General features: G+C 58.9%; 47 protein-coding genes (1 of these 47 running past the window's edge). 30 read left to right on the forward strand and 17 right to left on the reverse strand.

The window, feature by feature from the left end; genetic code table 11:
• The first annotated feature begins 50 nt into the window (after window positions 1–50).
• From DESU86_RS11195 to DESU86_RS11330, 28 genes are all read left to right on the forward strand, one after another.
• Window positions 51–1,064, forward strand: a complete 1,014-nt coding sequence (locus DESU86_RS11195) for an ATP-NAD kinase family protein (RefSeq protein ID WP_179981114.1) — start codon at window positions 51–53, stop codon at window positions 1,062–1,064.
• A gap of 119 nt (window positions 1,065–1,183) precedes the next feature.
• Window positions 1,184–1,498, forward strand: a complete 315-nt coding sequence (locus DESU86_RS11200; protein WP_179981115.1) for a DUF6506 family protein — start codon at window positions 1,184–1,186, stop codon at window positions 1,496–1,498.
• 89 nt (window positions 1,499–1,587) lie between these two features.
• On the forward strand, window positions 1,588–2,367 hold the full coding sequence (locus DESU86_RS11205) for an acetoin reductase (RefSeq protein ID WP_197957559.1): 780 nt from the start codon (window positions 1,588–1,590) through the stop codon (window positions 2,365–2,367).
• 81 nt (window positions 2,368–2,448) lie between these two features.
• Window positions 2,449–3,816, forward strand: coding sequence for a 2-oxo acid dehydrogenase subunit E2 (locus tag DESU86_RS11210; protein ID WP_179981116.1), 1,368 nt, complete (start codon window positions 2,449–2,451; stop codon window positions 3,814–3,816).
• A gap of 258 nt (window positions 3,817–4,074) precedes the next feature.
• Complete coding sequence (locus tag DESU86_RS11215) at window positions 4,075–5,439, forward strand: dihydrolipoyl dehydrogenase family protein (RefSeq protein ID WP_179981117.1); 1,365 nt, start codon at window positions 4,075–4,077, stop codon at window positions 5,437–5,439.
• Between the two features lie 105 nt (window positions 5,440–5,544).
• The gene (lipA, locus tag DESU86_RS14560) at window positions 5,545–7,212 is read left to right on the forward strand and encodes a lipoyl synthase (RefSeq protein WP_179981118.1); all 1,668 of its coding nucleotides are present in this window, start codon (window positions 5,545–5,547) and stop codon (window positions 7,210–7,212) included.
• Between the two features lie 227 nt (window positions 7,213–7,439).
• A complete protein-coding gene (locus tag DESU86_RS11225) occupies window positions 7,440–9,425 on the forward strand; it encodes a cytochrome c3 family protein (RefSeq protein WP_179981119.1) in 1,986 nt (661 codons plus the stop codon).
• Window positions 9,426–9,451: 26 nt separating this feature from the next.
• Entirely contained in the window at window positions 9,452–9,877 is a 426-nt protein-coding gene (locus DESU86_RS11230; protein ID WP_179981120.1) for a glycine cleavage system protein H, read from the forward strand.
• Between the two features lie 3 nt (window positions 9,878–9,880).
• Entirely contained in the window at window positions 9,881–11,152 is a 1,272-nt protein-coding gene (locus tag DESU86_RS11235; protein ID WP_179981121.1) for a (Fe-S)-binding protein, read from the forward strand.
• 311 nt (window positions 11,153–11,463) lie between these two features.
• Window positions 11,464–13,161, forward strand: coding sequence for a lipoyl protein ligase domain-containing protein (locus DESU86_RS11240; RefSeq protein WP_179981122.1), 1,698 nt, complete (start codon window positions 11,464–11,466; stop codon window positions 13,159–13,161).
• On the forward strand, window positions 13,148–14,212 hold the full coding sequence (locus DESU86_RS11245) for a geranylgeranyl reductase family protein (protein WP_179981123.1): 1,065 nt from the start codon (window positions 13,148–13,150) through the stop codon (window positions 14,210–14,212). Before DESU86_RS11240 ends, DESU86_RS11245 begins: the two co-directional genes overlap by 14 nt.
• Window positions 14,199–15,158: a radical SAM protein gene (locus tag DESU86_RS11250; RefSeq protein WP_179981124.1), complete on the forward strand. Its 960-nt coding sequence runs from the start codon at window positions 14,199–14,201 to the stop codon at window positions 15,156–15,158. The genes DESU86_RS11245 and DESU86_RS11250 overlap by 14 nt, the downstream gene beginning before the upstream one ends.
• A gap of 91 nt (window positions 15,159–15,249) precedes the next feature.
• On the forward strand, window positions 15,250–16,344 hold the full coding sequence (locus DESU86_RS11255) for a radical SAM protein (RefSeq protein WP_179981125.1): 1,095 nt from the start codon (window positions 15,250–15,252) through the stop codon (window positions 16,342–16,344).
• Between the two features lie 186 nt (window positions 16,345–16,530).
• Window positions 16,531–17,124 (forward strand): GDSL-type esterase/lipase family protein, encoded by a 594-nt coding sequence (locus DESU86_RS11260; protein ID WP_179981126.1) that lies wholly within the window; start codon window positions 16,531–16,533, stop codon window positions 17,122–17,124.
• Window positions 17,125–17,876: 752 nt separating this feature from the next.
• On the forward strand, window positions 17,877–18,278 hold the full coding sequence (locus DESU86_RS11265) for a hypothetical protein (RefSeq protein ID WP_179981127.1): 402 nt from the start codon (window positions 17,877–17,879) through the stop codon (window positions 18,276–18,278).
• Window positions 18,279–18,438: 160 nt separating this feature from the next.
• The gene (locus DESU86_RS11270) at window positions 18,439–19,764 is read left to right on the forward strand and encodes a dicarboxylate/amino acid:cation symporter (RefSeq protein ID WP_179981128.1); all 1,326 of its coding nucleotides are present in this window, start codon (window positions 18,439–18,441) and stop codon (window positions 19,762–19,764) included.
• 68 nt (window positions 19,765–19,832) lie between these two features.
• Window positions 19,833–20,678, forward strand: coding sequence for a fumarate hydratase (locus tag DESU86_RS11275; RefSeq protein ID WP_179981129.1), 846 nt, complete (start codon window positions 19,833–19,835; stop codon window positions 20,676–20,678).
• 8 nt (window positions 20,679–20,686) lie between these two features.
• Window positions 20,687–21,247 carry a Fe-S-containing hydro-lyase gene (locus DESU86_RS11280; protein ID WP_179981130.1) on the forward strand — a complete coding sequence of 187 codons (561 nt, stop codon included), beginning with the start codon at window positions 20,687–20,689 and terminating at the stop codon, window positions 21,245–21,247.
• A gap of 54 nt (window positions 21,248–21,301) precedes the next feature.
• Complete coding sequence (locus DESU86_RS11285; RefSeq protein ID WP_179981131.1) at window positions 21,302–21,931, forward strand: succinate dehydrogenase/fumarate reductase transmembrane subunit; 630 nt, start codon at window positions 21,302–21,304, stop codon at window positions 21,929–21,931.
• 8 nt (window positions 21,932–21,939) lie between these two features.
• Window positions 21,940–23,796: a fumarate reductase flavoprotein subunit gene (locus DESU86_RS11290; protein WP_179981132.1), complete on the forward strand. Its 1,857-nt coding sequence runs from the start codon at window positions 21,940–21,942 to the stop codon at window positions 23,794–23,796.
• A gap of 14 nt (window positions 23,797–23,810) precedes the next feature.
• Window positions 23,811–24,602 carry a fumarate reductase iron-sulfur subunit gene (locus tag DESU86_RS11295; protein ID WP_179981133.1) on the forward strand — a complete coding sequence of 264 codons (792 nt, stop codon included), beginning with the start codon at window positions 23,811–23,813 and terminating at the stop codon, window positions 24,600–24,602.
• 372 nt (window positions 24,603–24,974) lie between these two features.
• Window positions 24,975–26,228: an NAD(P)-dependent malic enzyme gene (locus DESU86_RS11300; RefSeq protein WP_179981134.1), complete on the forward strand. Its 1,254-nt coding sequence runs from the start codon at window positions 24,975–24,977 to the stop codon at window positions 26,226–26,228.
• A 799-nt stretch (window positions 26,229–27,027) separates the two neighbouring features.
• Entirely contained in the window at window positions 27,028–28,992 is a 1,965-nt protein-coding gene (locus tag DESU86_RS11305; RefSeq protein WP_179981135.1) for a TonB-dependent receptor, read from the forward strand.
• Window positions 28,993–29,260: 268 nt separating this feature from the next.
• Entirely contained in the window at window positions 29,261–30,391 is a 1,131-nt protein-coding gene (locus DESU86_RS11310; protein WP_179981136.1) for an ABC transporter substrate-binding protein, read from the forward strand.
• Window positions 30,378–31,385 carry a FecCD family ABC transporter permease gene (locus DESU86_RS11315; RefSeq protein ID WP_179981137.1) on the forward strand — a complete coding sequence of 336 codons (1,008 nt, stop codon included), beginning with the start codon at window positions 30,378–30,380 and terminating at the stop codon, window positions 31,383–31,385. Before DESU86_RS11310 ends, DESU86_RS11315 begins: the two co-directional genes overlap by 14 nt.
• Window positions 31,382–32,140, forward strand: coding sequence for an ABC transporter ATP-binding protein (locus tag DESU86_RS11320; RefSeq protein WP_179981138.1), 759 nt, complete (start codon window positions 31,382–31,384; stop codon window positions 32,138–32,140). The genes DESU86_RS11315 and DESU86_RS11320 overlap by 4 nt, the downstream gene beginning before the upstream one ends.
• Window positions 32,137–33,195 (forward strand): energy transducer TonB family protein, encoded by a 1,059-nt coding sequence (locus DESU86_RS11325; protein WP_179981139.1) that lies wholly within the window; start codon window positions 32,137–32,139, stop codon window positions 33,193–33,195. Before DESU86_RS11320 ends, DESU86_RS11325 begins: the two co-directional genes overlap by 4 nt.
• A gap of 10 nt (window positions 33,196–33,205) precedes the next feature.
• The gene (locus tag DESU86_RS11330; RefSeq protein ID WP_179981140.1) at window positions 33,206–34,795 is read left to right on the forward strand and encodes a bifunctional metallophosphatase/5'-nucleotidase; all 1,590 of its coding nucleotides are present in this window, start codon (window positions 33,206–33,208) and stop codon (window positions 34,793–34,795) included.
• Between the two features lie 354 nt (window positions 34,796–35,149).
• On the opposite strand, the gene DESU86_RS11335 is transcribed toward DESU86_RS11330, so the two are convergent.
• The 9 genes from DESU86_RS11335 to DESU86_RS11375 form a co-directional block, all read right to left on the reverse strand.
• Window positions 35,150–36,490, reverse strand: a complete 1,341-nt coding sequence (locus DESU86_RS11335; RefSeq protein WP_232088347.1) for a Na+/H+ antiporter NhaC family protein — start codon at window positions 36,488–36,490, stop codon at window positions 35,150–35,152.
• A 167-nt stretch (window positions 36,491–36,657) separates the two neighbouring features.
• Window positions 36,658–37,941: a (Fe-S)-binding protein gene (locus tag DESU86_RS11340; RefSeq protein ID WP_179981142.1), complete on the reverse strand. Its 1,284-nt coding sequence runs from the start codon at window positions 37,939–37,941 to the stop codon at window positions 36,658–36,660.
• Window positions 37,934–39,328 (reverse strand): FAD-binding oxidoreductase, encoded by a 1,395-nt coding sequence (locus tag DESU86_RS11345; RefSeq protein WP_179981143.1) that lies wholly within the window; start codon window positions 39,326–39,328, stop codon window positions 37,934–37,936. Before DESU86_RS11345 ends, DESU86_RS11340 begins: the two co-directional genes overlap by 8 nt.
• A gap of 63 nt (window positions 39,329–39,391) precedes the next feature.
• Entirely contained in the window at window positions 39,392–39,622 is a 231-nt protein-coding gene (locus DESU86_RS11350) for a 4Fe-4S dicluster domain-containing protein (protein ID WP_232088348.1), read from the reverse strand.
• Window positions 39,623–39,676: 54 nt separating this feature from the next.
• Window positions 39,677–40,201, reverse strand: a complete 525-nt coding sequence (locus tag DESU86_RS11355; RefSeq protein WP_179981144.1) for a 2-oxoacid:acceptor oxidoreductase family protein — start codon at window positions 40,199–40,201, stop codon at window positions 39,677–39,679.
• Between the two features lies 1 nt (window position 40,202).
• Window positions 40,203–41,033 carry a thiamine pyrophosphate-dependent enzyme gene (locus DESU86_RS11360; RefSeq protein ID WP_179981145.1) on the reverse strand — a complete coding sequence of 277 codons (831 nt, stop codon included), beginning with the start codon at window positions 41,031–41,033 and terminating at the stop codon, window positions 40,203–40,205.
• Between the two features lie 19 nt (window positions 41,034–41,052).
• Entirely contained in the window at window positions 41,053–42,177 is a 1,125-nt protein-coding gene (locus DESU86_RS11365; protein ID WP_179981146.1) for a 2-oxoacid:acceptor oxidoreductase subunit alpha, read from the reverse strand.
• A gap of 454 nt (window positions 42,178–42,631) precedes the next feature.
• Entirely contained in the window at window positions 42,632–43,705 is a 1,074-nt protein-coding gene (gene buk / locus DESU86_RS11370) for a butyrate kinase (protein ID WP_179981147.1), read from the reverse strand.
• A gap of 214 nt (window positions 43,706–43,919) precedes the next feature.
• The gene (locus tag DESU86_RS11375) at window positions 43,920–44,825 is read right to left on the reverse strand and encodes a phosphate acyltransferase (RefSeq protein WP_179981148.1); all 906 of its coding nucleotides are present in this window, start codon (window positions 44,823–44,825) and stop codon (window positions 43,920–43,922) included.
• Between the two features lie 250 nt (window positions 44,826–45,075).
• Between DESU86_RS11375 and DESU86_RS11380 the strand changes: the two genes are divergently transcribed.
• Entirely contained in the window at window positions 45,076–47,130 is a 2,055-nt protein-coding gene (locus DESU86_RS11380) for a sigma 54-interacting transcriptional regulator (protein WP_179981149.1), read from the forward strand.
• 155 nt (window positions 47,131–47,285) lie between these two features.
• On the opposite strand, the gene DESU86_RS11385 is transcribed toward DESU86_RS11380, so the two are convergent.
• Window positions 47,286–48,572 carry an MFS transporter gene (locus tag DESU86_RS11385; protein ID WP_179981150.1) on the reverse strand — a complete coding sequence of 429 codons (1,287 nt, stop codon included), beginning with the start codon at window positions 48,570–48,572 and terminating at the stop codon, window positions 47,286–47,288.
• A 470-nt stretch (window positions 48,573–49,042) separates the two neighbouring features.
• Here DESU86_RS11385 and DESU86_RS11390 point away from each other — a divergent pair, with 470 nt between their 5' ends.
• Entirely contained in the window at window positions 49,043–50,452 is a 1,410-nt protein-coding gene (locus DESU86_RS11390; protein WP_179981151.1) for an SLC13 family permease, read from the forward strand.
• 1,159 nt (window positions 50,453–51,611) lie between these two features.
• Here the strand turns inward: DESU86_RS11390 and DESU86_RS11395 are convergent.
• From DESU86_RS11395 to DESU86_RS11425, 7 genes are all read right to left on the reverse strand, one after another.
• Window positions 51,612–52,439: a class I SAM-dependent DNA methyltransferase gene (locus DESU86_RS11395; protein ID WP_179981152.1), complete on the reverse strand. Its 828-nt coding sequence runs from the start codon at window positions 52,437–52,439 to the stop codon at window positions 51,612–51,614.
• A complete protein-coding gene (locus DESU86_RS11400; protein WP_179981153.1) occupies window positions 52,430–53,203 on the reverse strand; it encodes a DUF364 domain-containing protein in 774 nt (257 codons plus the stop codon). Before DESU86_RS11400 ends, DESU86_RS11395 begins: the two co-directional genes overlap by 10 nt.
• Window positions 53,196–53,765 (reverse strand): FmdE family protein, encoded by a 570-nt coding sequence (locus DESU86_RS11405; RefSeq protein WP_179981154.1) that lies wholly within the window; start codon window positions 53,763–53,765, stop codon window positions 53,196–53,198. Before DESU86_RS11405 ends, DESU86_RS11400 begins: the two co-directional genes overlap by 8 nt.
• A 565-nt stretch (window positions 53,766–54,330) precedes the next feature.
• Entirely contained in the window at window positions 54,331–55,149 is an 819-nt protein-coding gene (locus DESU86_RS11410; protein WP_179981155.1) for an energy transducer TonB, read from the reverse strand.
• Window positions 55,150–55,242: 93 nt separating this feature from the next.
• Window positions 55,243–55,992 carry an ABC transporter ATP-binding protein gene (locus DESU86_RS11415; RefSeq protein ID WP_179981156.1) on the reverse strand — a complete coding sequence of 250 codons (750 nt, stop codon included), beginning with the start codon at window positions 55,990–55,992 and terminating at the stop codon, window positions 55,243–55,245.
• Complete coding sequence (locus DESU86_RS11420; RefSeq protein WP_179981157.1) at window positions 55,985–57,175, reverse strand: FecCD family ABC transporter permease; 1,191 nt, start codon at window positions 57,173–57,175, stop codon at window positions 55,985–55,987. Before DESU86_RS11420 ends, DESU86_RS11415 begins: the two co-directional genes overlap by 8 nt.
• Window positions 57,165–57,671, reverse strand: the 3' portion of a protein-coding gene (locus DESU86_RS11425) for an ABC transporter substrate-binding protein (protein ID WP_179981158.1). The gene runs 573 nt beyond the window's last position; only the last 507 of its 1,080 coding nucleotides appear in the window; the start codon falls outside the window, past its right edge; the stop codon is at window positions 57,165–57,167. Before DESU86_RS11425 ends, DESU86_RS11420 begins: the two co-directional genes overlap by 11 nt.

Consider the following 57,671-nt stretch of genomic DNA (forward strand, 5'->3'; position numbering starts at 1 on the left):
GATGTGGCCGCAGGTTAGGGCCTGCGGCCGAAATTTCCACCGGAGTTCACGTGAAAGCAGCCATTATCGCCAATCCAGCTTCAGGCAAGGACATTCGCCGCATAGTCGCGCACGGCAGCGTCTTCGACAATCAGGAAAAGGTGCGCATGGTGCGCCGCATCCTGGTTGGTCTGGCCGCTGCCGGAGTGCGGGATGTCCTCTACATGCCCGAGGGGTACGGCATCGTGCCCCGCGCCCTCAGCGATCTGGAAACTCTTGAGACGCCTGTAAACGTGACTCCGGTGGATATTTATCTGCACAATACGCAGCAGGATACGGTCAATGCCGCCGCCCTCATGCAGGAAGCGGGCGTGGCCGTCATCATCGTGCTTGGCGGCGACGGCACCAGCCGCGCCGCCTGCAAGGGCGCGCGCAACACGCCGCTGCTGCCCCTTTCAACAGGCACAAACAATGTTTTTCCCATCATGACCGAAGCCACGGTGGCGGGTCTGGCCGCAGGCGTTCTGGCCTGTGGCGGCGTCTCTGTGGGCGAGGGCTGTACCGAGGTGAGCCTTCTTGAGGTTCTGGTGGACGATACGCCGGTGGACATCGCCCTGGTGGACGTGGCCGTGTCGGACAATCTTTTTGTGGGGTCGCGCGCCCTGTGGGACATGAGCGACGTGAGCCAGCTCTTTTTTTCGCGCTGCAACCCCGCCTGCATAGGATTTTCCGCCGTTGGCGGCCAGTTGGACAGCATCCGGCCGGAAGAGCCGCGCGGGCTGGCGCTGGATATTGATCCCGATTTCGCCTGCCGCGTGCGTGCGGCCATCGGCCCCGGCCTTTTTGCCGATGTGGGCGTGTCCGGCATGCACAAAATGCTGCCCGGCGACGTCATTGCCGTGCGTCAGTCGCCCTGCACCCTGGCGCTGGACGGCGAACGCGAGGTTGAAGTGCGCAAGGGGCAGCGGGCCGGGGTCAGGCTGTCGGACGACTGGCTGCGCGTGGTGGATGTGCAGCGCACGCTCGAATACGCGCGCCAGCGTGGACTGTTCATGCGCGGGGCGCAGGTCTGCTACTCCCGCTAGAGCTTGTGGCACGCACGGCAACTGCGGCACGCGCGGCACAGCAGCAGGTATGGCATCAGGCCAGGGACGGCACGCGCTGCAAGAGCGTCAGGGTTCAACGGCAAAACTAAGGGGAGCATATGAAACTCAAGGCAGCATTCATTTTTCTTACCAAGATGGAATCCGGGGCGGATTCTCCCGCCGAATACAGGAACTGGACGCGCACTCCCGCCGTGGACCTCTTGTCCATTGGCGTGGCCACCTACGCCCAGGCAGTGGCGGCGGCCCAAAAGGCCGTCAATGAAGAAGGCTGCGCCTGCATTGAACTGTGCGGCGGATTCGGCGTGCAGGGGACAGCCCTTGTGGCCCGCGCGGTGCAGGTTCCCGTGGGCGTTGTGCGCTTTGACGTGCACCCCGGCCTCGGCAACGTGAGCGGCGACGGCATTTTTGCCTGATCCGGAGCATCTCTGGCTTTACGGTTACGCCCTTCACGTCATGCCCGGCAACTTCCCGGTCATGCCCTACCATACAGGAGGACAGATACATGGCTATCAACGGCAAGGTTGTGCTGGTCACCGGAGCCGCCCGTGGCATTGGGCGAGGCATCGCGCTGCGTCTGGCAAAAGACGGAGCGGATATCGCTCTGGTGGACATGCGCGCGGACAAGCTTGAGGACGTGGCCAAAGAAGTGCGCGAACTGGGACGTAAAGCCAGCGTTTTTGCGGCTGACGTCACCGACAGGGCGCAGGTTTTTGCTGCGGTGGATCATGCGGAAAAAGAACTCAACGGTTTTGACGTCATGATCAACAACGCCGGCATAGCCCAGGTCAAGGCTCTGGAAGAAGTGACCCCCGAAGAAGTGGAACAGATTTTCAAGGTCAATGTAAACGGCGTTCTCTGGGGCATTCAGGCTGCTGCGGCCAAATTTCGCGCCCGCAAGCAGAAGGGCAAGATCATCAACGCCTCCTCCATTGCCGGGCACGACGGTTTTGCCCTCATAGGGGCCTACAGCGCCACAAAGTTTGCCGTACGCGGGCTGACCCAGGCCGCCGCGCGCGAACTGGCGTCCAGCGGCATCACCGTCAACGCCTACTGCCCCGGCGTGGTGGGCACGGACATGTGGCTGCAGATAGACGAGGGCTTTTCCAAAATCACGGGTGCGCCCAAGGGCGAAACCTTCAAGAAATATTGTGAGGGCATCGCCCTCGGCAGATCGCAAACCCCGGAAGATGTGGCCGCGTTCGTGTCCTATCTGGCCGGGCCGGATTCGGACTACATGACTGGCCAGGCCGTGCTCATTGACGGCGGCATGGTCTACCGTTGATGCAGCCACGCTGCTGAGAAAAAAAGCCGCCGGAACAGCCTTTTGCCATAACACATCTATAAAATCAGCAGGAGTATAGCAGTGAGTATTGAACTTGCCATGCCGAAACTGGGTCTCACCATGAAGACCGGCAAGGTTTCCAAATGGTTCGTGGCCGAAGGCGCCATGGTTAAGCAGGGGGACGACCTTTTTGAGGTGGAAACGGACAAGATCACCAACAAGGTCGAGAGCCCGGCCGACGGCGTGCTTTTTCAAATCCTCGTGCAGCCCAAGCAGGAAGTGGCAGTGGGCGCGGTGCTTGGCGTTATTGCAGAACCAGGGGAAAATCCCGCCCGAGTTGAGGGCGGAGCCGCCTCTTCCCCTGAAGGTGCTGTTGATGCCGCAAGCCCTGCCGCTGCCCAAAAGAGCACGCCAGCCGCCGCCCAGCCCCCACGCTCAGGCGGGCGGGCCTTCTCCTCTCCCGCCGCACGGCGGCTGGCGTGCGAACTTGATGTGGATATTGCCTGTGTGGTCGGCAGTGGCCCCGAAGGGCGCATTCTCGAACGTGACGTGCGTGCCCGCTTTGATGCTGTAGGCAAGATCAAGATTACGCCTCTGGCCGCTGTTGTGGCCGCTCGCGCCGGGCTGGACATTGCAACGCTCACCGGCACCGGCGAGGGCGGCAAGATCGTGCGCGAAGATGTGGAACGCGCGCTGCATCCCGAAAAGTTCGCGGCCCAGGAAGCCAAGGCCCCGGCCGGAGCCGTTCCTCGCGCCGACGGGCCCGGTACAGTGCCCATGGAAGGCATGCGCAAGATCATTGCCGACAACATGCAGGCCAGCCTGCAGAATTCCGCGCAGCTCACCCTGGTCAGCGAGGCCGACGTGACCGCCTGCGTGGGCATCATTGCCGACCTCAGGGCCAGGCACAAGAAGGACAAGGACTTCCGCCTGTCCATGAACGATGTGCTCATTCTGGCCGTGTCCCGCGCGCTGAAAAAGCACCCGCGCATGAATGCCACCCTTGATGGCGACACCATCACCCGTCACGCGGAAGTGCACATGGGCGTGGCCGTGGCCCTGCCTGAAGGGCTTGTGGTTCCCGTGCTGCACAATGCGGACGGCATGGGCCTGCTCCGCATCGCCAGCGAGGCCCGCCTGCTGGCCGGGCGCGCGCGCAAGGGCGGGCTCACGCCCGACGACATGAGCGGCGGCACGTTTACCATTACCAATATGGCGCATTCCGTGGTGGACTTTTTCACGCCCATCCTGAAACCCGGCGAAACGGGCATTCTAGGCCTGGGCCGCGTGACGGAAAAGGCCGTGGTGCGTAACGGGGCCATTGTGGTGCGCTCCATGATGGGCCTGAGCCTCACCTTTGACCACAGGGTTGAAGACGGCGCACCGGCGGCGGAATTTTTGAAGACGCTGACCGAGTTTCTGGCGGAACCGGCCCTGCTGTTGTTCTGAGGCGTTCCGGGCCTGAAAGGCTCGCGCGCCGGGCACGGTGAGGCATGCCGCGCTTGGAACGCGGGTGCAACAGTAAACCGTGCTGACGGCGGAATGCAGGCTTGAATTGTGTACGGTTTTACGGGCGGGTTGCGCCAGGATCACAGAGGCATTGGCCGGAAAGCCAAAAACGCCCCGGGTCCTGCAAAACCGGGCGGATATTCCGTCCGTGGGCATATCCCGCACAGAAGAAATACAAACAGCGTTCAGGAGAACAAAATGTACGACGTGCTTGTTATTGGTGGTGGCCCCGGCGGATATGCCGCCGCCATCCGCGCTTCACAGCTCAAGGGTAAGGTGGCTCTGGTCGAGGGCGGCAATATGGGCGGCACCTGCGTCATGCGCGGTTGCATTCCCAGCAAGATATGGCTGCGCGCCGCCACCCTGCTTGAACAGTCGCGCAATGCCGGAGAATTCGGCCTTGAACTGACTGTGGGCAAGCTGGACTTCAACGCGGTGCTGGCCCGCAAACAGGGCGTGTCCAACGACATCCGTATGGGCATGGAAGCCCTGCTGGCCAACAACGGCGCGGAAGTGATCACGGGCATGGCGAAAATAACCGGCCCCAACAGCGTGGAAGTGGACGGCAAAAAATTTGAGGCCAAAAACATCATCGTGGCCACGGGCAGCATGCTCGACATGCCCGATGTGCCCGGTCTTTCCGGCGTGGCCTTTACCACGGACGCCCTGCTGGACATGAAGGAAGCCCCGGCTTCGGTTCTTATCACCGACCCCACCTATATCGGCGTTGAAATGGCCGCGCTGTTGAGCATCCTCGGCAGCAAGGTGGTCTACGCCGTGCCCGGCCCCCGCATCCTGCCCGATGAGGATCAGGATTCCAGCCAGCGCCTGGCCCAGTCCCTGCGCGAGCGCGGCGTGCAGATTCTTGCGCGTCACACCCTGGTCAAGGTCGCGGGCAAGACCTGCACCCTCAAGAGCGGCGACAAGGAACAGACCATTGACGTGGACAAGGTGCTGGTTTCCGGCCGCAAAGCCGTCAGCGCCGGGTTTGGCCTTGAGGCCCTTGGCGTGGGCTTTGGCGATGACGGCAGCATCGTGGTTGACGGCCAGTGCCGCACCGCCTGCCCCTCCATCTTCGCCATTGGCGACTGCACGGGCGGCTGGATGCTGAGCCATGTGGCGTCGGCCATGGGCATCTGCGCGGCGGAAAACTGCATGGGCATGACTTCGAAGTTCCCGGCCCACCTGGTTTCCCGCGCCATCTGGGGCAGCCCGGAAATGGGTTCCGTGGGCCTTTCTGAAGAGCAGGCCGAGCGCAAGGGCTTTGAGGTTGAAGTGGGCGGCTTCCCGTACTCCATCAACGGCTACGCCATGCTGCGCGGCGAGGTGGACGGCGCGGTGAAGATGGTTGCCGACGCCGAAACGGGCGAAATCCTGGGCGTGCACATCGTGGGCAGCTGCGCTTCGGAACTTATAGGCGAAGCGGTGCTGGCCATGCAGCTCGAATGCACGGTGCGCGAATTCGCCAAGGGCTTCCGCGTGCATCCGGCCTTCTGCGAAACAGTGGTGGACGCCGCGCGCGACGCCGCTGGCTGGGCCCTGTACCTGCCCAAAAGAGGATAATACCGCATAACGCAAGCTCCGGCCGTCCCTACGCAAACCGTGCCGGTTCAGCGCCGGTCCAGCCGCCAGACGGCCGGAGCATGCAATTTTCAAGGAAGAAGCGCCATGTCCAGAGTTCAAGCCCTGCCGCACAATACTCCGCCACGGACTGAATACGCGACGCCTCTGGAAATCCTTGACCTTGGCCGCATCGAATACGGCGAGGCTCTGGATTTTCAGAAAAGCCGCGTGAGTTCCCGCATCAACGGCGTCACCGGCGACACCCTGCTGTTGCTGGAGCACGAGCCGGTCATCACCATGGGGCGCGGCGGTCTGGCCGAACACCTGCATGTGAGCGAGGAACACCTCAGGCGGCAGGGCGTGGGGCTCTTTTGGGTGGAGCGGGGCGGCATGGCCACGTTTCACGGGCCAGGACAGCTGGTGGCCTATCCCATCATCCTTCTGCACGAAAAAGACCTGCACCTGTATATGGAAAAACTGCTGGCCGCCATTGCCGCCGTATTGCGCAGTTACGGGCTTGAGCCGCAGCTGGGCGTCCACGGCCCGGGAGTGTGGGTCAACGGCGGCAAAATAGCCAGCGTGGGCATGGCCGTGCGCAAATGGGTGACCTTTCACGGCATGGCCCTCAACGTCAATACGGACATAGGCTGGTTCGGCCTTATCACGCCCTGCGGCAATCCCACCGAGCGCATAACCTCCATGCGGCAGGAACTGGGGCATGACGTGGACTTTGCCGAAGTTTCGCGCCGCTTTGTGCGCGCGTTCGCCGACGAGTTCGGTTTTTCGCAGCGCCCCGAACCGCAGGAGCGGCGGCCTGACTGGCTCACGGTGCGTCTGCAGCCGGAGGCAAGCGTCGGTCCCGTGGAGGACATGCTGTCCGGCCTGCGCCTGCACACGGTCTGTCAGGAGGCCATGTGCCCCAACAAGGGCGAATGTTTTGCGCGCGGCACCTCCACATTCATCATTCTGGGCGACGTCTGCACCAGAGGCTGCCGCTACTGCGCGGTGGGCAAGGGCAAACCCGAAGCCCCGGACGCGGCTGAACCGGACCATGTGGCGCAGGCCGTGCAACGTATGAAGCTGCGGCACGCCGTCATAACTTCCGTGACCCGCGATGACCTGCCCGACGGCGGGGCGGGGCATTTTGTGGCTGTCATGAAGGCCGTTCGGGCGGCCAGCCCGCACACCAGCGTTGAAGTGCTTGTGCCGGATTTTCAGGGCAACCGCGATGCCATCGACGCCGTCTGCGACGTGCGGCCCGACGTCTTCAATCACAACCTTGAGGCCGTGCGCCGCATTTTCGCCCAGGTGCGCCCCCGCGCCAGCTACGACCTTTCGTTGAAGGTTCTGGCCCATGCCGCAGAGAGGGGACTGCGCGTGAAGTCCGGCATCATGCTGGGGCTTGGCGAAACCTGGGACGAACTGCGGCAGACCCTTGCGGATCTGCACGCCCACGGCTGCCGTTTTTTGACTTTGGGGCAGTACCTTGCGCCGTCCACGGCCCATGTGCCCGTGGCGCGCTATCTGGCCCCGGACGAATTTGATCACTGGAAGCGCGTGGCCCTTGATATGGGCTTTACCGGCGTGGCCTCAGCGCCCCTGGTGCGCAGCTCCTACAGGGCTGAAGCCATGCTGGAAGAGCAGGCCGCCGCGTCCCGGCTGCAGCACTGCCAGGCCGATGATGCCTCCACGGACGCGACCGTGGCCGGCCATCAGGGTCATCAGGGTCGTCAGGGAATGTCGTGCGCCACTAGGCCGCAGGGGATTGCGTAACAATCCCCGTGAGAAAGAGATTTTGGCAAGTGTTGCCTGTGGTGAAAGGATTGATTCAGTGCCGCATTATAGAGCTTGTTCATGATGCGCAGTTGGGGCGCTGCACAGGCTGATGCCCGTCGCAGTGCCGAAAAAGATTGTTGGTTGTGTGGGCACGCGCCCTCAGTGGCGTGCCGTAAACTTTACGGATGGACATTCTCAAAGGTAATCCGCTCTAGGAGAAGATCATGAAGTTGTGGTTTAACACGCGCCATACCGCTGCCTCTCTGCCCGTTTTTCTGGTAGCCTTGCTACTGGTGCTGGCGGTCTGCTGGCTTCGGCCCGCCGCCGCCCATGCAGGCAGTTCATGGCTCATTGACGAGATGCGGTTTCACGCCTCGGCCCACAGCGCTCTGTCCTGTACCGATTGCCACACAGACATTGCCGAAGCCGCCGAACACCCCACGGCCAAGGGGCTGAATCAGCCCGGCAGCACGGCTTTTTCCGCCGAGGGCTGCTACAAGTGCCACAGTGAGGTGGAAGCCGAGCTTGCCCAGAACAAACACGCGGGCAAGGCCCTTGTGAAGGGGCAGGATTATGCCCAGTGCCTGACCTGCCATAATCCGCACTACGTTCTTGGGGCCGAGGCCCGCGCCAAGGGGCTGAGAAAGGGCGGGAATATTTCGCAATCCTGCAATGTTTGCCATGAGATGAAAAAGGCTTTGCCCTTGCCCGCTGCTGACGTGGCCGCCTGCCTGACCTGCCACGGTCTGCAGACCGGAGTGACGCAAGCGGCCTCTGGCGCGGCGACGGCTTCGGGTTCCGGAGGCAGCGCTGCTGCGCAGGCTCCGCAGGGCCAGGCCACACAGACGCAGATTTCGCAGGCAACGCAGGGCCAGTCCCCGCAGGCGCAGGCCCCGCAGGCGCAATCCCGGCAAGCGCAGGCCCTGCAACCCCGCGCCCTGTGCATGACCTGCCACGGCCCTGAAGCCAGGGATATGCCCGGAGCCGCCCGCATGGACGCGCAGGCTCTGGCCGCCATGACTCACAAGAATATGGACTGCCTGTCCTGCCACAAGGACGCGGCGCGCTATCCGCACAACAAGCAGGAGCGCGTGCCCTGCCTGACCTGCCACACGCGGCATACGGAATCGGTCATTCATGACGCCCACAGCCGGGTAAGCTGCGAAAGCTGCCATCTGCAAGGCGTGACCCCCGTGCTCAAGAACGGCATGGTGGTGGCGCGCGTGGACGCTGGCCCCCTCATGGCGCACGACATGGGCCTGCCTTCTGGCACGGTTTCCTGCGTACGCTGCCATTCCCCGGCTATTTCCGCCGCCAGCCCGGCGGGTGCGGGAAGCGTGGGCGCGGCGGATGCCGTGCTGCCAGCCAAAAGCGTGCTGTGCATGGGCTGCCACGCGGGCACCTTTACCGTGCAGGATACGCCCAGCCGCCTGGGACTCGGCATCTTTGTGCTGGGTTTTGCGGCGCTGATGCTGTTCTGGTTCTCCGCCAGCAATCTCGGCAAGGGAAGCCTTACTGCGGCATCGGACACGCAAAGCAGCGCCGACGGCACAGGCCAGACTCACGGTTGCCCGCGCCCCGAACACCATGGCACGAGCGAAAACCGCTGGCTGGCGCTCCTTGTGGACGTGCTGCTGCAACGCCGCCTGTACCGCGAATCGCGCACACGCTGGGCCATACACGCCCTGATCTTCTTCCCCTTCCTCATCCGTTTCAGCTGGGGCATGCTGGCCCTGCTGGGCTCGCATCAGGCGGCCGCAGCGGAATGGCCCTGGCTTATGCTGGCCAAGGACTGGGCCCCCACGGCCTTCATCTATGACGTCAGCGGTCTTGCCTTGCTGGCGGGCCTTGTGTGGGCCGCCCTGTTCTGGCGCAAGGAAAAGCTGGCGGCAGCCAATGCGCCGCGACACGACTGGCCCGCCCTGTGGCTGCTTTTGGCCATCACCGTCACCGGCTTTGTGCAGGAAGGCATGCGCATCGCCCTTACCGGCATGCCTGACGGCAGTGAGTGGGCCTTGGCGGGCTACGCGCTGGCCAGCCTGTTCGGCCAGATGACTCCTGCGGAACTGGCCCGCGTGTATGGCTGGGGCTGGTACGCGCACGCCATCGTTACGGCGGTCACCGTGGCCTATATGCCCTTCAGCCAGTTGCGCCACATTGTCACTACCCCGGTTTTTCTGCTTGTCCAAACCCTGAGGGGCCGTCACTAGCCCCGGAACCACATAAGGAGACTGTTATGGAAATTGCCGGCTACAATATGCCCGAGGAACTGTATTACGACCAATACCACTTCTGGACCCGTGTTGACGGCGACGAACTGGTCATCGGCATGGACGACTTCGCTGAAAAGCTGGCCGGGCAGATAGTGTTTGTGCAGTTGCCCTTTGTGGGCAAGGCCGTCACGGCGGGCAAGAAGTTCGCCAAGGTGGAGTCCGGCAAGTGGCTGGGCACGGTCTACAGCCCGGCGGACGGCGAAATAAGCGCCGTCAATGAAGAACTGGAGGCCAACCCCTCCCTCATCAACAGCGACTGCTATGGCAAGGGCTGGATGTACAAGATCAAGCCCGTGGACAAGAGCCAGATCAATACCCTCATCCACGGCGGCAAGGACGTTATCGAAGCCTGGCTGCTGGAGGATATCAAGAAATTCAAGAAGGACTAAATCATGCGTCAGTCAGCATTCAGCATCAGGCAGCGTATGGCCCTGGACGCCTGCACCGAGTGCGGCCAGTGCCTCACCGTGTGCCCGGCCGTGGCGGCCTCGGGCGATGCGGACCTCTCGGCCCAGGTGCGCATGCACAATCTGAAAAAACTGCTGCGCGACCGCAACTTCTTCTGGAAGGCGCTCAACGAAATGCTGGGCCGGGAGCCTCTGGCCACGCCGCAGGTGCTCAAGGACTATGGCCTCTCCGTTTTTCGCTGTTCACTCTGCGGCGATTGCGAAGAGGTCTGCCCGGCCGGTCTGCCCCTCAAGGACATGTGGCTGTCCCTGCGTGAGGAACTCTCGCGCACCGGCGATGCGCCCGACAAGATCCGCATGATCCGCGCCAACCTCGACGGCAGCCACAACGTCTTTGACGAGGATAACGACGAGCGCGGCGACTGGGTGGACGACATGCGCAAGCCCCCCAAGGGCGGTTGCCTGAAGGATTCGGCCGAGGTGGTGTACTTCACGGGTTGCGTGGGCGCCTACTTTCCGCTGGCCCAGAAGATCCCCATGGCCTTTGTGGAAATACTGGATGCTGGCGGCGTTGATTTCACCATCATGGCCGGCGACGAGTGGTGCTGCGGCTTTCCTTTGCAGGGTTCTGGCCAGAGCGAAGGGCTGCCCGCCATCATCGCCCACAACGTGGCGGCGGCCAAAGCTCGCGGTGCGCGCAAGGTGGTGTTCACCTGCCCGTCCTGCTACCAGATCTGGCGCGAAGCCTATCCTCCGGAATTCGAACTGGTCCACGCCTCTGAAATGGTGGCCCAGCTCGTTCTTGAAGACAGGCTCCCCCTGGGCGAACTGCCCATGACCGTCACGTATCACGACCCTTGCGACCTTGGACGCGGCGGGCGTGTTTTTGACGAGCCGCGCGCGATTATGGCCCGCATCCCCGGCCTCACTCTGGTGGAGATGGAGCATAACCGCGAGCATTGCCTGTGCTGCGGGGGCGGCGGCAACCTCGAGATGATCGATCCCGATCTTTCCGCAGCCATGGCCAAACGCAAGGTCGAGGAGGCCGTGGCCACAGGTGCGGAGGCCATTATCACCAACTGTCAGCAGTGCGTGCGCACCATGATGACCTACGCCAAGCGTAACAAGGTCAGCATAGATGTCATGGATATGAGTCAGCTTGTGGCCAAGTCCATAGAGGCTGGCCGCAAGGCTCTGGCTGTGGCCGAAGCCGCCAGGACGGCGCAGCCCGAGAGCGCCGCAGGAACGCAGGGATAATAACCGGGAACTGGGGGGTAGTGGGTGCCCCCCGGCTCCCGTTTTCAGAATTTTCAAGCAGTTTGCCAATAAAATGCATTGATTGCTCTGTGAGGATTTTTCTGAAAAATCCTTGCCAGAAATGTGAACAGGCAGGCTTTTGCCTGCCGCTTGCAAGCATTTCAGGCGGTTAATGCTCCAGTTGCTTCATGCGACAGCCAGGCGCGTGCCGCAAATGGAGCCGCACAGGCACTTGATCTCAAAAAGCCGGGGAGAAGGCCCCCGGTCCGCCGGGGACGGTTCTTCCCCGCCAGACTTCAAGGGGTAGTTTCATGAAAGCGCAGTGGCGACTGTTGGACTTGCCGCCCATGACGGCGGCGGAAAACATGGCTCTGGATGAAGTGCTGGTGGAGGTGCGCGGAAGCGGACACTCCAGGGATACACTGCGTTTTCTGCAGTTCCGTCCGGCAACGGTGCTGGTGGGTTTTCATCAGTCCCTGCAGGAAGAAGTGCGCCTGTCCTACTGCCGTGAGCACGGCATTGACGTGAACCGGCGCATCACGGGCGGCGGCGGCCTGCTTTTTGACGAAAACCAGCTCGGCTGGGAAATCATTTGCGCCAAGTCCTTTTTCGGCGTGGGCATCCCCAACGCCAATTTGTTCCGCCGCCTGTGCGAGCCCACCATCACAGCCCTGCGCGGCATGGGCATTGACGCGGCCTTCAGGCCCCGCAACGACATTGAGGTGGCGGGCCGCAAAATTTCGGGCACGGGCGGCACGGACTGCGAGTCGGCCTTTTTGTTCCAGGGCACGCTGCTGGTGGATTTTGACATTGAAACCATGCTCAAATGCCTGCGCGTGCCTGTGGAAAAACTCAAGGCCAAGGAAATAGATTCCATCAAAAAAAGAGTGACCTGCCTTGCCTGGGAATTGGGCCGCGTGCCCGAAACCAGGGAAGTGAAGCGCAACCTTGTGGAAGCCTTTGAGCAGCACATGGGCATCACGCTCAGGCTTGGCGGCCTCACGGCCGAAGAAGAGGATCTGCTGTCAAAGAAGCTGCCGCATTTCCAGTCGCAGGAATGGATAGACATGGTGCGCCCCACCTATGAGAAAACAGAGGTGGTGCAGGGCGCGCGCAAGTCTCCTTTCGGCCTTGTGCGCGTGACCATGCAGTTGAACATACCGCGCAAAACGCTCAAGAATATGTATATCACCGGCGATTTCCTGTCCTTTCCGTCGCGGGCGCTTTTTGACCTTGAGGCCGCCCTGCGCGGCCAGCCCCTGGACGGCGACCATTTGTGCGGCATTATTACTGATTTTTTCAAGGCTGGCAAAATTGCCATACCGGACATGGGTGCGGAAGATATCTGCATTCCCCTGCGCATGGCTCTGGAAAAAGCCGCCATCGCCCGTCACGGCATCCCCCTTGAGCACTGCAACCGCATCTTCACCACCAACGGCAGTTTTGACGAAGTGCTGGCGGCAGGGCCACAGGCGCTGCTTTTGCCGTACTGCGCCAAACTCAAGGACTGCGACCTGCGCTTTACCCGGGCGTGCCGCGCCTGCGGCGAATGCTCTGTGGGCGACGCCTGGACCTTGGGGCGCGAGCGCAAGTGGCGCACGGTCTGCATCACCAGCTTCGAGCATCTCATGCAGGAGCTGGAAAAAATGAAGGGGCAGGGCGTGTCCGCCTTTATCGGCTGTTGCTGCCAGCCTTTCTACATCAAGCATGTGGAGGATTTCGACCGCCTTGGCCTGCCCGGCATTCTCATCGATATCGAAAATACCACCTGCTATGACCTTGACCAGAGCGAAGCCGCCCACAGGGGAGAATTCTCCAGCCAGACCATGCTGAACATGGCCTTGCTGCATGACATCCTTCGGGTTGCCGGACAGGCCGAGTTAGCCGGACAGGCTGCAGGGGCCGGGCAGCCAATCATGACGGAAGGCGCGGCAGGCATAGCGCCCGGTGTCACGCCCGGTGTAACGGCTGACGCGGAAAAAGTGGGGGGGACGCATGCTGCATTATGACGTGCTGATTGTGGGCGCTGGCCCCGCCGGTTCCAGCGCCGCCAGAGCCGCCGCGCAGGCCGGAGCTTCCGTGGCCCTTGTGGAGCGCCGCAGTGCCGTGGGCGTGCCCGTGCGCTGCGCCGAATACATACCTGCCATGCTGGTGGGGCAGGCTGACGTGGGCAAGGACTATATCGCTCAGGCCACGCTTGGCATGCGCAGTTACCTGCATGGGCACCGTATTCAGGACATGGCGGCTCCGGGCTATGTCATCCACCGTGACAAATTCGATCAGGCGCTGGCCAGCGCCGCTGCGGATGCCGGGGCGCATATGCTGCTGGGGCACTGCGTTCTTGGCCGTGAAGGCGGGCAGGGCAGTTGCGTCATGTTGTCCACGCCCGCCGGAGGGATGACCAGCATAAAGGCCAAGGTGGTCATCGGGGCGGACGGCCCGCATTCGCGCGTGGCCCAATGGGTCGGGCTGCCCAATACCCATTGCCTGCCGTCCATACAGGTGCGCCTGCCCCTGCGCAAAACCCTGGAACATACCTGCATATATTTTGATGAAAGCATCACTGCCGGCTATGCCTGGCTTTTTCCCAAGGGCGACGTCGCCAATGTGGGGCTCGGCATGCTGCGTCAAAGGCATACGCCGGGGCTGCGCCGGGTGCTGCGGCGTTTTGTGCGCGGTCTGTCGGCCCTTGGGCTGGTGCGCGACGAACCCCTGGCGTTCACGGGCGGCTGGATACCCGCCGGGCCTCCCAGGCCCTGCGTATCTGGCGACATCCTGCTGGCCGGAGACGCGGCGGGGCATACCCATCCCATAACAGGGGCGGGCATCTTTCAGGCCGTCATGGGCGGGCAGATGGCTGGCCGCTGGGCGGCCCGCGCCGTTCGGGAGGACCGCCTGGCTGTTTTGCAGGGCTACGCGGACGAATGGAACGACTTTTACGGCGACGTTCTGTCCCACGCCTACAACCGCAGGCTGGACTGGGAAGGGCATAACGGCGTGCTGGACCAGTCCATAAACAGATTCTGGATAGGATTCAGGGAATACTATGCGGCCTCTTGACCACTGGGACGACGTACAGCTGGAGCAGGCCCGTGAGCTTTCGTGGGCGCGGCACGGCAAAAAAATACTCTTCTACCTGCCAGGCATGTTTGTGCGTGACGGCGTGCAGGGGCAATACCCCGCGCTTTCCGTCACTGGCCGCGACTGCGCGCAGCACTGCGCCCACTGCGGCGGCGCGCTGCTGCAGAGCATGCCCGATGTGAGCAAACCCGGCAGCCTGCTGGAAAAGTGCAGGGCGCTTGAGGCGCAGGGTGTGCAGGGCGTGCTGCTTTCCGGCGGCTGTGACGGCCGGGGGCGGGTTCCGTGGAAGAATTTCATCAACGCCATTGCCGAAGTAAAGCGGCAGACAGGGCTTTTTGTGTCCGTCCACTGCGGCATGCTAGATGCGGCCACCGCACGAGATCTGAAAAGCGCCGGGGCGGATCAGGCCCTCATTGACATTATCGGCAGCGCTGAAACGTATTACAAGGTCTATCATCTTGAAGACGGCCCGGAAATGCTGGACAGCAGCCTTGATGCGCTGGCCCGGGCAGGGCTGCCTGTGGTGCCGCACATTGTGGCCGGACTGCACTTCGGCAAGCTGCTCGGCGAAAGCTGGGCTCTGGAAATCGTTGCCCGGCGTCCGCCAGCCCTGCTGGTCATCGTGGCCTGCATGAACCTGCCCGGCACGGACATGGCGGGCATGACCCCGCCAGGAGCGCGCGAGGTCTGCGGCGTCATTTTGCGGGCACGGGAACTCATGCCGGATACGGAAATAAGCCTGGGCTGCGCCCGCCCCCGCAAGGGCGCCGCCGATCTGGAAGAACTGGCCCTGCTGGCCGGGGTCAACCGCATGGCTCTGCCCTCACAGGAGGCCGTGGCCATGGCCTCCTGCATGGGGCTTGAGACGCAGTTTCGCAAGACCTGCTGCTCGGTGCGTCTGGGCGAGGGCACGGCTGGCTGGTGAAAGGCCGGTACGGGTAGGATATCCGCTCACGTACGCCACGTGACGGGCATATGGAAAAAACGTCTGCTTGAGGGCAGTCAGCGAGGAAAATATGAGCCAAGCCACCGAATTGAAAAGTCAATGTTCCCCCAGTCAGGGTCTTTGCGGGCAGGAACCCGCGCCGGAAAGCCCCGATGTCGTGCGCATGAGCCTTGCCGCCGCCATGACGCTGGACTTCGCGCCGGGCAGCTTTTACCGCAATGCCTGCCTTTCCTGCGTCAATCTTCTTCTGACCTACCGCTCGGGATGCGCGGCCCGCTGTTCCTACTGCGGCCTTTCAGGGGCCAAGGAAAAGCGCCCCATCAAGAGCTTCATCCGCGTAAGCTGGCCTTCCTTTACCGTGGATGAAATCATTGCGGGCATTTTGCGGCGTCAGGAGCGCGTCAAGCGCATCTGCATATCCATGCTTACCAACAGCCGCGCCCCGCGCGACGCCACGGACATCTGCCGCCGTTTGCGCGCGGCCGTGGACATTCCGGTTTCCCTGCTCATCTCGCCGACCATCCTGACGCGCCGCCATCTGGAAGAATTCCGCGACGCCGGAGCGGACAAGATCGGCGTGGCCATCGACCTCGCCACGCCGGAGCTCTTCGCCCGGTACCGTGGGGCCGGGGTAGGGGGGCCGCACTCCTGGGAGCGCTACTGGCAATGCCTGGAAGAAAGCCTGGATGTTTTCGGCAAGGGCATGGCCGGTTCGCACTTTATGGTCGGCATGGGCGAAACCGAAGAAGAGATGAGCCGCGCCATGCAGCGTGTGCATGACATGGGCGGCAACACGCATCTGTTCTCGTTTTTCCCCGAGGGAGGCTCGCCTCTGGCCGAGCATCTGCCGCCGCCCATTGACCAGTACCGCCGCATCCAGCTGGCGCGCTGGCTCATCGACCACGATCATGCCCGCGCCGAGAACTTCACCTACAATCAGCGCCGGGCCATCACCGGATACGGGCTTCCAAAGGACGCGCTGGACGGTTTCATCAACGCTGGCGAGCCCTTCCGCACCTGCGGCTGCACGGGCCGCGACGGCGAGGTGGCCTGCAACCGCCCCTACGCCAATTCGCGCCCCGGCCCTGGCATACGCAACTATCCTTTCAAACCGGAAGAGGCGGACGTGCGCCATATCCGCCTGCAAATGGGCTTGCCTTTGTAATTTGCGGCAAAGGCCGCAAGGGCCTTTTTCGCAACCTGCGAAACTGGAACAGGATCGGGCAGGCATCCTGTTTCAGTTTCGTAGACAGTGTGCCGCGTTGAGTGGGCGGCACGGGGCCGCGCCGGTTTACCCCTCCGACGCGGCCCATTCTTTGACGCCGCAAAGGGAGAGGAGTAAAAAACACGCATGACCTTGATCTGCCTGGGCGACAGCCTCACATATGGCTTCGGTATTCCCCGTCACCGGGTATGGCCTTCATTGCTGGCCAAAACCACAGGCATGAAGGTGCTCAACTGGGGCATCAACGGCGACACCACAGGCGGCATGCTGGCCCGTTTTCAGGCCCACAGCGCCGTTAAGGACGCCCATGCGGCCATTCTTATGGGCGGGTTCAACGATCTCGCTCTGGGCGCGGACCTTGGCGTGGTAAAAGCCAATATGTTCGCCCTGGTGCAGCAATGCTTCAGTGTACGCGTCAAGCCGGTGCTCGGCATTCCCATCCCCGTGCGTCACCCCATCACCTTTCCCCTGCTGGCCAGTATGGATGTGGATCGGGCCTGCGCCGCCTATGACGGATTACGGCCCTGGCTGCACAGCCTGGCCGAAGATTTTTCCTTGCCTGTGGTGGATTTTTATCGGCGCTTTGAAGAGTTTTTAGTCTCTGCGGCCCTCAACGGCAGAGAGTATTTTGACGCCCTGTACACTGACGGCCTGCACGCCAGCGAAGCCGGGCACGCCCTCATGGCGCAGGAGGCCGCAAGGGCGCTGCACAAGATCTGATCGCTTCTGCTCCCAGAGTGCTGCAAGCCCCGTCCCTTCGGGGCTCTGGCAATCCCCGATCTTCCATACGCTCAAGCCCCAGACCTTCGGGGCCCTGTCAATCCCTGAACTTCGATGCGCTGTCCGTTCTAGAGCATTTTCACTTTGAAAAAGTTTAAATGCTCTAACGCTGCACTTTCGTGCAGTGCGCCACAACATGCCGTGGATTCAGCCGAAAATCGCATTTTCGGCTGAATGAACATTTTGAAATGAGAAGCATTTCAAAGTTAATCTGCTCTAGGGTCGCGCGTCAGCCGTGCAGCCTTGAGCCGCTCTTCAGCCTTGCAGGCTGCTGGGCTGAATTTCATTCGTAAATCGATCCAGTATAATTCAATTTTATAAGTGAGTTACTCAAAGTTTCCGCCGGGCGGTTCCTGCCCGAAAGACGTGTCACGCGCTCGCTCCTTTTGCATGCCGTAGCGGTATGATGGTATGACAATATGATAAAATGTGTAACATTATTATATAATTAGGTTTACAGTATTACATTTTATATACACTATAATCGTACTCTGTATTGATAGCATTTAAAAATTCAATGATTAATGAAGTATGTATTGCAACTGGCTTTATATAAATTAAAACTATCACGAATGGAAAATACACGTGAAAAAAATAATTTAATTGCCCTGATTATTCTTTCTGTGTTTTATTTACCTCATAAGTGAAAATTCTATGAGAGGGTGACAATGCTCAGAGGGATGGTTTTCTTCATGGCAATTATTGTCGCTATTTTTTGCCTTCAATTGGCAATAAATGGTGGCGTGTTGCAGTCACATGGAGATGTGTCGTCCTGTGAGTCTGTGATGCAGCAGAAGACCTGTCTTTCTTTGCTTGCAGTAGTTGATATGAATGTGCATGGACCGCCAAACATCAGTGCGGGCAGCGCAAAAGAGTCTTCAACCAGATCGGAAAGCCTTAAAAATACCATGCCCGGATGGGCAAAGTATGATGTTGAAGACCTGCCTCAGATTAAATATGCTTTTTTAAAGATATTTCACCACGATCCAACTGAAAATTTTGGATTGTCTCCTTTGTCCGAAGCTCCCACGTGGTCGGACAAAAGCAAACTTCGCACCCTGCGTCCCCCTGTGCGGGCAGCGCCGCACGCCTGACAATAATTCTGCCTAACTTACCACAAGCACACGCAAAACTGAGACAGCACATGTCCCGGTCCGGTTCCGTGGCAAAAGCTTCCGGCTGTAAAGCCGCGTAGCCTCTGGATGCTGTTTCTAAATAACACGCCTTCAACAGCATTACTTAAAGGTGGAACGTATGCTTAAGTATCTGAGAGTATTGTATGTACAAGTGTTGATTGCAATTATGATCGGTATTTTGCTGGGGCATTTCTATCCGCAGATGGCGATAAAAATGCAGCCTCTTGGCAAGATGTTCATCAACCTGATCAAAATGATCATCGCGCCGCTCATTTTTTCCACAGTTGTGACAGGCATCGCGGGCATGAACGACATCAAGGCCGTGGGTAGAACGGGCGGTCTTGCAATCATCTACTTTACCGGCATAACCCTGCTGGCTCTGATTATCGGCCTTGTGGTCGTAAATCTGGTTCAGCCCGGCGCGGGCATGAATGTTGACGTGAGCACCTTTGACGCCGCCGACAAGAGCATTGCCGCCCAATACGCTGGTAAGGCCAAAGACAATAACCTTATTAGCTTCTTCATGAATATCATTCCGCATACCTTTGTTTCCGCATTTACCAGCGGCGAGATACTGCAGGTTCTGCTTGTGGCCATCATCTTCGCTTTTGCCCTGAATTTCAGCGGCGCCAAGGGCCAGCTGTGCTTTGACCTCATCAAGAGCCTTTCTGAAGTGCTTTTCAAGGTCATCAATATCATCATGCGCGTCGCGCCCATTGGCGCATTTGGCGCAATGGCCTTTACCATCGGCAAGGAGGGTATAGGCTCCGTACTGGCGCTGGGTGAACTGATTTTGTGTTTTTACGCCACCAGTATCATGTTTGTAATACTGGTTCTCGGTGTTGTGGGCCTGTTCAGCGGATTCAGCATCTTCAAGTTCGTCCGGTATATTAAGGAAGAGCTGTTTATCGTTCTTGGCACGTCTTCCTCCGAATCCGTGCTGCCCAACATGCTGCGCAAGATGGAGAAGGTGGGCTGCAACAAGAGCGTCGTGGACCTGGTTATCCCGGCGGGCTACTCCTTTAACCTGGACGGCACGGCCATCTACCTGACCATGGCGGCGGTATTTTTGGCCCAGGCCACCAATACGCCCATGACCATTGGCGAAGAGCTCGTGCTTCTTGGCATCCTGCTGATTTCATCCAAGGGCGCTGCGGCAGTCACTGGCGGCGGATTTATCGTGCTGGCGGGCACGCTGAGCTCTGTTGGCAAGATTCCCCCGGAAAGCATCGCCGTTATTTTCGGCATTGACCGCTTCATGTCCGAGGCGCGCGCGCTGACCAACCTTGTGGGCAACGGCGTGGCCACCATCTTTGTTTCCAAAATGACCGGCAACCTTGATTCCGAAAAGCTGCGCCGCGTGCTTAACGGGGACACGTCGGAAATCGAAGAGGATGATGACGTTGTCGAAGCTGAGCTGGCCGCAAGCGAGGCGGATCTTTGATCCACTTCCGAACTGATGGCGCGCTGGGCGTCAACTGAAGAGGCACAAGCGAACAGACCGGGAGAGTCATGAAAGAAATCCATTGCAACGACATAGCGCAGGCAGTGGCGCGTCTGGCCATAGATGCCTGCTACCGTCTGCCTGCGGATATGGTTGAAGCCATGCGGAAAGCCCGCGAGGCCGAACCGTCGCCCGTGGGCCGCACCATACTGGATCAGTTACTGGAAAATGCGGGCATTGCCGCTGATGGGCAGATTCCTTTGTGTCAGGACACAGGAATCACAGTGGTTTTCGCCGAGATAGGACAGGATGTACACATAGTGGGCGGCGCTTTTGAAGACGCCGTCAATGAGGGGGTACGCCGGGGGTACACGGACGGTTATTTGCGCAAATCCTGTGTGTTCGAGCCTTTGTTTGAGCGCAAAAATACGGGGGACAACACCCCGGCCGTCCTGCACTCCCGCATGGTGCCAGGCGACAGGCTGCGCCTGCGTCTGGCGCCCAAGGGGGCAGGATCGGAAAATAAAAGCGTGCTCAAAATGCTTGTGCCGGCTGACGGCATCGAGGGGGTTCGCAAGGTGGTTCTGGACGCCGTTCTGGCGGCTGGCCCCAACTCCTGTCCCCCTCTGGTCGTGGGCGTGGGCATCGGCGGCACAATGGAACTGGCCGCCCTGTGCGCCAAACGCGCTGCGGCCCGTGACCTTGAAAGCCATAACGCGGATGCGCGTTACGCGGCCTTTGAAGATGAACTGCTTGAAATGGTCAACAGAACTGGCGTCGGCCCACAGGGGCTTGGCGGCGTGACCACGGCCCTCAAGGTGCATGTGGAGTGGGCACCGACCCACATAGCCTCACTGCCGGTGGCCGTGAACATCAACTGTCACGCGGCGCGCCACGCCGAAATCGTCCTGTAGGGGGGGCCATGTCTGACCAAGTCAAAAAAATACGTGCTCCTTTTGACGAAACCACGGCCCGCTCCCTGCGTGCCGGCGACAGGGTGCTTATTTCGGGCACCATTCTGGCCGCGCGCGATGCGGCCCATAAAAGGCTGGTGGAAACACTGGACAGGGGCGAGCCCCTGCCGGTGGATCTGCAAGGGGCTGTCGTCTATTACCTGGGGCCGAGTCCGGCCCGTCCCGGGCATCCCATCGGGGCGGCCGGACCAACGACTTCAGGCCGTATGGACGCCTATACGCCCCGCCTGCTCAAGCAGGGCCTCAAGGGCATGATTGGCAAGGGCTATCGCAGCCCTGACGTCATAAAGGCTATGGAAGAACTCGGCGTACCCTATCTGGCCGCCGTGGGCGGCGCGGGCGCGCTCATTGCCCGCAGCATCAGAAAATATACGGTGCTGGCCTATGAGGATCTGGGGCCCGAAGCCGTCGCCGCCATGGAGGTGGAGGATTTTCCCGCCATTGTGGTCATCGACAGCATGGGCGGCAATTACTACGAGGCTGGCCAGGCGCCGTACCGACGTATCTGATGTGTACGTGGCGCGTCCATAGACTGTTTACGTATCATTGCACAAGGAGTTCATATGGCTTTGAGCAGAAATTCCGCTGAGGGCAAAACTCGCCTGGATTTCTGGCAGGCCGCCACAGGCGCTTTTTTGGCGCTGTTTGTGTGCGTGCACCTGCTGCTGGAAGGGACGGTGGTGATCAGCCCTGCGTTGACCAATGGCATAGCCTGGTTTCTTGAGGCCACGTGGTTGACCCACCTGGTGGCCCCTATCATTATCCTGATGGTTGTTTTTCATTTTTATATCGCGGCACGCAAGATGCCCTTTCGCGCGCATGAGCTTGGCATCTTTGTGCGGCACAGCAAAAGCCTGAAGGATTTTGACACCTGGCTGTGGCTTGTGCAGGTCTTTACGGCCATCGCCATCCTGCTCGGCGTATTTTTTCACGTATACGCGATCATGACAGACCTTCCCATCAATGTGGCTGGCAGCGCCAAGCGCCTGCACAGCGGCTGGCTGGCCTTTTATGTTGTCTTTTTGCCCTGCGTCATCCTCCATACGGGCATTGGCGTGTACCGCCTCGCCGTGAAGTACGGCGTCTGCGTCAAGAGCGCCAAGGACATGTGCCGCAAGTGGATATGGATCGTCATGGGCTGTTATCTGTTGCTCGGCTCGCTGGCCTTGGCCCGCGTCTGGTTTCAGGGATAGGGGGGCGTATGCGTATTTTTGAAAGTGACGTTTTGTGCATTGGCGCTGGTCTGGCCGGAGAGCGTGTGGCGGTGGAGGCCGCACAGGAGGGCTTCAGCGTTATCTGTCTTTCCGTGGTGCCGCCCAAACGCTCGCACTCCTCTGCCGCCATGGGCGGCATGCAGGCGGCTCTGGGCAACTCGATCATGGGCGAGGGCGACTGCCCCGAAATCCATTTTAACGATACGGTGAAGGGATCTGATTGGGGCTGCGACCAGGAGGTGGCCCGTCTGTTTGCTGAAACCGGCCCCATAGCCATGCGCGAAATGGCCTGGATGGGCGTGCCCTGGAGCCGCGTGGTGCCCGGCGAGCACACCTACTACAAGGGCGGCAAGCCATTTCAGGCTACGGAAAAAAAGGAAAATGAGGGGCTTATCCATTCCCGCGCCTTTGGCGGCACCGCCAAGTGGCGTACCTGCTACACCTCGGACGGCACAGGCCATGCCGTGCTTTTCACCCTGGACAGCCGCCTGCTGCAACTGGGTGTGGATGTGCACGACCGCATGCAGGCCGAAGTGCTGGTGCACGATGGCCAGCGCTGCATGGGCTGCGTGGCCCGCGACCTGCGCACCGGTGAGCTGGTCGGGTACTTCGCCAAGGCGACGCTTATCGCCACCGGTGGATATGGCCGTATTTACCGGGCCACCACCAATGCCATCATCTGCGACGGCGGCGGCCAGATAGCGGCCCTTGAAACGGGCGTGGTGCCTCTGGGAAATATGGAGGCCGTGCAGTTTCACCCCACGGGCACGGTGCCCACGGACATTCTTGTGACCGAAGGCTGCCGTGGCGACGGCGGCACCCTGCTGGACGTGAATGAATACCGCTTCATGCCGGATTATGAGCCGGACAAGGCCGAGCTTGCCTCGCGTGACGTGGTGTCGCGCCGCATGACAGAGCATATGCGCAAGGGCTTTGGCGTGCCCAGCCCCTACGGCGAGCACCTCTGGCTGGACATCCGGCACCTGGGCGAAAAGCACATCACCACCAATCTGCGCGAAGTGTATGACATCTCCACCCATTTCCTTGGCGTGAACCCCATACACCAACTCATCCCCGTGCGGCCCACCCATCACTACAGCATGGGCGGCGTGCGCATCAACAAGGACGGCCACGCCTACGGGCTTGAAGGGCTTTTCTCCGCCGGCGAGGCCGCCTGCTGGGATATGCACGGCTTCAACCGCCTGGGCGGCAACTCCCTGGCCGAAACCATAGTTTCCGGACGTATCGTGGGCAAAAAACTGGTGGAATTCCTGCAAGGATACGAAACCGTGTTTTCCACAGCCGAAATGAAGGCCGCCGCACTCAAGGTCAAGGATCGCATCGCCGCGCTGCTGCGCGGCACGGGCGACGGCTGCTACACCCTGCGCAACGAGATGCAGGACGTCATGATGGAGCATGTCGGCATCTTCCGTAATGGCAAGGATCTGGAGGCAGGCGTCGTCAAGCTGCAAAATCTGCTGGAGCGCTGCAAAAACATGCGCCTTGGCAGCGGCAACATCCCTGGCCCCAATGCGGAGCTTTCTATGGCCCTGCGGGTGCCCGGCATGCTCAAGCTGGCCCTGTGCACGGCCTACGGCGCGCTTATGCGCACTGAAAGCCGGGGCGCGCACGCTCGCGAGGATCATCCGGAACGCAACGACAAGGACTGGCTTGTGCGCACCCTGGCCTATTGGAACGAGGGCGACAGCCTCCCCACGCTCCGGTATGAGCCTGCCACGCCATTCTTCATTCTGCCTCCGGGCGACCGGGGCTATGGCGGCGGCAAGATCATCCAGGGCGACATCAAGGAAGACCAGATCGTTCCCTACGACGAGAAAGGTTAAGGGAGGCAAGCTCAATGGGACGCAATCTTACGTTCGAGATATTCCGCTATAATCCACTGGATGCCGGGTCCTACCCGCACATGCAGAAATTCCAGCTTGAAGAGCATCCAAGCATGACGCTCTTTATCGCGCTGAATCTTATCCGCGAAAAGCAGGACCCCTCCTTGCAGTTTGATTTCTGCTGCCGCGCAGGCATCTGCGGTTCCTGCGGCATGGTGATCAACGGGCGGCCCGGCCTGGCATGCCACACGCAAACCTGTGACCTGCCGGACCACATAACCCTGCACCCCCTGCCGGTTTTCAAACTGCTGGGCGATCTCTCCGTGGACACGGGCACGTGGTTTCGCAATGTGGGCCAGAAGATCGAATCGTGGATACACACCAGCAAGGCCTTTGATCCGGCGGCGCAGGAAGAACGCATGGACAATGAGCTCGCCACCCAGATATTCGAACTGGACAGGTGCATTGAGTGCGGCTGCTGCGTGGCGGCCTGCGGCACGGCCCGCATGCGTGAAGACTTCATCGGGGCCACGGCCATCAACCGTATGGCGCGCTTCTATATCGATCCGAGAGACAACCGCACCCCGGCCGATTATTACGACCTCATCGGCGACGACCAGGGTGTTTTCGGCTGCATGGGCCTGCTGGCCTGCGACAGCGTGTGCCCCAAGCAACTGCCCCTGCACGACCAGCTGGGCATCATGCGGCGTATGGTGAGTATGGAATCCGTGCGCGGCATACTGCCGGAATTCCTGCGTAAAAAAATGCAGGGCTGCGGCCATTCGCATTGCGGCGGCAAGGACTAGGGCACTTTTACCTTGAAACTGCTCTGTCACCCGCGTGAACGGTGCCCGCCGTGAAGGCATAAGGAAACGCTGATGTATTTTGTTTGCGGCGTTGCTTAACTTTTTTGAAACAGTCGAGGACGGAACAGTCCACTCCTGCTTCAAAAAAAGATCGCGCCTTGCCAAAGGAAATACCAGCGCGTTTCCGGGAGGCTCTTTAATCAGTGCTTCCATAAGTACAGCCTGCGCGCTGTTGCGTGCCGTAACGGTCGTGCCGTACCCTTTGGGAATGCATATTCCTAAAGGTAACCCGTTCTCACTGCGCGCCAACAGGAACGAATGGGTCCTGTTGGCGCAACTACATAGAATGTCAGAATATGCTAGGAGAAATTCATGTCCCGTATAAAGAATCTGCGTGAAGATGCTCTGGCCATGCACAAAAATTTTCAGGGCAAGATTGAAGTGCGCGTTAAGGTGCCCGTTCGTGATGCCGACGATCTCACTCTTGCGTATTCGCCCGGCGTGGCAGAACCCTGCATGGAAATCAACCGTAATCCTGAAATGCTGGACGTGTACACCAACCACGGCAATTTTGTCTGCGTGGTGTCCAACGGCACAGCGGTGTTGGGCCTGGGCGACATAGGGCCCGCCGCCGCCATGCCGGTGATGGAAGGCAAAAGTCTGCTGTTCAAGACCTTTGGCGATGTGGATGCTTTTCCCATCTGCGTTGACACCAAGGACACGGCAAAAATCGTCGAGCTTGTGGAACTGATGGCCCCCACCTTTGGCGGCGTGAACCTTGAAGACATCAAGGCCCCGCAATGCTTTATCATTGAGGACGCCCTCAAGAAAAACGGCGTTTTCAAGGGACCCATCTTCCACGACGACCAGCACGGCACCGCCGTGGTCACCCTGGCCGGGCTTATCAATGCTCTCAAAGTGGTCAACAAGAAACTGGAAGACGTTACTGTGGTCACCAGCGGCGCGGGTGCGGCCGGTATTGCCATCATCAAGCTGCTCATGGCCATGGGTCTCAAAAACGTCATCATGTGCGACACGCGCGGGGCCATCTACGAAGGCCGCGCCGAAGGCATGAATCCCTATAAGGAAGAAATCGCCCGGCGCACCAATCCGCAGAAGGTCAAGGGCGGTCTGGCCGAGGCCATCAAGGGGGCGGACGTGTTCATCGGCGTTTCCGCGCCCAACACCCTTACCGAAGACATGATCCGCAGCATGGCCAAGGACCCCATAGTCTTTGCCCAGGCCAACCCCATCCCCGAAATCTGGCCTATCCAGCGTGCGCTGGACGCCGGTGCGCGGGTGGTGTCCACGGGGCGTTCGGACTGCCCCAACCAGATAAACAATGTGCTGGCCTTTCCCGGCATCTTCCGCGGTGCTCTGGACGTGGCCGCCACGGACATCAATGACGCCATGAAGATAGCCGCGGCTTACGCCATTGCAGAACTGGTCACGGCCGATGAACTGCGGTCCGACTATATCATACCTTCAACCCTTAACGCCGATGTGGCCCCGGCCGTGGCTGCCGCCACCGCCCGCGCCGCCATAGAAAGCGGCATTGCCCGCAACCCTGTGGATCCGGCCATTGTGGCGAAAAACCTCAAGAACAGGCTTGCTAACCGCAAGTAGAACCCTGTTGCCCTGAATTGTCCTGGCCGCTGCGAAAGCCTCGCTAGTGAAATTGCTCAAGGCTCATTGGTTCTCCAGTAGCGTGTAACAGGCAAACAGCGTTGTACCTTCTTCAGCCGTTGCCCCTGCGGGCAGCGGCTGAAGCCGTGTTTGCCCTTGGCTCAGTCTCACTATTTATCCTCCATGCAGCCACCGGTCTTTGGGTGACCCCGGTAAGCAGCCCCGATCATATGTCGGGGCTGCTTACGTTTTGAGGCCGCTTATGGAATCTACCGAGCCTGTCTGGCTGTTTTCGGGAGCAGGGCGGTTTTTGCCGGGACGATTGCCCCGGTGGCGACAGGTTGGGCGGCCCGGTTGCAGCCGGGCAGGCCCACTGCGCCTGCGGGCAAATTTCGGGCGCTGTGGTGAAGACTGCAGAAAATTCTGCTGGAACTATTACGCGCAATTTTTAAACTCTTACTTCGGATAGTTTCGTACTGATAAATGCATAGTTAATGACTATGTTTTGTGAAAAAAAGCCGTGAGTTCACGTTTTTAAAAATACCGAGACCAAGTTGCGCCTTACAATCTCCATCTGTACTCAAGTAATACTAAAAATTTTATTCACTGGAGATGTTCTGTTGAAGCGCACTGTCCACTGCCTGGGTGCTGACGGTGTTATCTTTCTGTTATCTCAATAACTGGAGGGCATATGAGATGTAGGGGAGTGGTATTCCTGCTCGCGATACTGCTGTTGCAGGCAAGTGGAGCATGGGCACAGGAGGAGGGGGCAACAGAGGTCTTATTGACGCCGCTTGAGATGACAGAACCCAAAAACACCATTGACCATATCACCCAGACAGATATGGAAAGAAAGACGGCCATCAATCTGTGGGAAGCCCTCAGGGGAGTGCAGGGCGTATACCTTCAGACATCTGGGGGCCGCAATGAAGGTACCATTGGCATACGTGGATCAAACCGGTATCAGGTCGGCATGTACGTTGACGACATCCCCATTGCCACAGCGTACCGCAATGAGTGGGATTACAATAACACTCTGACCTATGGCCTTGAGTCAGTAGATGTCTCAAAAGGGTACAGTTCACCACTGCTTGCAAGCAACAACAACCTGGCTGGCGTGGTGAACCTGCGCACTGCAAAACCCAAAAAAGAATTTGAATTCTCAGCGAAATACTTGAATTTTTTTGACCGCAGGATGCACGATCAGGGCCGTATGGCTGCCACCAGCATAGGCACGCGGCAGGAGCTTTACTACCTGAAAGGCACCTTTGTGTACGACAACCAGGATTTTTTCACCCTGCCCGAAGGTTTTGACGCCTCCCCCTACCAGGGTACGGGACGCCGCAAAAATTCCGACCATCAGAATCTGAGCGCCAACATCATTGGCGGCTGGACCCCCAGTGAAGATGTGGACATTATGGTGGGCTACATGCGGCAACACTTTAAAAAGGGCCAACCCTTCGACGCCGCCGAGTATCGCCGCGGGGCGGACGGCAAGCAGGCGTATCCCTTGCAGCGCTGGTGGTACTGGCCGGAATATGAAACCAGCCGCCTGTATACCAACGCCAATTTTAATCTGAGCCGGCAGGCCCACCTCAAGGCCGTGATGTACTACGACTGGCATCAGGACAAGTCCGAAAGCTATACCGACATGACCATGACCAAAAGGGACTCTGCTGATAAAAAGTACGACCAGTACACGGTCGGCGGGCAGTTGACCTTTGACTATGCCTTCAACGCGGCCAATAAGCTGGCGCTTTCTGCCGGTTACCGCATCCTGTCACATAAAGAATATAATGATTACGCTGTGTTTGATGATACCGGCCTGAAGCCAAACCAAAAAAAGAAAAAGGCCGACATAGGCGACAAGCTGGATGAGCATATTTCGGAGGGCTACTGGGACCTTGGCGCGGAATATACCCTCAAGCCCATTGAGCGCCTGACTCTTGTTTTTGGCACGAGCCTCAGCACCTTGACCCCCATGACGCTCGAAAGCCGCGACCATACCACAGATGCCATGAATTCTTACAAAAAAGGGCTGGACGACACCAAGACCCTGTTCAACTATCAGGTGGGCGCGTTCTACGACCTTACCGAAAAGCATGAAATTTTTGCCACCTTTGCCAAAAAATCCCGGTTCGCCACCATGCGCGAGCGGTTTTTGAGAATTGGCGACGCTCCTGCCAATCCCGATTTGAACCCCGAACACGCCTATCATTACGAGCTTGGCTACAAGGGCCTTGTCAGCGACTGGCTCAAGCTCAACACCAGCGTGTACTACAGCGACGTCAGCGACATGATCACGTCCAAAGGGATTAAGCCGAACGTGACTTTTGAAAACCTCGGCAGGGCCACATTCTATGGCTTTGAGGCAGGGGCAGAAGCCGTTATCAATCAGTACTTCAGCACGGGCGCTGTGTTCAACTACATGCGCTGGAATAACTGCACCAATGATGAAAAGATTGCCCAACTTCCCGAAATAACCAGCACCCTTTATGGTGTTATCACTCCTCTGGAAGGGTTATCCATCATTCCCCAGCTCAATATCAGCAGCGGCTTTTACTGGAATACCTCCGCTGATAACCTCCCGTACAGAAAGTCTCCCAACTTTGCCACTGCGGATATCAAGGCGGTGTATGACATCAACAAGAACTTCTCGGTGGAAGCTGGCGTGAAAAACGTGTTTGACCAGGAATATGCGTACAGCGCCTATTATCCGGAACCGGGCCGGAGTTATTTTGTGGGCGTGAGCGCCAATTTCTAGGGAAACGCTGATTTATTCCGTTTGGCGGACTTGCTTCACTTTTTTTGAAACAGTCGAGGACGTAAGAGTCCACTCCTGCTTCAAAAATGATCGCGCCTTGCCAAAGGAAATACCAGCGCGTTTCCAGGAGGCTCTTTAATCAGTGCTTCCCTGGCGTTGATTCCGATATGCTTGACTTACTGTGAACTCTGCCGCTTCAGCCGTTGCCATGCGTGTGACGGCTGAAGCGCATCCTGCGTTCGTAGCGGCAGCCGCAACGTGGGGCGCAATGCGCAACGTCGAGCGCAACGCGCCGGTCTGGCTCTCCCTTGACCAGAAGGCAGCCGGGCGACATGCCGAAAGGATGGTGACTGTGCAGATGAGATTACTTGCCTCAGGGCTGCTTGTGCTGTTTGTCATGCTTGTCATGCCGTGTCGCGTCGGCGCTGCGGCGGGCTCTTCTGCCGTGTCAGAGAGCGGGGCAGAGGTAAAGGATGCGCGCAGCGTCTATTGCGCCACCCCGCCTTCCACATTCACGCTGTATGCCTTTGCGCCGGAACTGCTGGCTGGCTGGAATACGCCCCTCAGGGATTATGAAAAAAAATTTATTCCCGCCCGGTACCACAATCTGCCGGTGCTGGGCGGCTGGTACGGCCAGGGCTTCATCCCCGACAGGGAAATGCTGCTGGCCAGTGGCATCAAAAAAGCCTTTTACCTGTCCATGGGCCCGCACGATCGCCTGCCCATTGAGCAGACCCTGACCAGCCTCGGCATGCAGGTTACCAGCGTGCCCGGTGCGAGCATGACGGACATGGCCTCCTGTTTTATGGACATGGGCCGGGCCTTTGGCCGTGAGGAACGTGGGGCGGCGTTGGCCGCCTATGCTGAGCAGGCGCTTGAAAAAGTGTCCCAGGCCATGCGGGATCTGCCCATGGAAAAATGGACAAGGGTGTATGTGGCCCTTGAGGCTGACGGCCTGGCCTCCGTCTGCCGTAAGTCGCAGCGGGCAGAGGTGTTTGCCGCCGCCGGGGCCCTGAGCGTGCATGACTGTCCGCCCGGAGCGGAGGAAGCCTTTTTGCGCGTGACCTTTGAGCAACTGATGGCCTATGACCCTGAAGTCATACTGGTTTTCCATCCGGCGCTCATGCGTCGCATCCCCACAGACCCCAAATGGGCGTCACTGTCCGCCGTGCGCCAGGGCAAGGTATATTTTATCCCGCGCGGGCCGTTCAGCTGGCTGGAGCGTCCCGCCACCTACATGCGCCTGTTGGGCGTGCAATGGCTTGCAAACAAACTGCATCCCGACCTCTACCCCGTGGACATCAAGGCGGAGAGCAGGCATTTTATGAAACTTTTTTTCAACCTGGAGCTTGATGACGCTCAGGTGAACGACTTTTTTGAGCCGTATGGCACATTCTAAAAAAATCCTGCTCGTACTGAGCCTGCTTTTGCTGGCGGCCATCGTGTTTGCCCTGCCCATGGGCCGTTACCCGCTGGTCCTGGGCGATCTGTGCCGCAGCCTGCTGGACGCGTGGGCGGGGCGGCCCTTGAATGAAGAACAGAGCCGGCAGCTTTTTTTGTTCTTTGACCTGAGGCTGCCGCGCATTGGCTCGGCCCTGGTGGTGGGAGCCTGCCTTTCCGCTTCGGGTACGGTGTACCAGAACATGTTTCAAAATCCCCTTGTGTCGCCGGGCATACTGGGCGTGCAGCACGGGGCCGCTTTTGGCGCGGCCATAGGCATAGTGTTTTTCTCTGCCTGGCCGCTGACGCAGGCCTTTTCCTTTGCTGGCGGCGCGCTGGGCGTGGGACTTTCGCTTTTTTTCGCCTGGCTCTACCCCAGAGCGCGCTTTTTGGCCCTTGTGGTGGGCGGCCTTGTGAGCAGTTCGTTTTTTGTGGCCCTGACGTCGCTTGTGCAGTATGTGGCCGACCCCAACCGCCAGCTGCCGGAACTTGTGTACTGGCTTATGGGTACGCTGTCCCGCACGGAACCGCGCCAACTGGCCTGGAGCGCCCCCCTCATGCTGGCCGGGCTGGCCTATATCTGCCTCAATGGCAAGGCGGTGAACGCGCTGGCCATGGGGGACGACGAGGCCCGCGCCCTGGGCGTGCAGAGCATGGGCATGAAGTTGCGCCTTATCGGCGCGGCCACCCTGATCTGTTCGCTTACCGTGGTGCTGGCCGGGGTCATCAACTGGGTGGGACTGGTCATCCCGCATGTCATGCGCTTCATAATCGGGCCGGACAACAGGGTGGGGCTCACGGCGTCTGCCCTTGGCGGGGCGCTTTTTGTGCTGCTTACTGACACGCTCATACGTTCGGTCTGGACAGTGGAACTGCCGCTGGGCATTGCCACATCGCTCATCAGCATGCCGCTTTTTGCCTTCAGCCTGTGGTACGACTGGAAACGACGATGATAGAAGTTCGCAATCTTACCGTCAGCTATCACAGCGCCCCTCCGGTGCTGAAAAATATTTCCCTGCGCGTGGACAGGGGCGAGGTGGTCAATGTGCTTGGCCCCAACGGTTGCGGCAAAACGACGCTGCTCCGGGCGCTTCTTGGTCTTTTGCCCTCTCCTCCCGGCAGTATCTTGCTGGACGGCCATCCTCTGGAAACAATCCCACGGCGCAGTGTGGCCCGCAGCCTCGCCTATGTGCCGCAACAGCATGCCGGAGTTTTTGGCTTTCAGGTGCTGGATGTGGTGCTCATGGGCCGCACCGCGCGCAGTCCCTGGTTGCGTTTTTCCGCCGAGGATCGCCAACAGGCCATGGCCGCGCTGGAAAAAGTGCGCCTGACCCATCTGGCGGACAGGTCGTATCTGGAGCTTTCTGGCGGGCAACGCCAGATGGTGCTGATTGCGCGCGCCCTGGCCCAGGACTGCGGGGCGCTTGTGATGGATGAACCTGTCACGGGACTGGATTATGGCAATCAGTTTCATCTGCTTGACCTTATTGGCGAACTGGCCGCATCGGGGCCAGCCATCTTGCTCACCACGCACCATCCGGAACAGGCCGTCTACCTCGGCGGGCGGGCCGTGCTTTTGAAAGACGGCATACTGGTGGCGGATGGCGCTGTGGCATCGACCATCACCGAAGATCAGGTGCGCCAGCTATATGAACTGCCGCCCAGAGCCGAAGCGTGGATGCGCCTGACCGGGACCAGTGCGCCATGAGCCATTCAGACGTTGCAGAAGCCGCCCTCGGCATGCCCCAGGTCGCGCAGGTGCGCGGCAAGTCGGTAATTTTCGGCAATGTGCTGGTGTTTCTGCTTTCTTTGACGCTCCATACGGTCGTGCTCGCCGCCTTGTGGTTTCTGGCTGTTCCCGCGCTGGGCTCCGGGGAAGGTGCGGGCGGATATATCACGGTCAGCCTGCTGGGCGGGCTGCCGGGCGATTCGGGCGGCGCTGGTTCCGGGACTGTGTCGCCCCATGCTGGTGATGCCGCAGCCGTTACCGCAGCCACTTCCCCCACCGAATCAGAATCCTCTACTGATGCCAAGGCCCATGAGCCTCCTTCCGTCACGCCTGCTCAGGAGACTGTGCCTGTTTCTGTGCCTGGCGCTGATCACGTGACGCAGCGCGCAGAGGCCGACCCGGCCGGGTCCGCCAAGTCTTCTCTTCCCGTGACGGACGCGGCTATTCCTGTGCGCACGACAAAGCCCGTTCCAAAAGACAAGCCCGCCGCCTCCCAGCGCACAAGTCCGCAGCCCGCCAACCCTCCCGCAAATCCCGCCGTCAAAAAGTCCTCGCACGAGCAGGCGCGGCCAGCCAGCCATGACACGGCCCAGCAGGGTGAAAAAGCTTCAGGCCTCGGCCATGAAGGAGGCGGCATGGCAGCGGGGCACAGCGGGCAAGCTGGCGGCCAGGCTGGCGGCCAAAGTGGCGGACAGGCAGGGCAAAAGGGCGGTGAAAGCGGCGGCGAAAACAGCGCTGCCGGGCAGGGAGGTTCCGTCGGGTATCTGAAGGGAAATTACGAGTATATCAAAAAACGTGTCAGGCAGTATCTGGTCTACAGTCCGCAGGCCAAGCGCATGGGGATTCAGGGCATGGTGACCGTGTCGTTTACCATCCAGCAGGACGGCAGGGTCAGGGACGTTGCGGTCAGTAAAAGCAGCGGTTACTCTTTGCTGGACGAATCCGCCCTTGAAGCGGTGCGCAGTGCCGCGCCCTTCGCAGCGCCGCCGGAGTCGGCGCGCGTGATCATGCCCGTGCAGTTCAGCCTGAGGTAGGGAAGTAGCTATGGTTATCGCAAGAACTCTGCTTTTTCTTTTTCTGCTGGTTTGCTCCGCCGTTCCCGTTCTGGCGGATGTAAAAATATTTGTTACCAATGATGTTCATGGCTACGTGGCCGACAATCCGGAAAAAAAGAACATCGGCTATGCCAGGCTCAAGGCAGTGGCCGACGGAGCGCGGGCCGAGGGCCATACGGTGTTTGTCCTGGATGCGGGAGACGCCTTCAGCGGCAGCGCCTTTGCCCTGATAGACCAGGGGCGCAGCGTGGCAAAGCTTATGGGGCAGGTGGGCTACCGCGTACTCACGCCGGGCAACCACGCCTTTGATTATACCCTGTCTGAAGGCCCATTGTACTACGGCAATGAGTTGCTGCGCCTGGTGCGCGAAAACAGCCCCGGCAAGGTTGACGCCGTGGCCGAAAACCTCACGTACAAGGGGGCCGATCCTCCCGGCATGGTCACAAAGCCTGTGGTCATTTATGATGAAACAGCGAAAAATCCACAGGGCATGCGCGTCATCGTCACAGGCGTCATAACGCCATATTCGGTGAAACCCAGTTTGCGTCAGGCGCTGGCGGACTACGACTTCGACTTGAAGCCAACCCCCGAGGCCACCAAAAAGGCCGTTCTTGACCGGCTGACGCGGTCGCTTGCGCCGTATGGCAGGCCTGAGGATGTGGTCATCGTGCTGAGCCACCTTGGCTATGCCGGACCCAAAGGCGACAAGGACGGCCGTATCACCGGGCCTGACGTGGCCGCCGTGCCCAACGTGGATTTTGTGGCGGACGGGCACAGCCACAAGGCGGTGGCCCCGACCTACGACTACGGGGCAATGTACGCCAACGGCGGACGCTACCTTGAGCATTTCATGGTGATCACCCTTGACGGCAAGAAGGGCGACATGGCCCTGAAATCGTACGCTGACGTGGCGGACGTCGTGCCGGACAAAGCCATGACGGACAGCATACAACAGCTTGACGCCGCGCGGGGCTTTGAGGACGTTGTTTTTACATCCCCTGACGACAGTGTTTTCAAGGACGGGCATTTGCGCAAGGACAGCACGCCCCTGGGCCGCCTCATTTGCGAGAGCATGGCAAAGGCTGCCGGGGCCGCCATTGCCCTGCACACTCCAGGCGGCATACGCGCGGGGTTGCCCGGTGGGCCCGTGCACCGGCGCGACCTGCTCGATGTTTTGCCCTTTGACGACAGACTTGTTGCCGTTGACATGACAGGCAAGCAGATTGCCGATGTGTTCACGCGCGGCATTGGGCACGGCGGGCGTGGTTTGCCGCAGTTTTTCGGGCTTGATGTCTGGGCCTGGCAGGATGAAGACGACAGCCTGCACGTGGCCGGGTTGCGTCTCACGAACGGGGTTCCGCTCCAGCCGGACAAAAAATACCGGGTGGCCCTTAATGGATTTATGGCCAGAAATATGAATCTGCCCACGAAAAAAGATCGTGGAAACCTTGTGGATGCTTTGGAAACACAGCTGAAGAAAGGTGTTGATGTGGAGGCTCTGCGGACCGGCAGGAATTTGTTTGTTTTCGCGGACAAGGCATCGGCGGAGGCGGCATTCAGTCAGGCTGGGAGTCGCTAGAGCAGATTAACTTTGAAATGCTTCACATTCCAAAGTTTTCATTCAGCCGAAAAATGTGATCTGCGGCTGAATCAACGCCACGTTGTGGCGCGCTGCACGTTCGTGCAGCGTTAGGGCATTTACACTTTTTCAAAGGTTAAATGCTCTAACGGCCTCTACCGGGCTGGGCGGCGCATATCAGGCAGGCCGGAACCGTTCGTGGCGGCTATCGGCAGGACTTTGGCGGAGCCCCGCCAGGTTGCTTTTTTGCCCCGCGCGGTTGCGGCAGCACGCCGACAGGCGGTGACGCTCACAAACATACTGTCCGCAACTACAGATACGTTGAGCGCATTACAGATATGTGCCCTCAAAGGGTTATGGCGCTTGGCGATGATCGGCAGGATTATCGGGAGCGGGCGTAACGGGCGGGATGCACCGCCAGCCCAAAAGCGGCATCAGAAGCGGAAAAAATATAAAGGGGATGCTTGCTGTTGTGGCGCCGAGTATGGAAAGCGGCAAGGTCAGGGCCACGTTCCAGGGGATAAGCACCGGGAGCAATACGGCGGTGTTGGAAATCATTTGGGCAAAGGCGGTTTTTTCCCGTGGCGTGCGGTAGAATTTTTGCTGAATCTTTGCGGTAAATAATATTGCCAGGGTCTGGTTACAGGCAATGGCCGAAGCCGCCAGGCTAACCACTGCGTTGGTCAGGTATGCGCCCAGGTGTGGAAACAAAAGGGCGATGCCGCGCTCTGCTCTGGTCAGAAAGGCGGAGCGTATCAGAATTTCGATGGTGCTTGCCGAAAGCAGGACGATAATGATGGGTGCGGCCATAGAGCAGATGCCGCCGCCTGCAAAGAGCCGCGCCAGTGAATCGGTACCGTGGATTTCGTATCCCCACAGGATGCCGTGCAGTGCTTTGACAGGCGGTATGCCCTGGAGCGTGGTGGCAAGGACAATGGCTGTCAGGGTGCTGCAAAGAAAAATATAGCGCGCGCGGATCTTGAACGTTGGCCCGAATATAACCACCAGGGCCGGAACAAGCGTGGCCGGCGTGAGGGCGAAGGCCCCGCCAAGTTGCTCCGCCAGGTCGGTATGCGGCGAGATTGGCGGCATGAACCACGAAAGCAAGCCGTATGCAAGGCTGCATATGACAATGACCGGCAAGGCGTCACGCATATTGCGGCGCATATTGTTTTCTACCAGGGTGTCGGTGACGCTTGCCACCAGTTGAGCGCTGGAGGACAGGGGCGAGCCCCTGTCGCCCACATACGCCCCGGCAATGATGGCGCCGGCAAGCATGGGCATATCCGTGCCGGAGCTGCTGGCAATGATCATGATGGGTATGCCAAGCACGCTGATGGTGCCCACAGACGTGCCGATGAGCATGGAGATAATGGCGGAAAGAATGAACGAACCCGGCAAAAGCAGCGGGGGCGAAAGAAAAAGCAGGCCGTGATAGACAAGATAGGCAATGGTGCCCGATTCGCGCCATGCCGCTGTGAGCGCGCCCACGTAGAGCAGCGTTTCCGCCACGGCAAATGAATTGCGCGCGCCTTCAAAGGCATGGCGCGCGACTGTGTTGCACGGCGTCCCTTGTTTGCAGGCCAGGGCCGCAGAGAAGGCCAGCCCGGCCAGCAGCGGGCAGGCAATCCATATTTCCAGTCGTATGCTGATAAAAAGTATGGCTGTAAAAAGTATGGCTGCGCTGTAGATCATAGTGGTTGGTGCAGGTGTTAAACGGAAAAAGACTTCACCGCAACCAATGCGTGTACGCAGTGGCACAAACATACTGGCATTAGAACGAAAAAGAATGATGCCTTACTGAAGTCCTGAGGGCAAGTACGCGGGCCGCCCCTGCCATCGGCAGGGGCGGCCCGCGTGCATCAATTGGCGCACCCCATCGCCTTGGCGATGATCTGGGCTGTATGCAGAACACGGACGTTGGAGAGTCCGTTGCGGGAAAGGCCGTCTTCTATGTGCATGCGGCAGGCAGAGCACCCCGTGGCCACAATTTCCGCCTCTGTAGTCCGAATATTGGCTATTTTGTCGTCGTTAATCTCGCGCGAGAGATCATAGTGCACAGCGCTGAAAGTACCTGCGCAACCGCAGCAGCGGTCGGCATTTTTCATTTCACGCAGCTCAAGGCCGGGAATGGCGGTGAGCAATTGCCGTGGTTGCGCCGAAACGCCCATGCCCCTGACCAGATGGCAGGGGTCATGATAGGTGACGGACCTCTCCATAATGAGCAGATTTTTGATTTCGCCAAATTTTACAATAAAATCAGAAAAATCGTAGACATGCTCCTTGAGGCGCTCCCATGATTCGCGGTAGGGGCTGTCATCAAGCACCATGCCGTATTCGTGGTTCAGCGCCGTGCCGCAGGTAGCGCAGGCGGTGATGACGGCCTCCACGCCCGCGGCCGCCAGAGCTTTAACGTTCATTTCCGCCAGCGTCCGCCCGGCGGCAAAGTCGCCGGAGGTTATGGCGGGCGTGCCGCAGCAGCCGATGGCATTGGGCAGCACAACCTCCATGCCCAGGGCCGCCAGCACGTTAACCACGGCACGGCCTGCCTCCGGATAAACATAGGTCAGCATGCAGCCTGGAAAAAAGGCCACGCGCATTTTTTTTGCGCCACGCGGGGCCGTCAGGGGAGTGACCCGCGAACGCAGGGGCCGAGAAGAAAGTTTGGGAATAAGGCGACGTTTGTTCAGTCCTGCCGCAGGGATGGGCAGGCGTGAAAAGCTGCCCGGCCCTTCAAGCGCGTCTTTGAACAGCAATTTTTGAAACGGTGCTCCCATGCGCAGGCAAAAATCAAAAATACGCCGGTACCCCAGTGCCGTGAAGGCTATGCGTTTGGCAAGGGGCAGGGGGGTATGGTCTGCCACAGCGCGACGGAAGCGCATAAACAATTCAGTGGTGCGGATATTGGAGCTGCAGGCTGTTTCGCAGGCTTTGCAAAGGGCGCAGCGGGTTATGGATTCTGCCAGGTTGGCGTTGGGTTCAATACCCCCTTCAGCCATAATACACAGTTGCAGCAATCTGCCACGCGAGCAGGCCGCCTCTGCTCCGACCTTGTCGAAAACAGGGCAGACAGCCTGGCAGGCGCCGCAGTATGTGCATGCCGATGCCGCTTTTCTGATGTTTTCAAGCTCTGATGCGCTAACCATGAATATACTCCCCGAATATACAGCCAGGGTTCATGATGTTTTTGGGGTCAATGGCCTTTTTTATGCTGATGAGGCAATGAAGCTGGGCCTTGCCGAGCTGCCGCTCCAGGTAGTGGATTTTTTCGTGCCCGACGCCATGTTCAGCGGAAACGGTGCCGCCGATGGATATGATATATTCGTGGAATTCTCCGCGCAGCTGTACGGCACGCTGGTGCTCCTCATCGGTGTTGAACAAAATGCAGGGGTGTACGTTGCCGTCGCCAGCGTGCCCATAGCAGCCGGTCACGATGTTGTGCTTCTTTCCCAATTCTTCAAGCTTGCGCAATACATCCGCCAGACGGTTGATTGGGGCGGCGGGGTCGCCGCTGAGGCGCGAGCGGGCTTTTTTGTACAGGGCGCTCAGACTCATGCGGCGCGCCGTCCAGATATGTGCGGCCTCTTCTGCGGTGGCGGCAATGCGTATCTGCACAGCGCCCAGGCGTTCGCACACGGTACGGATTTTTTCCGCCTGCGCATCCAGGGTATTGTTGTAGCCGTCCACCTCTATAAGCAGCATGGCAGCGGCATCCACGGGAAAGCCCTGATGTGTGGCCTCCTCCACCGCGCGGATGAGCGTGTTGTCCATAAATTCCATAATGGAAGGCACCACGCCGCTGACCATAATTTCAGAAATGGCGTGGGCGGCCTTGTCCACATCGGCAAACGCGGCCAGCATGGCTTTTTTGCCTTCAGGCAGCGGGATAAGCTTCAGGATTATTTCCGTAATAACGCCAAGGGTTCCCTCTGAGCCCGTAAAAAGCTGGGTAAGGTTGTATCCGGTGACGTCCTTGATGCACTTGCTGCCGCAGTGGATGATGTCCCCCGTAGGCAGCACCACCTCAAGCCCTGCCACATAGCTCTTTGTGGTGCCGTATTTGACGCACTGCAGTCCCCCGGCGTCGGTAGCCACATTGCCGCCAATGGTGGAATAGGCGAAAGAGGCGGGGTCGGGCGGGTAAAACAGGCCATGGGTTGCGGCGATTTTTTTGATGTCGGCCGTAACTGCGCCCGGCCCTACAACCGCAGTGAGGGTGGCGGGGTCGATGTCAATTTTTTTGAAGTGCGTCAGAGAAAGAATGATGGTTCCCGGCATGTCGATGGTGGTGTTGTCGCTGAGGCAAGAGCCCTGACCGCGCGGGATGACGGGTATGGCGTGTTCATAGGCAAGACGCATTATCTGCGATACTTCCGCGCTGGTGTGGGGCTGCACTGCCAGAACCGGCAGGTTGGGCGACAGCTCGCGCGAGCGAGCGTTAAAAAGATAACAGACCAGTTCTTCTTTGTCTGAAACGACATTTTCCGAGCCTACTATATCTGAAACAGCTTTAATAATCTGCGCGTCTTGCATGAACTGCTCCTGCAATATGATGTTATGGCTGCCGGAGGCATCGACCCCGGCAGCCCGGTTGCGTCAGTCGTCAGCTCCAGTCACGCTGATGGCGAATTCGGGGCACAGGGCAATGCAGGTCAGACAGCCCACACAGTTCTCGGAATGTGCTGCCTGAAAAGGATTGTAACCTTGCTTGTTGAATGCGGCAGCCTGGCTGAAGACTTCCTTGGGGCAGACTTCGGCACAGTAGCCGCAGGCTTTGCACAGTTCGCCGTTTATGCTGATTGTAAACTCTTTGGTCTTGGCGGGCACGGTAAACCTCCTCCGATTTGTACGGATGCGCAAGTGCGTCGCATTTCTGCGGCACTAGTTGGCTGTGCGCAGAGCGGCAGCATTGCCGGCGCGGATGGCGGCAATGTTTTTTTCGGCCACTTCCCCGCGAAATTTTGTTTTGATGACGTTTTCGAGGCTGCCCATCCCCATAAAGGGGTTGAGCGCCAGCATGGCGCCCAGAGCCACAAGATTTGCGGCCTTGGGCACGCCAAGCTCATTGGCTATGGCTGTGCAGGGAATACCCAGCCAGTTGGGCAGGTCTTTGCTGAACAGTGTGCTGTCATACACCACCGGCGCATCGGAAGCGTCGTAGCGAGTGCCCACAACGCCATGCAGCGCCATAATGAAGGTGGGTTTGCGCACTTCTTGGAAAAGAATTTCCTCTTTTCCCGCCAGCAGTTCTGTCGAGATAAACCCTCCGCGTTGGGCAACGCCATACGACTGGGTTTGGGTGACATTAAAGTTTTCGCTCATGGCCGCCTGGGCGAGCAGGGTGGACATGAGCACCAGACCCTGACCACCTGTGCCTGCCATGATGATTTCCTGCATTTTGCTCATCCTACTTTCCTCCGGCGGCATCCAAGATGCGCTGGCGCATGGTTTCGTACCGCTGTGAAAAACTGGGGTTGCTCTTGTCGGCGAAGACGCCAACCTTAAAATAGCCTTGGGCTTCAGGGTCTTCCATGGCGTTGTACTTGGCTTCGGTAAGCGCCTTTTCCTTTAGCCAGCGGAGCATGATCTGCGGATTTTTCATGCCGTTGCGCGGGCCAAAAAGCGTCGTGCAGGGACTCATGACTTCCAGCAGGGAGAACCCGGGATTCTGCAGGGCTTCCTTGATTCTTTTTTGCAGTCTGGGGCCTGCCACGGCTGTTTCGCGTGTTACGTAGTTGCCGCCTGCCGCCGTGATGAGCGAGCAAAGGTCAAACCCGCGTTCCGGGTTGCCCATGAGCGTTGTGCTGGTGCGCGCCTCGGCCGGGGTGGTGCCGGAAGCCTGGCCTCCGGTCATGCCGTAGTTGTAGTTGTTGACCAGGATGACCGTTATGCCCATGTTGCGGCGGGCCGCATGGATAAGATGGTTGCCGCCTATGGTTGCGCCGTCGCCGTCGCCCACAAAGGCCACAACGTGCAGATCCGGGTTGGCGGCCTTGATGCCGGTGGCAAAGGCCAGGGCACGCCCGTGCGTGGAGTGGAGATAGTTTGTGTTAAGGTATCTGTTTATGGTGCCGCTGCAACCGATGCCGGGCACGACGACGATCTTTTCCGGAGGAATGTTCAGTTCTTCAAATGCCCGCATAAGCGCTCCGGCAATAATGCCGTTGCCGCAACCGGCGCAGCTCAGGTGCGGCAAACCCGAACGCTTGAGATAGGCTTCTCCTGTAGCGTGAGACATGTTGTGTCCTCTCTGTTGGCTATATATGCTTTGCGATGTCTTCAGGTTTGATGATCTGGCCGTTGAAGGTATTGACCTTGATCAGCTTGCCGGGATCATCGATGCACTTCAGAACTTCCCCTGCCATCTGTCCGGCATAGTTCATTTCCGGCACGATCACCTTGCGGGCTTTTTTCAGGTAAGGGGCGATCTCCTCGTAGGGGAAGGGCCACATGGTCAGGATCTGAAGCACGCCCACGCGTTTGCCTTCGGCGCGGGCCTCCTTGGCAACGGTGCGGGCACAGCGCACGGGGCTGCCAATGGCCACGATGAGCACATCGCAGTCGTCAACGTCGTAGGTTTTGATCATGACGATTTCATTGCGCCCGGCTTCAAGCTTGGAGTGCAGCTGGGCCACACGGCGGCTCGCGTTGTCGGGGTCGCTGTTGGAACAGCCGTCTTCACCGGACATGGATGCCGTCATACGGGTGATGTACCCGTCGCCAAAGGCGGACATGGGGGCGACGGCGCCGGGCTCGAAACAAAGAGGAACAAAAGCTTCGGGCGCGCACGAGGGCTTTGTGCGGTTGATGACAGGCAGCTCCCCTGGCGCGGGCACAGTGATGTTTTCGCGGACATGCCCGACCTGTTCGTCAGGGGCGAGAATGACGGGGACGCGGTATTTTTCGGCAATGTTGAATGCCTTGACCGTCAGCTCAAAGCATTCGGCCACGGTGGCGGGGATCAGCGCCACAACGGCCTGGTCGCCGTGCCGGCCCCAGCCAAGCTGGATCAGGTCGGCCTGCTCCGGCTTGGTGGCCAGCCCCACACAGGGGCCTTGGCGCTGCACGTTTACCACAACCACGGGCGTTTCCATTATGACCGCAGCGGAGATATGCTCCTGCATCAAGGAAAAGCCGGGGCCGCTGGTGGCGGTCAACGCCTTTGCGCCAGAAGCGGACGCGCCTATGATGGCTGCCATGCTGGCAATCTCATCTTCCAGCTGCATAAAGACGCCGCCGGTTTTGGGCAGTTCCTTGGCGCAGATTTCCGCGATCTCGCTTGAGGGCGTGATGGGGTATCCCGCGTAAAAGCTCAGTCCGGCATACAGGGCGGCGCTCGCTATGGCCTCATTGCCCTGCATGAGCTTTTCATTTTCTTTCATTGCAAAACTCCTTATTCGGTCCTTGCCGCGTAGAGTGAAAACTCGTGGTGGGGCTTGCGGCGCTTGCAAGGGGAAAAGCAAAAAGGATGCCCATATGTTCGTTGTTGCGTAAAATATCTATAATCATATGATATGATTTATTTTTCATGTATATTCCCCAGGTGGGGTGGGGGGAGGGGCTGGCGTATAACCAGGCTTGCTGTGGCTTCTAACCTGGTTTTAACCAGGCGGCAGTTTGAACAAAGAAACTGGCGTATAGCTGTCGCCGTAGAATGCCATTATGAGCTTCCCCTGGAGTGGCGTCGCGCCTGAGCCGTAACTGGGCGCAAAAAAAGCGGAACACCCATGCCATGGGCGTTCCGCTTTTTTCAACGGCAGGGAAGTCGTCGCGTTGTGGCGCGCTGCACTTTCGTGCAGCGTTAGAGCTTTTTAACTTTGAAAAAGTGTAAATGCTCTAAAACAGGTTGGCCTGCTCCTCGCCCCGCAAAACGCGCAACGCGCCCAGAGCCAGGGCCTTCAATTCATGCTCGCCGGGCAAAACCATGACCGGAGCCACAAAGCGCACGCGCTCGGTGATCCAATGGGTAAACATCTGGGAATACGCAACAGCGCCGGTCAGCACCACGGCGTCCACCTTGCCGCATACCACTGAAGCCAATGAGCAGATGTCCTTGGCCGTCTGATAGGCCATACCTTCGTAGACCAGTCTGGCCTCGGCATCGCCCTTGGCGATGCGGGCCTCCACTTCGAGAGCGCTGGCCGTGCCCAGATAGGCCATCAGGCCGCCCTGGCCCTTGACCCGGCGGGTCATGGAAAAACGGTCGTGCTTGCCCGAAAAACAAAGGTCGATAAGCTTGCGGCACTGTACGCGTCCGGCACGTTCCGGCGAGTAGGCGCCCTCATCGTCGGCCACAATGTCCTCCATAACCCCGTGGGTGATTACAGAGGATGTGATGCCGCTGCCCAGGTGGCTTACAATAACGTTGCAGTCCGTCAGCTTTTTGCCCAGATTTTTTGCGGCCTCCAAGGCCATGGCGCGCATGTTCAGCACATGGCAGCGCGCCACGCGGGGCAGCTCCGGCAAGCCTGAAAGGCGGGCGAGGTCGGAGAGCTCATCCACTGCGACGCAGTCGTAGATAAAGGCGGGTATGCCGTCTATCTCGCGGCTGAAGGCGTAGGCCAGCAGGGCTCCCAGGTTAGAGGCGTGCTCTGAAAAGTTGTGGTTTACCAGCTGATCCACCATCTTTTCGTTGACGAGGTAGGCGCCCTTTTTTACGGGCGGCAGGCCGCCGCCGCCGCGTCCGGCTACGGCGGTAAGCTGTTTGAGGTCAAAACCTTTTTGCCGCAGGCAGTCCTCAATACTCTTTTTGCGCAGAGGAAGCTGCTCGGCAATGGTTTTGAATGCGGAAAGCTCCTGCACATCGTGGGGGATGTTGGCGTTGAACAGCTCGGTTTCGTTTTCAAAAACCGCAATCTTGGTGGTCGTGGAGCCGGGATTGATAACCAGTATGTTTTGTACGTCCGTCATGGTGTTCCTCTGGGGTTAGAGCAATTTCTCTAGCGATGCTGCCGCCATCCGTAAGGCTTCTTCGTCACCCAGCGGCTGCCGCTTGAAGTTGCTCTGGCGGATGCGGGAGCAGGCGCCCGCCGTGGAGGCGTAAGCGCAGTTTATCTGCGCGGTTAAACGCCGGAGCGGGCGTCCTGAAAGCATTGAGAATAGATATTCTCAATGCGAAAATGCTCTAGCCGGCGGCAGCGGCCAAAAGCATGGGCAGATATTTGTCTTCGGCCACTGCGGCCCGCGAGGGCAGCACCATGGGCACGCGCCCGCCCACCACTATGCCCGCGCGGTGAGCTCCGGCGGAATAGACCAGGGATTTAAGCAAGATATTGCCTGCCGAAATATTGGGCATGATCATGAGGTCCACATTGCCGGGAACAGGGCTCGTGCATTTTTTGATGGCGGCAACCTTGGGGCTGATGGCCAGGTCGTAGGACAGGGGGCCTTCGACCACGCAGTTCTTGATTACGCCATCCTGATTCATGGTCTTGAGCGCGGCGGCGTCAACAGTTTCCGGCATTTTTTCACTGACGTGCTCATTGGCGGCAAGCACAGCCACCATGGGTTTGTCAAAGCCCATACGCAGCATGGCGTCAACGGCGTTTTCCAGAATATCACGCTTTTGTTCCAGGGTAGGAGCGATGTTGAGGGCGATGTCTGAAAGGGCCACTATCTTGTGGTAGCTCGGAATCTGTACAAAGCAGATGTGTGAAATAAGCTTGCCGGTTCTGAAGTTGCAGCGTTCTTTGAACAGATTTTTCATCAATATGGGCGTTTCAATAAGCCCCTTCATGATGACGTGGGCCTTGCCTTCATTTACAAGATCCGCAGCCGTGAACACGGCATCTTCATCAGAATCGGCCGACACAATGGCAAAGCTGTCCGGATCGTGCCCCAGCCCGCGCAGTCCGGCGGCGATCTTGTTTTTGTCGCCCACCAGGATGGATTCCAGACCGCCCTTGTTTTTGGCTTCCACAACAGCCTCAAGGGTATTGGGGTCTTCAGGCCGTACCACGGCAAGGGTGCGTCCGCCGCGTATGTGGGGCGCAGCCTGCGCGAGAAGTTCATCAAAGTTATGGTAGATCATGTCTGTCCCTCAGTTGGATTGCAGTTGCGGGCTGTCGGCTTGGGTCAGCCGCACCCTCCCTGTTTTTCCGTTGTGCAATTCCAGGGCCATCGGTACTAACAGCAAAAAGCCGCGCTCAGTCGGTGATTTGGGGCGCAAAGGTCTTGTGTGATGGCTGTTGTGCTTGATCTGTTTGCAACCAGGTTGTACACGTCTTTTAGACCGTCAGGGGATGACGGCTCTATTCCGACCACAGTCAGGGGGCAGACGCATGGCGCTGGAACTGGTTACCGTTTCCGTTGATCCTGAAAACAGGGACAAGATAAACAGTCAGCTTACGGCCCTTATGGGCAATGATTTCAAAATTATCAGCTATTCCTGTCAGGAATACGCCCATCTGGCCGAACACCCTGAAAAGGTTGTGCTGCTCTCCGCGCCGGTGGTCAGGGATCTCATCATTGACCACGTGCCCGAAACCTGCACCGTTTTTATCGCCAAGCGGGTCATCAACCCCAAGGCCCTGCGCAGGATATTTTCCATACCGCCTGGTTCGGAAGTGCTTGTGGTCAACAATCTTTACAAAAACGCCATTGAGGTGGTGGATGAGCTCAACGCCCTGGGCTTCAGACACCTGCATTTTACCGCCCATATGCCTGGGACTGTGCCCGACAAGCAGTATGAGTATGCCGTTACGCCCAATGAGGAGGCGCTGGTGCCGCAGGGGATTCCCCAAATTATCAATTTGGGAACGCGGCTGGTCAGCCTGATGAGCATTGCCCAGGTCATCTTTCATATGACAGGCGGCAGGATGGGCGAATCAATGATCTATGAGCGTTATGTGAAGTACCTGGTGACGCTTTCGTCCAATTTGTCCATTAAATTCAAAAAGCGCATGCTCATGCAACGGCAGATGAACATGGTGCTCTCCGCCTTTGAAGATGGGGCCATCATCGCCAGCAAAAGCGGGCGCATCACGTTTTCCAACAGTGCCGCCCGGCTTATTTTGCATGAAGCGCAGCTCGACGCCAAAAACGTGTGCGATCTCGGCTTGAGCGCCGATATTCTTGAGCCGGGCAGCAGCTTTATCGTGCGCGGCAATACCACCATATATTTTGAAGTAAAAAAACTCCCGCTGAGCGAGGATGAATATATCTTTCTGATCACGCTCAAGGACGTAAACCGCGTTGCATCCATAGACAAGGAATACAAAAAATTTAAAAAAGTTCAGGATAACGCTGCCAAGTTCCGCTTTAAAAACATTTTGTATAAAAGTTCGGCCATGGCCAGAACCATTGCCCTGGCGCAACGTGTGTCGCAACGCGACGCCACGATTTTGATCACAGGCGAATCGGGCACTGGCAAGGAGTTGCTGGCGCAATCCATTCATAATGCCTCGCTGCGCAAGGCGTATCCCTTTGTGGCCATCAACTGTGCGGCCCTGTCGGAAACGCTGCTTGAGAGCGAGCTGTTCGGTTACGAGGATGGCGCGTTTACCGGCGCCCGCAAGGGAGGTAAAAAGGGGCTTTTTGAGGCCGCCGACGGGGGTACGCTCTTTTTGGACGAGCTGGGCGATGCGCCGCTTTCAACGCAAATAAAGCTGCTGCGAGTACTGCAGGAAAGAGAAGTCATGCGCATTGCCGGCAACACCATCATTCCCGTAAACGTGCGGGTTATTGCTGCCACCAACAAGGATCTGCACAAAGAAATGACGCTGGGCAATTTTCGTGAGGATTTGTATTACAGGCTTAATGTTATCAATATCAGGGTGCCCCCGTTGCGGCACAGAACAGGAGATGTGGACTTGTTGCTCCGCACGTTTCTGGAGCGCAAAAGTGTTCCATCCGATGTTATTACGCCTGAAATGCTGTCTCTGCTTGAAGGGTATGACTGGCCGGGCAACATCCGGGAGCTGAAAAACATCGCGGAATATATTTCTGTCATGTACGACAGCACCCCCGTACTGGCGGATGAACTGGCCCAAATGTTCAGTCGCCCCGGCAGGGCCGCCCGGCGTGAAGAATTGCCCGCAAGCGTTGCCGCCTCTGAAGCCGGAGGCACAGCCATCCAGTATTTCCGCAGCAGCGCCATGGGCGGCGACATCCTGCACATTCTGGAAGTGCTGCGCAAGGCGCGGGAGGCGGGGCTGCTCATGGGCCGCAGCTCCATACAAAAAAGGCTGCGCGATCTGGGCCTTGAATTAAGCGCCCAGCAGATCAAAACACGGTTGGATCGCCTGCGTGAACGGGGGTTTACCATTTCAAGCAACGGCCGGGGAACCGTACTGACCGACAAGGGACTGGATTTTTTGCGCCAGGGGGCTGAATGACAGACGCGAGGGCCTTCGTGTTTTTTGCGAGGGCGTGGCGCGGGCATATGGCTGGCGCGACTGCGTGCAGCCACTGCGGGGTAAAAGTTGCGGGACCCGGCCCTACCTTTGCCGGGCCCCGCGCCTGTGGGGTGGGGTGAGGAAAAAGGAAAACGTCAGTACTTGCGCAGGACCAGAACCAGCGAGGCTGCGGTTCCAATAAGCGCAATGCACATCAGAACGTAAAGAGCGCCGGAAAAGCTGCCGCTGGCACTCATGGAAAATCCCATAATCAACGGGCCGCTGGAGGCGCACAAAAAGCTCAGACCGTTCATGATGCCTGCCCCAAGAGAAATGGCTTTTGCGGGCACCATTTCCTGCAACATGGTAAAGGTCATGGGCGCGCCAAGGGTGAGCACGCCCATGCCAAAGCAGATGCTGATGGCCGCAAGCATGTTGTTGCTTGTCTGCGCGGACAGGTAGAGCCCCAGCGCCGCGCCCAGCGAGGCCACAATGCAGAAGGGGGCTCGTCTGCCGACAATGTCGGAGGCCCAACCGGCAAACAGCTTGCAGGCTATGGAAAGGATGAACGGCAGCGAGGCCAGGACGCCCATTTCGCTCCAGGAGAATCCCCTGGCGCTTTTAAGGTAGGCTGGCAGCCATGTGAGCAGCCCCCAGTATACGATATTGTGGACGGAATAGTAGATGACAAGCATCCAGAACAGCGGGTTGCCCTTGAGCAGGTGCAGGTTCTCCCGCAGCAGGGTCTTGAAGGCAGGCTTGGGGCCAGGTGTGGTCTCGCCCTCCTGGCCATTCTCGATGTAGGTTATTTCGGCCAAATTGGTGAATTTGCACTGTCTGGGCGTATCTGGGGCAAAGCGCCAGATAAGGTACAGGGGCACAAAACCCACAACTGTACAGGTAAAAAAGCTGATGTGCCAACTGGTATGCGGCACCAGCCATGAAAAAAAAGGCATGGCGACAGCCGGAGCCAGCGACGTGCCGATAAACCATGAGGCATTGGCCTTGGCGCGCTCCTTTTTGGGAAACCAAGCCTTGACGTAGGTGCTCTGCATGGGAAAGTGGATGCCTTCACCAATGCCCAGAAGAAAACGCGACAAGAGCATAACCGCAAGCGTGGGGGCTATGCCGCCCATAAACATGGCTATGCCCCAGGTAACAACCGCCAGCAGCATGGCGCGTCGCGGCCCAAGATAGTCACCCAGCGAACTCAAAAAAACATTGCCCAGTCCGTATGCGATCAGAAAAACAGTCATGAGCAGGCCAGCTTTTGAAGGATGGTCAGCGATGCCCATGGCCTTCAAAAAATGCTCATCGGCGATGAGAATAGAAATATTCACCCGATCAAAATACGCCACCATGATGGTGATGAGCAAAACGACGATAAGCACAAACCGTCGCTTGGTCGGGCGCTCGCACATTGCAACTGTCTGCGCGCGCACTGGGAGCTCCTTGGTTGGCTGTAAGGGGAAACCGCGCGGCCAAACGGCGGCATGTCCGGTTGAGCAGGCAAGAGCAAATATAATGCCATTTTCAGGGAGCCCGCGCCGCGTATATATGTGTTGCCCTGACCAGCGCTGTAAAGGGAACCGGAAAATGCCTGATGTCGCAAGTTATTTTTTGTGGCCCGCTGTAAAGGGCATTAAACCTGGTTAAAATCTGGTTGTGTGCTGATCAGGCGAACAGTGTGGAGGGCCCGTGGGCGCTGTCGGTAAACGCGGATATTGGCCGCGCGCCAGCAACGGGCTATCCGAGCTTGCGTAATTTCTGTCTGTTTGGCGGCGGCGTCTGGACGGAAACAAGGCGGCCTGCCTGTGGTATTCTTTTTGCTGAATGGGACGCAGTAGAGGGTGCTCCGCACGCCAGTGGCATTGTAGGACGCATTTGGGGTGCCCAGAAATCAGGAGGTCGCATGAGTCCCGCAACAACTGTCCGCATCAAACAGGTCTTCGCCGCCATTGGTACCATCCTTGCGCTGGTGACGGCGTTTCAGACCCCGCCGCAGGGCGTCCCTCAACCCACCATGTATGCCATAGGCATTTCCATTTGGGCTGTTTTTTGGTGGGCTACCGGGGTTATTCCCGAATATGCCACCGGCCTTATCATGTGCACGCTGTTTGCCAGCGTTAATGCTGTGCCGTTCAAAGTGGCGTATGGGGCATTTGCCGGCCCGGTGTTCTGGCTTACGGTGACTGCCTTTGTTTTGGGCGCCATGGCGGGCAAGGTGGGGCTGCTGAAACGCATGGCCCTTTGGGTTCTTAAAATATTTCCCCCCACATTCAACGGGCAGGTCTGGGGGCTTATCGTCTCCGGCCTGGTGATCAGTCCGCTTGTGCCCAGTACAAACGGCAAGGCCGCCTTGTCCAGCCCCCTTGGCCTGACCATCAGCGACACGCTGGGCCTCAAAAGAGGCGGTAAGGCGGCCAGCGGTTTGTTTTTGGCCTGTATGACCGGTTTTTATCTGACGAGCACCCTGTTTTTGAGCGGTACGGGCTCCAACTACATGTTCCTTGGCCTTCTTGGAGGCACCTCTGGCAACGTGACCTGGATGGCCTGGTTTTTACGGGCCATTGTTTTTACCGTCATTTTGATGGTGGGCCTTGGGACGTACATCTGCCTGTTCTGCAAACCCGATAAGCAGGTATCCCTGCCGCCCAGCTACATCAAGGAGCAGCTCCAGGCCATCGGCCCCATGACCCGCGACGAACGCTGGACCTTGGGCATCATGCTGACCACGCTGCTGCTGTGGATGACGGAATCACTGCACGGCATCAAGTCCGGTGAAGTGGGCGTGCTGGCAATCTGCGCGCTTATGGTTACCAAGGTGATGTCGCGGCAAGACTTTAATAACAAGGTCGCCTGGCCTGCTGTTATTTTTATCGGCACACTGCTGAACATGGCTGGCGTTGTGCAGGCCCTCAAGCTGGATAAACTGCTTGGCGAAGCCCTCACCCCGATACTCTCGGCAGTGGCGTCCAATCCCTACACGCTGGTGTTGGCCATTATCGCCTCGCTGTTTATTCTCAAGTTCGCCATCGTGTCGGTGCTGACTTCCGCCGTGATATCGTTCTTCATCTTTTCTTCAGTGGCAGCGGGAATGGGCGTAGACCCCTGGATTGTCGCCTTTGTGGCATGGACAAGCTCACATATCTATATTTTCCCCTACCAGAACTCGGCATATCTGTGTGGGCATTACGCCGCCGCAAGCGAAATGATTGATCACGGCGAGGGCAGAAAGCATTCTTTCATCTTTGTATTGCTTTGCGTTGTCGCGGGTATGGCCAGTGTGCCGTTTTGGCGACTGCTGGGTCTGATACAATAGTTGCGGCGTAACGCAATCGCAGTGTAACAGGCTTGTGGTGTGACCAGCTTGCGCTGTAAAACAGTTTCTGGCGGATGTACCGATTGTTCCGGTACTCCGCCAGATGTTTTGTATCAGGGCCTGTCCAGTTGTGGAGAGCACGGGTGCGTTTGTGTTTCCGCTGTGCTGCGGCTTGTCTCTGCCTGTCGCGCTCTTTCGGCGTCAGCCGAAGCTGAAGTCCGTGGGGCCGGAGCAGTGGCGCAGTCGCTCTGGGTCAGGCCTGTAATCGTCAGCGGCGTATTCAGGCAGGGTGGTGGGGGTGCTGGAAGCGGCTGTCAGACTGGGGGGATTTTGGGAGGCGATTATCAGGCAAGGCTGTGGAACAGCGTTTTTTTGAGATGCTTCCTATGCTCTGGTTTGGGCCGCCTGCGCGGCGGGCGGCAGAGACGGTCTGGCAGACCGGGGTTCGATCGCAGGACTATTGTGCTGGCCGGGATTTTGGGAGGCGATTATCAGGCAAGGCTGTGGAACAGCATTTTTTTGAGATGCTTCCTATGCTCGGGTTTGGGCCGCCTGCGCGGCGGGCGGCAGAGACGGTCTGGCAGACCGGGGTTCGATCGCAGGACTATTGTGCTGGCCGGGATTTTGTAGAGGTGATTATCAGGCAAGGCTGTGGAACAGCATTTTTTTGAGATGCTTCCTTCGCTCTGGTTTGGGCCGCCTGCGCGGCGGGCGGCAGAGGGGGCCTGTTAGGGGCTGTGCCCCTCCGAGGCCCCCTCTGCACTCCCCCCGGACGACCCCCCAGGTTTTCAATTTCCTTAATCTGACGAGGGCTGCGCGGCTTTTGCTCCGGGAGCTTCCTCGCTCCGCTCGGCGATCTCCCTCCGCGCCGCGCAATGCCATCCACAAGTTTGCCTGCGGTTCAGCCAGACAATCGCTTGCTATCCACAAGATTGCTGCGGTTCAGTGCGGCAGTCGCTTTCATCCAGCGCAATGTACCAACAGGGGTAGCTGCGGGCAGACTGTCGGGCTGCAAATCACCCGTCGCACTGCCATCAAAGAGGTGGCTGTCCAGAGTCGCGGCGCTCCAAAGTGCGTCACAATAGGACATGGATTCTGCCGAAAATCGCTTTTTCGGCAGAATGGCAAATTGAAATACGAAAGTATTTTAAATCTATTCTTATTTAGTCCAGAACATGAGGGCGACCTTTGTCTGCACACTTTCCTGCACACGGCCGTCACTGCTCAGTTCCGCCAGCCTGCGGGTCAGGCTTTCCTTTTGCTGCGGCGTAAGCGGCCCCATGCTTTCAAAGTAGCGCAGATATATGAGTTCCGCTTCTTCCAGGCTGCTGTCGCTCTCCCACGCGCGGTCCATATATTCCACTTCTGGGTAGTATCCCATAAGCCAGAGAAGATTGAAGGCGCAATAAAAACTGCGGCTTACTCGCTCCTTGTGCGCGTCCCAGTCCACCAGCGGCTTCAGTTGGTCACGTACCGAGTGACGGGTATCAATCTGGCTTATTATGCAGCAGGAGCCGCAAGAGGCTGCGACCATTTTTTCCAGGGCAGCCTTGTCATTGACTGCCGGAGTTCTGGAGGCAAGAACCAGTTGAAACCGGTTTCGCCACCTCAGAGCATCCAGATCGGCAGTGCCCCAGTCCAGCACCTGAAAATGCGCGTTGGCGCACCCGTCCCGCGCGGCGTTTTCCCTGGCCAGTTCTATCATGGCGGGGGCAATGTCAAAGCCCTCCACGCGACCCACCAGAGGGGCCATTTCAAGCGCGTGGCTGCCAGGGCCGCAGCCGATGTCAAGCACGGACGCCGACGGATCAAGTCCAGCCTTGCGGGCTATATGCTCCACAAGCAGACGCCGGTGTTCGCGTGAGGCATCACCCCGGATGTGATCGTTGAACGAAGGTGCGCGTTTGTTCCAAAAATCCGCCATGCCGGTTCGCTCCGGCTGGTAGTCTACCCAAAGCTCTTCAAAGGTACGCATGGTTAGTGGCATGATTCAGCCACCATATTTACCTTTTGCCCACCGTGGCCAAAAATGGCTTCACAGTTGTCGTTCTTGAGGGCTGCACTCATTTTTTCAGCGTCAACCACAACCAGACCCGAAAGGGAGCGCACACCATGCGAGAAAAGCAGGGGGTTCATGGGCGTGCTGGGGCCCACCATGTACACCTTGGCCTTGGCGCTCAGTTCCAGCAGCCGGGTGATGGTTTTATTAATAAAGGTAGTGCCAGTAATAAAAACAAGGTCTTGCTGCGGCAAAACATATTCCGCCGCAGTGTCCGGCAAATCCCCAGGTTGGGGGTGGCGCTCAAGTATTGAAAGTTCACAGTGCGGGCGCAGCCGCGCAAGACCGGGAAAATGCCCGACAACGGTTACTTTTTTGCCCTTTGCCTCTGAAAGAAAAAAGTCAAAGGCGTCCCCGTGGCGACTGTCCAGAGCCGTACGCAGGGGGCTTGGCTTTACAAGGGCCAGGGTGTTGTTGGCGGCGTTCAGGGCGGCCAGGCCGATGGCGGCGGCGTTGAAGTCCCAGGACTTGATCATTTCCGCCACCCGGCGCAGGGGCTGGCCCACCATGTCCTGACAGGACTGGGCAGAGTCGGACGCACCCGGAGCAGGGGAAAAATACTGCGCCATACCTATGCCGCCGCTGTCTGCTTCCACCATGAGCCAGTGTTTGCCGCATGTGAAGGATTTGACCAGAGCGGTCTCAGGCACGGAGCCAAGCAGTGCGTCATACAAAAACCAGCGGTCAGTCATGGCAAACCTCAAGAGGGCGATAGTAAGCGCCATCGGCACAGGCGCGGCAGTATGTCTTGCCGTCCCGCAAAACTTCCTTGCAGTCCAGCACATCTTCGCCACAGGCGGCACAGGTGCACACGCGAACAGGCGGACCAGGCAGTTCGCCTTCCGGCATGTCTATGTGCACTTCCTGCCAGGCAAAGATGTCATCATCAGCGTACTTTTCCCAAAAGGCTATCTGCTCCTGTTTGGGAACATCGTGGGGAGGGCGGTCGGATGTGGTCACGTGTACCCTGACAGCCCGGCCGCTTTTAAGGTCAAGAAAAGACATGGCGGTTTTGCCATATCCATAGACCTTGACCCGCCTGCGTCCCAGAGTCACGCCTGTGACCACATGGGAGGCATCAGCCACGCATCTGTCTGTTTCCAGAAAAATAACAAGATCCCTCAGGTTGTCTTCGGGTTTCAGGTCAAGCAGACGCAAGGCCATAAGGGACATGCGTATGCCCAAGACCTGCCCGCTACAAATGTGACCGTGGTACTTCTCAGCCTTTTCAAGGAATGGTGTGATGTTTGTCATAGCCATACTGTAGTTGTGGTGTATGATATAGTTGCATAAACCTGACCTGTGACACGAAGCCTGTCAATGTATTGTGGGGGGATAAGTGTATACTCTGTATTGTTATAGCATTGTTTGCGACATGTCACGCCTTAGTTAAATTTTAATAGTCACGCTTTTTCAGTAACCGAGACTATTGTGTTGGCGAAAGGTGTATCCACTCCATTGGCTTTATCAGTGGAGCGAACGCTGCTCTGGCGGGCTGGGGAAGATATGCATTGAAACGGAGCGCTGCCGGCACGAAGGCTGTAGTTAGAGCCGCCCAGCACAGACACATTTGGAGCGAAGTATGTTGGGGGGCGGGCATTCTCTACGTTCAAGGCATGCCCGTTACGGCGCTTGACTCGCGGATAACCAGCGTTGACGTCTATCCGGCGGACACCAGCGGGGAACCGACGTTCTGCGCCATACTAAAATACAAGAAGCGTTTTAGGGGGTGGGGGTGTGGGGGAGGAGACCCTTTTGCAAAAGGGTCCCTCCCCCACAAGGCATTTCAAGCTATCTGCGGCATGTCGCCATGGGGCGGTTACCGCAACCTGAAGATGAAGGGCAGTTCTACCAGGGTGTTCACCGGCTGGCCCTTGAGTTTGCCGGGGGCAAAGCGCATGCTTTTTGCCGCCTTGAGCGCCGCTTCCTCGAAATACCCGTCCGGCGTCGCGCTGACGACCTCGCAGTTGCAGGGCTGGCCAGAGGCGTCCACCACCAGGCGCACCTTGACGGAGCCCTGAATATTCATGCGCCGGGCCCTGGGGGGATATTCCGGCTCAATGCGCCGGGTAATGCTGGGGCGCTGATCCAGGACATCGCAGGCATAGGCGTCGAACCCGCCCACGGTGCGCGGCTGCGGCCCTGCTGGCCCGGCTGCCCCTGCTGGCCCTGCCCGAACTGCCGTGGTGGCCGTGGCGGCCGGGGCCGAAGCCGCCGGAGTGGCCGGAGCCGGGGCGGCAGGAGAAGGCTGTGCAGTCGAAAGGGATGGTTGCGCAGGCGTGGCGGCCTCCTTGGGCGCGGCCGTATCGCTCTTTTTGGGACTGACCTTTTTTGCCTCCGGCTTCGGTGGCGCGGATTTGGCGGGACGGGCATCCGGGTTTTGCTGCGCCAGTTCCGGCGAAGGCAACGGCGGAGGCTGTGGCGCGGGCTTTTCCGCCACAGCGGGATCGGCGGGCGCGGCGGGCGCGGCAAGCGGCGATCCGGCGGCCGGAGCAAACTCGGCAAGCGTCACGCGGTACACTCTTTCCGCCTTGATTGGCGCTTCCCTGCCCGGCAGCAGCAAGCCGCCCAGCAGCAGCGCGTGCATAGCCAGAGAAAGGGCCAGGCCCATGCCACGTTTGTCAGACAGTGTCGTCATGAGCGCCTTTCCTGGTATTTCAGCGTCGAACTTCACCCTGTATTCCACTCGAGCACCATCAGAGTGCACTCCTGCATAACAGGCCCGTTCTCCTTAAAAAAGAACATGGGGCTGACCGTCAATGGTCTGCAAACGGACTGCGATGCCGTATACGCGGCCAAGGTCATGCTCATTCAGCCCCGATGTCGGCCCCTGATATGCCGGGCGTCCCTGGTGCAGGAGCATGGCATGCTGCGTGTAGCGTAGCGCATAGCTCAGGTGGTGCAGCACAATGCACACGCATATGCGGCGGGTTACACAGATATCTGTAATTGTTTCAAGTAGTTCAATCTGATTGCGTATGTCCAGGTGGTTGACGGGCTCGTCCAGCAGAAGGACGGGAGCTTCCTGCGCAAGGGCGCGGGCTATAAGCGTTTTTTGCAACTCGCCGCCACTGAGGCTGGTGACGCACTGTTTTTCCAGATGGATGAGATGCAGTTCTTCAAGGGCGGCCTGTGTTTTCTGGCGGTCTTCCATGCCGGGCCGCCAGCCCATGCGCGACCTGCGCCCCAAAAGCACGGCATCAAAAACGCTGCACGGCACGGGCTGGGCTGTCTGCGGCAGGTAGGCCACGGCTTGCGCGCGCTGGCGGCGGTTCAGGCCGGAAAGGTCGGTTCCTCCGTACAGCACGCGCCCGGATGTGGGGCGTTCAAGCCCGGCCACAATTCTGGCAAGGGTGCTTTTGCCCGCGCCGTTGGGGCCGATGAGGGCCATGCAGCGTCCCGGCTCAAGGCAAAAGGATATGCCGTCAAGGATGGTTTTGCCGGAGCGCGCCACCAGGGAGATGTTTTCGGCCTCAAGCATGCGCCCTGGCCCCTTTGAAAAGAATGTACAGAAAAATTGGAACCCCGGTGAAGGCGCAGACAATGCCCACCGGCAACAGGGCGGGATAGATGACGGTCTGGGCCACCAGATCGGCCGCCAGCAGAAAACACGCGCCAAACAGGGCGGAGCAGCCCAGCAGAAAAAAATGTCCGGCGTGGGGAAAGAGGAGGCGCACCATGTGGGGCGCCACCAGGCCCACAAAGCCGATAACTCCGTAAAAGGCGGTGGCAAAGGCCGCCATAAGCGAGGCCATGAGCAGGGTAGCGCAGCGCAGCCGCAGTACTGACACGCCCAGAGCCGCCGCCTGGGCATCGCCCCAGCGCAGGGTGTCATAGTCCAGGTTCCGGCGTAGGGAAAAGACGAGGCCCTCCAGCAGCACGAGGCCCACCAGAGCGACCTCGCGCCAGCTTCCCCTGCCCAGATCGCCAAAGCTCCAGAACACGGTGGCGGCCACCTGGCTGTCAGAGGCGAAAAACTGCAAGGACATGGTGGCGGCCCCAAAGAGGGTAGACAGGGCCACCCCCGCGAGAATAAGCCCCTGCGGCCCCATGCCCCGCATCATGCTGAAGGCCAGTATGAGCAGGCCCGCGCTGAGGGAACCTGCCAGCGCGCCCATGGCCACAGTGCTCAGTCCCGCCAGGCCGCCCGCCAGCCCGCCAGCCATGGGCAGAATGACCATGGAAAAGCTGGCTCCAAAGGCGGCCCCCTGTGAAAGCCCGAGGGTAAAGGACGAAGCCAGCGGATTGTTGAGCACATTTTGCAGCATGGTTCCGGCAAGAGCCAGGGACGCGCCGACGGTCAGGGCGGCGCAGACCTTGGGCAAACGCAGGTGGAGGACAAAATATCGTAAGGATTCGTCGCCGGAAGCGCTGAACAGGGCGGCCCAGATGTCGGCCCACGAGCGCGAAAGCGCACCCATCTTTATGCCCGCCAGACCCAGCAGCACGGCCACAGCCAGCAGTGCCGCCGCTGAAAAGGCGCGCGCGCGGGGGCCATCCCACGGATGGGAGCAGCAGTGCCCTTTTTCGGCCGCAAAAAGCGGGGCATGGGGGCTGCCGCAAAGGGCATGGGGGCTGATGCTGTGGGCGTGCGGGCTGCCGCAATGTCCGTGGGCCCGCAGGGCCGCGTCGCTCTGGCCGCCAGTGGGCTCCCTACCGGGCATAGTCCAGCCCCTGGGCGGTCAGTTGCAGTCTGCCCGGCCTGCCGGTAACGCGCACCATGTCTTCGTACAGGGGGCGGCCATTGAAAAGAATGAATATTTCATCGGCCAGCGCCTCGGGATCAAGGTCGGGATACCTTCGGGGGTAGGCTGCCTTGGCCATGAAAAAGGCATTGATATACAGCACTTCAGGATTGTTGAAATAGGCCGTGTGGGGCAGCAGCAGCCAGGTGTTGCCGCTTGTGAGGGCCGTGAGGCGTTCATAATACCCCCGCTCGCTGCCCAGCGCCTGGCGTATGAGCGGCAGCCCGTTGCCGTCTATGAAGATCAGGGGCGGGTCGGCAGCCAGCAGAAATTCCCTGTTGATGAAAAAATGTCCTGATTGACCCATGCCGTCGGCCATGTTTTTTACGCCCGCAAGCGTGAAGGGCAAGAAGTCGGCGGCCGTGCTTTTGATGTCCTGGTTGCCCCTGTAGGAAAGCCCGCCCACGTAGGCTTG

It is taken from the genome of Desulfovibrio sp. 86 (assembly GCF_902702915.1).
In the GTDB taxonomy this organism is placed as follows: Bacteria; Desulfobacterota; Desulfovibrionia; order Desulfovibrionales; family Desulfovibrionaceae; genus Desulfovibrio.

What these genes read in the sequence shown, in the direction of transcription:
- DESU86_RS11280 (WP_179981130.1), top strand. Translation starts at nt 20,687, where the DNA reads ATGTCTGACCAAGTCAAAAAAATACGTGCTCCTTTTGACGAAACCACG.
- DESU86_RS11345 (WP_179981143.1), bottom strand. Translation starts at nt 39,328, where the DNA reads ATGCAAGACGCGCAGATTATTAAAGCTGTTTCAGATATAGTAGGCTCG.
- DESU86_RS11315 (WP_179981137.1), top strand. Translation starts at nt 30,378, where the DNA reads ATGGCACATTCTAAAAAAATCCTGCTCGTACTGAGCCTGCTTTTGCTG.
- DESU86_RS11365 (WP_179981146.1), bottom strand. Translation starts at nt 42,177, where the DNA reads ATGAAAGAAAATGAAAAGCTCATGCAGGGCAATGAGGCCATAGCGAGC.
- DESU86_RS11270 (WP_179981128.1), top strand. Translation starts at nt 18,439, where the DNA reads ATGCTTAAGTATCTGAGAGTATTGTATGTACAAGTGTTGATTGCAATT.
- DESU86_RS11390 (WP_179981151.1), top strand. Translation starts at nt 49,043, where the DNA reads ATGAGTCCCGCAACAACTGTCCGCATCAAACAGGTCTTCGCCGCCATT.
- DESU86_RS11410 (WP_179981155.1), bottom strand. Translation starts at nt 55,149, where the DNA reads ATGACGACACTGTCTGACAAACGTGGCATGGGCCTGGCCCTTTCTCTG.
- DESU86_RS11340 (WP_179981142.1), bottom strand. Translation starts at nt 37,941, where the DNA reads ATGGTTAGCGCATCAGAGCTTGAAAACATCAGAAAAGCGGCATCGGCA.
- DESU86_RS11320 (WP_179981138.1), top strand. Translation starts at nt 31,382, where the DNA reads ATGATAGAAGTTCGCAATCTTACCGTCAGCTATCACAGCGCCCCTCCG.
- DESU86_RS11275 (WP_179981129.1), top strand. Translation starts at nt 19,833, where the DNA reads ATGAAAGAAATCCATTGCAACGACATAGCGCAGGCAGTGGCGCGTCTG.
- DESU86_RS11285 (WP_179981131.1), top strand. Translation starts at nt 21,302, where the DNA reads ATGGCTTTGAGCAGAAATTCCGCTGAGGGCAAAACTCGCCTGGATTTC.
- DESU86_RS11245 (WP_179981123.1), top strand. Translation starts at nt 13,148, where the DNA reads ATGCTGCATTATGACGTGCTGATTGTGGGCGCTGGCCCCGCCGGTTCC.
- DESU86_RS11215 (WP_179981117.1), top strand. Translation starts at nt 4,075, where the DNA reads ATGTACGACGTGCTTGTTATTGGTGGTGGCCCCGGCGGATATGCCGCC.
- DESU86_RS11265 (WP_179981127.1), top strand. Translation starts at nt 17,877, where the DNA reads ATGGCAATTATTGTCGCTATTTTTTGCCTTCAATTGGCAATAAATGGT.
- DESU86_RS11400 (WP_179981153.1), bottom strand. Translation starts at nt 53,203, where the DNA reads ATGACTGACCGCTGGTTTTTGTATGACGCACTGCTTGGCTCCGTGCCT.
- DESU86_RS11360 (WP_179981145.1), bottom strand. Translation starts at nt 41,033, where the DNA reads ATGTCTCACGCTACAGGAGAAGCCTATCTCAAGCGTTCGGGTTTGCCG.
- DESU86_RS11375 (WP_179981148.1), bottom strand. Translation starts at nt 44,825, where the DNA reads ATGATCTACCATAACTTTGATGAACTTCTCGCGCAGGCTGCGCCCCAC.
- DESU86_RS11305 (WP_179981135.1), top strand. Translation starts at nt 27,028, where the DNA reads ATGACAGAACCCAAAAACACCATTGACCATATCACCCAGACAGATATG.
- DESU86_RS11310 (WP_179981136.1), top strand. Translation starts at nt 29,261, where the DNA reads ATGCGCAACGTCGAGCGCAACGCGCCGGTCTGGCTCTCCCTTGACCAG.
- buk (WP_179981147.1), bottom strand. Translation starts at nt 43,705, where the DNA reads ATGACGGACGTACAAAACATACTGGTTATCAATCCCGGCTCCACGACC.
- DESU86_RS11255 (WP_179981125.1), top strand. Translation starts at nt 15,250, where the DNA reads ATGAGCCAAGCCACCGAATTGAAAAGTCAATGTTCCCCCAGTCAGGGT.
- DESU86_RS11235 (WP_179981121.1), top strand. Translation starts at nt 9,881, where the DNA reads ATGCGTCAGTCAGCATTCAGCATCAGGCAGCGTATGGCCCTGGACGCC.
- DESU86_RS11225 (WP_179981119.1), top strand. Translation starts at nt 7,440, where the DNA reads ATGAAGTTGTGGTTTAACACGCGCCATACCGCTGCCTCTCTGCCCGTT.
- DESU86_RS11260 (WP_179981126.1), top strand. Translation starts at nt 16,531, where the DNA reads ATGACCTTGATCTGCCTGGGCGACAGCCTCACATATGGCTTCGGTATT.
- DESU86_RS11290 (WP_179981132.1), top strand. Translation starts at nt 21,940, where the DNA reads ATGCGTATTTTTGAAAGTGACGTTTTGTGCATTGGCGCTGGTCTGGCC.
- DESU86_RS11250 (WP_179981124.1), top strand. Translation starts at nt 14,199, where the DNA reads ATGCGGCCTCTTGACCACTGGGACGACGTACAGCTGGAGCAGGCCCGT.
- DESU86_RS11415 (WP_179981156.1), bottom strand. Translation starts at nt 55,992, where the DNA reads ATGCTTGAGGCCGAAAACATCTCCCTGGTGGCGCGCTCCGGCAAAACC.
- DESU86_RS11355 (WP_179981144.1), bottom strand. Translation starts at nt 40,201, where the DNA reads ATGAGCAAAATGCAGGAAATCATCATGGCAGGCACAGGTGGTCAGGGT.
- DESU86_RS11380 (WP_179981149.1), top strand. Translation starts at nt 45,076, where the DNA reads ATGGCGCTGGAACTGGTTACCGTTTCCGTTGATCCTGAAAACAGGGAC.
- DESU86_RS11335 (WP_232088347.1), bottom strand. Translation starts at nt 36,490, where the DNA reads ATGATCTACAGCGCAGCCATACTTTTTACAGCCATACTTTTTATCAGC.
- DESU86_RS11295 (WP_179981133.1), top strand. Translation starts at nt 23,811, where the DNA reads ATGGGACGCAATCTTACGTTCGAGATATTCCGCTATAATCCACTGGAT.
- DESU86_RS11240 (WP_179981122.1), top strand. Translation starts at nt 11,464, where the DNA reads ATGAAAGCGCAGTGGCGACTGTTGGACTTGCCGCCCATGACGGCGGCG.
- DESU86_RS11405 (WP_179981154.1), bottom strand. Translation starts at nt 53,765, where the DNA reads ATGACAAACATCACACCATTCCTTGAAAAGGCTGAGAAGTACCACGGT.
- DESU86_RS11300 (WP_179981134.1), top strand. Translation starts at nt 24,975, where the DNA reads ATGTCCCGTATAAAGAATCTGCGTGAAGATGCTCTGGCCATGCACAAA.
- DESU86_RS11200 (WP_179981115.1), top strand. Translation starts at nt 1,184, where the DNA reads ATGAAACTCAAGGCAGCATTCATTTTTCTTACCAAGATGGAATCCGGG.
- DESU86_RS11325 (WP_179981139.1), top strand. Translation starts at nt 32,137, where the DNA reads ATGAGCCATTCAGACGTTGCAGAAGCCGCCCTCGGCATGCCCCAGGTC.
- lipA (WP_179981118.1), top strand. Translation starts at nt 5,545, where the DNA reads ATGTCCAGAGTTCAAGCCCTGCCGCACAATACTCCGCCACGGACTGAA.
- DESU86_RS11330 (WP_179981140.1), top strand. Translation starts at nt 33,206, where the DNA reads ATGGTTATCGCAAGAACTCTGCTTTTTCTTTTTCTGCTGGTTTGCTCC.
- DESU86_RS11420 (WP_179981157.1), bottom strand. Translation starts at nt 57,175, where the DNA reads ATGCCCGGTAGGGAGCCCACTGGCGGCCAGAGCGACGCGGCCCTGCGG.
- DESU86_RS11205 (WP_197957559.1), top strand. Translation starts at nt 1,588, where the DNA reads ATGGCTATCAACGGCAAGGTTGTGCTGGTCACCGGAGCCGCCCGTGGC.
- DESU86_RS11395 (WP_179981152.1), bottom strand. Translation starts at nt 52,439, where the DNA reads ATGCCACTAACCATGCGTACCTTTGAAGAGCTTTGGGTAGACTACCAG.
- DESU86_RS11230 (WP_179981120.1), top strand. Translation starts at nt 9,452, where the DNA reads ATGGAAATTGCCGGCTACAATATGCCCGAGGAACTGTATTACGACCAA.